Raw genomic sequence first — 57,671 nt, forward strand, 5'->3', positions numbered from 1 at the left:
GCCTTGAGACGGGCTACATAGCCGTGGTGGTCAGCACCCAGCATGTAGATCGCCAGGTCAGCGGGGTTCTCGGCGCGCTTGGTCTTGTCTTGGAAGTAGGCGATATCACCGGCGATGTAGGCGGCGTTGCCATCAGACTTGATGACCACGCGGTCCTTGTCGTCGCCGAAGTCGGTGGACTTGAGCCACCAGGCGCCGTCCTTGAAGTAGAGGTTCTCGGATTCCTTGAGCTTCTCAAGCAGCTCGTCTACCTTGCCGTTTTCAAAGAGGGAGTTCTCGTGGAAGTAGACGTCAAAATCGACGTGGAAGTCGTGCAGGGAAGCCTTGATGTCCTCGAACATGAATTCAACACCGGTAGCGCGGAAAACTTCCTGGGGGTCTTCAGACTCAAGGGCGTCGGGGCGAACCTCAAGCACCCGGTTGGCGATATCGGTGATGTACTCGCCACCGTAGCCGTCTTCGGGAGCCTCCTCGCCCTTGGCACGGGCCAGCAGGGAGCGAGCAAAGCGGTCAATCTGGTTGCCGTGGTCGTTGAAGTAGTACTCACGCACGACCTTAGCACCCTGGGAGATGAAGATACGGGCCAGAGAGTCGCCCACAGCAGCCCAACGGGTACCGCCCAGGTGGATGGGACCGGTGGGGTTAGCGGAGACGAACTCCAGGTTGATGGTCTGACCAGCCAGGGTTTCGTTGGTACCAAAAGCTGAGCCCTGCTCAACGATGGTCTTGGCCAGCTCACCTGCCGCGGCGGCGTCCAGGGTGATGTTGAGGAAGCCGGGGCCAGCGATATCTACGCTTGCCACGCCGGTAATCTCGGTGATTCGGGCAGCCAGGATCTGGGCTACCTCGCGGGGGTTCTTCCCCACCTTCTTAGAAATCTGCAGGGCGATGTTGGTGGCCCAGTCGCCGTGGTCGCGGTTCTTGGGGCGCTCTACGCGCACAGCGGGGGCGGTTTCGCCGTCGGTCAGGGTCAGTTCGCCGGCTTCGAACGCTGCGGTCAGCGCGCCGTCAATTGCACTTGAGAGTTCTTCGGGAGTCATAGGGTCAAGTCTACAGGGTGAGCTGTAGACCTACCCAGCGAATGATATGTTCCCAGGTGCTCTCGCTGGCATAGATGGCTGGGTCTGAGTGCTCTGCTCCCCCGATGAGGGTCAGTTCGGTGGGTATTCCGGCGGCTGAGAGGGCGCGGTGGGCCTCGACGGACTGGTTGGGCGGGACGCAGGTGTCTGCGGTGCCGTGGATGTAGTAGACCGGGGCGTGGGTACGTTCGCCGGTTCTCTGGGCTTCTTGTACGTAGTCGATGGGGTGGGCTTTGGCCCAGTTGATCTCTGCTGGGCTACCTGCCGGGGCGGGGTAGGTGGAGCCGAGTAGCCGCCATTCGGCGCCGTCGTCCTCGGGGTGGTCGTAGGGGAAGCCCCAGGCCACGCGGTCGTCGAAGATGGTGCGCAGGTCGCTGACCCCGTAGATTGAGACGGCACAGAGGACGGACGAATCCGACTCACCTGCGATGGTGCGGGCAGCGAGCGCGCTGGCTGAGAGGCCTTCGAGGTAGGGCTCGTTCAGGTGGCCTGTGGCGGCGGCCAGTTGGACCAGGTGCCCGCCCGCTGACCCACCTGCGAGGACGATACGGTTGGGGTCGATTCCGAAGTCTTCGGCCCTGGTTTTGAAGTAGCGGATGGCTGTTTTGAGGTCGTTGATTTGGGCGGGGAAGAGGGCCTCGTGGCTGAGCCGGTAGTTGATGGAGGCTGTGGCGTAGCCGGCGTGGGCGAAGCGTTCGCGGACGCGGTGTAGACCGTTATCAGCTAGCAGGAAGGAGGATTTATCGCCGAATCGCCAGGCTCCGCCGTGGACGTAGATGAGTAGGGGCACGGGGTGGTGTTCACCGGTGGGTGCGCTGGGCGGGTAGAAGTCAAAGGTCTGGGAGGGGTGGTTGGTTCCCGCGTAGTTGCCGGTGAATGTGGTCATTGATTCAGCCCTTCGGTGCGCTGGTCTTTGTTCCTACTGTAATCCGTTTGTGTTGTGGGGCGGGGTTTCTGATAGAGTAATCAGGTCTGAGTTTCACTATCTATTGTGAAGGTTCAGTGTTGCCCTCGTAGCTCAGTGGATAGAGCACCAGTTTCCGGAGCTGGGTGTCGAAGGTTCGAATCCTTTCGAGGGCACAAAAAGAGAAGGTATGCCAGAATGCGCGAAGCGCTGGCATACCTTCTCTTTTTGTGCCCGGCGTGAAGAAAGGCCCCAGTGGGGCCTTTTAGCCGGCTAAAACAAGCGGAGCCAGAATGCGCGAAGCGCTGGCAGGTCTTTTCTATTTGTGCCCGGCGTCCGCCTTCTTCCCCGCATTTGTTCTGTTTTACCCGCAACTAGTTGCGGGGTTTTCAGACTAAGTGCGGGTTAGTTTGGGGCAACGAGTTCCACTTCAAACCCCTGCTTGTTTTCAAGGTAAAGGGCGTAGTGGTCGGGGCCGCCTGCATGCGGATATCGGTCTGTGAAGAGTTCACTCCAGCCGTGGCTGGTAGCCTCGCTACGGAGCTTATCGAGCAAGGCCGGGGACGGCACTGTGAAGGCCAGGTGGTTGAGACCGGCGTGGGTGCGGTTATGGGGGCCGGTGGTATCGGGGGATTCTTCGAGGACGAGGTAGGAGCCATCATGGGCCTGCCAGGAGATTCCGCCGGGCCACTTCTGGTAGGGCGTCCACCCTAGTTGCTGGGTGAGCCAAACCCAGGATGGTAGGGCTGTTGCCAGGGATTCGGTCCAGAGTTCAACGTGATGGAAGCCGGGGCGGGAAACTGCCTCCTGGCGGCTCAGGCTGGCCGGGGTGCGTCCGTCCTTGCGGAGCCTAGCGGCTATCACCGCGTCGTAGGTCTGCCCGGCGTAGAGGAATTTCTCCCGCTCAATTCCTTCAATCTGGAACCCGGCTGCGGCAGCAACGGCTCCGCTAGCGGGGTTGTTGGCGCGGTAGCCCAGCTCTAGGCGGCGGAGGCGGGGTGAGGGCAAGGACGCTAGTAGGCCGGTATTGAGGGTAGGTTGGTTTGGTGCGGGGTTGGGCTCGCCCAGGGCCCAGGCGCACACCGCCGTGAGAGCCGCTTTTGTGTAGCCCCGCCCGCGATAAGGGTCGGATATCCAGTAGTAGACCCAGGCCCTATCCCAGGCTCCGGTATCACTGCGGGCCGTAAAGTTCAGCCCGATGAGCCCTGCGGGCCGCCCTTTGTCACTGAGGCAGAAAATAGCCCGGTTTTCAGCCGGTAGGTAGCTGGTTTCGATGAGGTTCCGGGCGTCTTCTTCGCTGGCGAGGGCTGGCATCTGCCGCTCCAGGCCTGATGATGTGCGGTGAATCGAGTAAAGGTCAGGGGCGTCAGTGAGTGCCCAGTAGCGTAGCTCCATGTGCCTAGTTTAGGTCAGGGTCGGGCCGACGGAAGGCAACCCAGATTGCTACTATCACGCCGATAACCAGGGCAAAAATGATAGAAAAGATAGCATCGAAGATAAAGTCCTGCGGGTCGATACGGGGTAGGCCTATTCCTAGCCCGAACACCGCGCCCAGCAGGAAGGCCCCGGAGGGGCGAGCCGTAAACTGTCGACGGTAGATTAGGTGAAGGTCGGGACCGGGGAAGCGCAGGGCAGCTAGGCTGATGAAAGTCAGGGCAACTGCCCCAATCGTCATACCGATAAGATAGGGCGTCAGTTCTTGCTCTGGGAGCGCGAAGGCCCGCAACAGACCGATGACGCCGCTGATTGAGGCACCAAAAGCAGCGACCAGGGTGAGGTAGAGTGCTTTCTTCATTGAATACTCCTTTCGGCATTCCTTCCCAGCCTACCAAATTACTAAGCAGGGTTGCTTATATGAAGCCGGGTAGACTAGGGGCGAAAACCCCACCCTTTCGCACCAGAAATGAGAGTGACATGGCAGAAGCCGTCAATACCCCGCACATTGCTCCGAACGGCGCTGAAATTGCCGAAACCATCCTGCTGCCCGGCGACCCGCTGCGCGCCAAGTTCATTGCCGATACCTACCTTGAGAACGTCGTGCAGTTCAACACCGTACGCAACATGTTCGGCTTCACCGGCGACTACAAGGGCCAGCGCATTTCGGTTATGGGCACCGGTATGGGCATCCCTTCGGCCAGCCTCTACGCCCACGAACTCATTCACACCTTTGGCGTGAAGAACCTGATCCGTATCGGCACCTGCGGTGGCATGGCTGAGGGCCTTGACCTTTTCGATCTGGTTGTGGCCTCAGCAGCTTCGACCGATTCTAACTTCATGCACCACTACAAGCTCCCCGGCACCTTTGCCCCCACCGCGTCCTGGCCCCTGCTGTCGGCTGTGGCCAAGGAGGCCGAGGCCCAGGGCAAGACCCTCAACGTGGGTAACGTGCTGTCTTCTGACGTTTTCTACCGCTCTGATTTCTCCGACGCCTCTAAGTGGGCTGAGATGGGTGTGCTGGCTGTTGAGATGGAAACCGCCGGTATCTACGCTGTGGCTGCCGCCGCCGGTGTGCAGGCCCTCTCTGTTTTCACCGTCTCAGACCACCTCTTCAAGGGTGTTGAGACTACCGCCGAGCAGCGTCAGACCGCTTTCACCGACATGATGGAGCTCGTCCTGCCCGTCGCGGCCAGCCTCTAAATTTTCTGTCAGGACGCCCACGCCCCGCTCCCCTGCCCCAGGGCAGGAGGGCGGGGCGTCCTCGTCCTCTACTCTTCGTTCTCAAGCAAAAAGTCCACCAGGTTCTTATGGACAATACCGTTCCGGCTGAAATCAATGGAATCTAGGGTCAGCACAAACTTTGGGTGGTTATCAGGCACCGCCTCAAGAGCACCAAACTCCCGCTCCCGGGTCTTCTCCTCAGCCATCACGTAGGAGACCTGGTAATACTCAACCGCGCCAAACCGCTCCGCCACAAAATCAATTTCGAGGTCACCAACGCGCCCAACGGTCACCGTATACCCTCGTGACACCAGCTCCCGGTACACAATGTTTTCTAACACCAGCTCAATATCAGTGGTATTTGAAAAACCCAGGGCTTCCCGCAAGCCATGGTCGGCTACATAGTACTTCTCCTGCACTTTCAGGATTTCTTTACCGCGGACGTCCTGGCGCGGCACCCGGGCCAGCAAGAAAGCATCAACACAGAAACCCAGATAGTTCACCACGGTATCTACACTGACCGAGCGGTGCTCACTTTTCAGATACTTCACAAGTGAGTTTGCCGAAAAAGGACGCCCAATATTTGCGATTGCATACCTCAGAATCCGGTTGAAAATATCAACGTCGCGAATCTGGTGGTGTTCAATAACATCCCTGAGCACGGCGGTATCGTACACGCTACTGAGGTATCTCAAGGACTCGTCACGGTCAAAATTGAAGTATTTCAGCATGGGGAACCCACCGAAAGACAGGTAGAGGTTGAAGAGCTCCTGCTGGCTCTTACCGCTCTCCCCGTGAAGCTGAGCAAACTCTGCGAAGCTAAAGGGCTGAATATTAAAAGCTACGTAACGCCCAGCCAGGTGCGTCGCCAGATCACCAGACAGCATTTGAGAGTTTGAGCCAGTGATATAGATATCGCAGTTATAGTCCACCCGAAGCGCATTGACGGCCTTCTCCCAGTTCTGTACCTGCTGGATTTCATCGAAGAAAAAATAGATTCGCTGGGTGGAATCAGGCGCCTGACGCACCACATAGTCAAGCAGCTGGTCTGCTGTGCCTATGCTCTGGCCCAGGATCGATTCGAAGTTTATGGTGAGTACAGTAGCACCAGGGTGAAGCTGGCGTATATGGTCAGCCAGCAGATTCATGATGGTAGTTTTGCCGCAGCGACGCACCCCGGTCAGCACCTTAATCACAGGAACATCAATCTGCTTCTTGAGCGGCCGAGTGTACCGCGGTCGGTCTAAGGTCTTTTCCACAGGTTCCTCCGTCTATAGTCGATAAAGCACACCTTTTCATCAAGTTTATCGACTATAGTCGATAAACTTCTCTTTTTTGATATTTTTGTCGACTATAGTCGATAGTCTTCACGCGCCCAGTGAAACCTGACCGTTAGTGCCGGCTCTGCCCTAAAATAGAGGGCAGTATGTCTAGTTCAGATTCTTCCCGCACTCATGCCCAGCCCCTCTCCGCTATCGCCGCTGCTATGCACGGCGCGGGCGTCCGCGCATCCGAGCCCACCGAACCCCAGACCGCCGAAAAGCGCGGTGGTAGGGGGAAGCAGGCGTCCAGCCCTCGTGAGGGGGCGGACGCACCCGCCCGCTCCCAGCGCCGCGGCCGCAGCTCAGCCCCCCGGGGCAAGCAGGGCGGGAAGAAACCGAACCAGCGCCGTCCCTACACCCCGCTGATTCCCGAAAAAATCACCTATCCCGAGGGCCTGCCCGTCTCTGCCCGCCGGGACGACATCATGGCAGCTATCCGCGACAACCAGGTCACCATCGTTGCGGGTGAAACCGGCTCGGGTAAGACCACCCAGCTCCCCAAGATGCTCCTTGAACTGGGGCTGGCGGAAAAGGGCATGATCGGCCACACCCAGCCCCGCCGTCTGGCCGCCCGATCGGTGGCTGAACGCATCGCAGAAGAACTGGGGCAGACAATCGGCGAAACGGTGGGCTACCAGGTGCGCTTCACCTCAGAGGTGGGCGAAGGCTCCGCTATCAAGCTCATGACCGACGGTATTCTGCTAGCCGAAATTCAAAACGACCGGCTGCTACGCCAGTACTCGGCCATCATCATTGATGAGGCCCACGAACGTTCCCTCAACATTGACTTCATTCTGGGCTACCTCAAGCGCATTATGCCGCAGCGCCCCGACCTGAAAATCGTCATTACCTCAGCCACCATTGACCCCGAACGTTTCGCCCGCCATTTCTCCCCCAGCTTTGTACCCGGTGTCGGCATCGTCGACGAGACCCTCAGCCCCGAAGAAAAAGAAATCGCCGAGGCAACCCTGCCCGATGATGCCCCGCCCATCATTGAGGTCTCCGGCCGCACCTACCCCGTCGAAATCCGCTACCGCCCCCTCAGCGAACCCCGCACCGGCGACGGCGGGGAGGACGAGGCGGACGCCGGTGACGGCCTCGAGGACGACGACCGTGACCCGATTGAGGGCGTACTTGACGCCATCCGGGAGCTTTCTGAAGAGGCTCCCGGCGACATTCTGATTTTCTTCTCGGGCGAGCGCGAAATCCGCGACGCGGCCGACGCTATCGAGGATATGGTGCGTTCCACCCGCCGCCTGGCCGACTACGAGGTGCTGCCCCTCTACGCCCGCCTGTCGATGGCTGAGCAGCACAGGGTTTTCAAACCCGGTGGCCGGCCCCGCATCGTACTGGCAACCAACGTGGCTGAAACCTCCCTGACCGTGCCCGGTATCAAGTACGTGATTGATACCGGTACCGCCCGTATCTCGCGCTACTCCGCGAGGACAAAGGTACAGCGCCTGCCCATCGAGCGTATTTCGCAGGCCTCAGCCAATCAGCGTTCGGGCCGTTGTGGCCGTGTCTCTGACGGTATCGCTATCCGCCTCTACTCCGAAGAGGACTTCCAGGCCCGGGCCGAGTTCACCGACCCCGAGATTCTCCGCACCAACCTGGCCGCGGTCATTCTGCAGATGACCGCTATCGGCGTGGTCAAGTCCCCCGCCGATATTGAGAAGTTCCCCTTCGTTCAGCCGCCCGAAACCCGCGCTATCAACGACGGCGTCAACCTGCTGCGCGAGCTGGGGGCACTTGCTACCCCCGGCCGTGATGGGGCGGACGCCCTCCCCCGCGATACGCGCGGGGCACGCGGTAGAGGGGGGCGGCGTCCGTCCTCACCGCTCACTGCCGCCGGGCGCGCCATGGCAGCCCTGCCCGTTGACCCCCGCCTAGCCCGCATGATTGTGGAGGGTTCCAAACGGGGCGTTGCCAAGGAAATCATGGTACTGGCGGCTGCCCTGACCATTCAGGACCCCCGCGAGCGCCCCGCCGAGCACCGGGGTGAGGCAGACTCCCTGCACGCCCGCTATAAGGATGAGAAGTCAGACTTCACCTCCTATCTGCTGCTGTGGCAGTACATCAATGAGAAGCAGGCAGAGCTGTCGTCGAGCCAGTTCCGTAAGATGTGCCACCGGGAGTATCTGAACTTCCTGCGTATTCGTGAGTGGCAGGATCTCTTTGCCCAGCTGCGGGAGATTGGCCGCTCGGCCGGTATTACGGTTGAGGGCGGGCGCGATATTGACCCGGCTGCCAGTGAGACCGAGGTGCACAAGTCACTGCTCTCAGGTTTGCTGTCGCATATCGGTATGCAGGATGAGCAGAACCGCCACGAGTATCGGGGCGCGCGCGGAACCCGGTTCGCGATTTTCCCCGGCTCTGCCCTCTTTAAGAAGAATCCGGTCTGGCTGGTATCTGCTGAGCTGGTAGAGACGTCCCGCCTGTGGGCGCGCGTGAATGCGCAGATTGAGCCCGAGTGGGTGGAAGAGTTGGCTGGTCCCCTGCTCAAGCACTCTTATTCTGACCCTCACTGGTCTGCCCGCCAGGGTTCGGTGCTGGCCCATGAGAAGGTCACTCTCTTTGGGTTGCCCATCATTGCCGACCGGCGTATCCAGTACTGGCGGGTTGACCCGGTAGCTGCCCGCGAGATTTTCATTCAGTCTGCCCTGGTAGAGGGCGATTGGCAGACCCGCCACCGCTTCTTTGCCCGTAACCAGAAGGCTCTGGCTGAGGTTGAGGAGCTTGAGGCTCGTCTGCGCCGCCGCGACCTGCGGGTCGATGACGCTGTCCTCTTCGACTTCTACAACGCCCGCATACCCGAGCACGTTGTCTCTGAACGCCATTTTGACCGCTGGTGGAAGGAGGAACGCCGGGTCAATGAGCACCTGTTGGATTTCACCCCCGAAAACCTGATTGACGAAGAGGCCGCCGATTACGACGAGTCCCTCTTCCCCCGCACCTGGACTGCCCGCACCTCCGGCGGGGAGCTGGCCCTTGACCTGCGCTACGAGTACGCCCCCAGCGTGCAGATTGGTGGGGTGCGCTCCTCCCAGACACAGACGGACGGCATCGCGGTGCAGGTTCCGGTGCTCTTCTTAGGGCAGCTTGAACCGGCTCCTTTTGAGTGGCTGATTCCGGGTCTGCGGGAGGAACTGGTGACGGCCCTGATTAAGTCCCTGCCCAAGCAGATTCGCAAGAATTTTGTTCCGGCACCGGACGTTGCCCGCCAGGCCGTCGAGAAGCTCAACGCCGACTACTCCCCCGCTACTGACTCTCTCACCGAGGCCCTGGCCCTGGTGCTGCGCCGCCTGCGTGGGCATGTGGTCGATCCGGCCGAGTTCAACTGGGATGCGGTACCCGAGCACCTGCGCTTTACCTTCCAGGTGCGCAACCACCAGAATAAGATTCTGGGTGAGGGTAAAGACCTCGTCGAGCTCCAGGGTCTTTTGCACGCCGAGATTCGCTCTGCCCTGGCAGCTTCTCTGGGCGCTAGCCCCGAGACCCTGGGCAAGATGGCGGCCATGGCCGCTGGTGGTAAGAAGGGTCAGGACGCCCGCGGCGGCTCTGCACCCTCTGCAGCTCCCAGCGCGGCTGGGAGCCGGGGTGCAGGTGCCAAGGGGGCACAGGCGTCCGCCCCGGAACAGGCGCCGGGCAGCAAAGCCGTGCGGGAGGTCTCGGGCCTAACCGACTGGCCGGAGCAGGATCTCCCCCGCAAGGTCGAGCGCGTCATTGCAACCCAGACGGTAGCAGGCTACCCGGCTCTAGTTGATGAGGGGGCGTCCGTTGCTGTGCGGATCTTCCCCACCGAGGCTGAAGCTACCCGGGCCCAGCGCGGGGGCGTGATTCGCCTGCTCAAACTCAATACTCCCTCGCCCGAGCGCTACGTCTCTGAGCACCTGAACAACCGCGAAAAACTGGTGTTTACGCAGAACCCCCACGGGTCAATTGACGCCCTCATTAGTGACTGCACGGTAGCCGCTATTGACCAGCTGGTACCCGCTATCCCACCTTTTACCAGGGCGGAGTACACTGCCCTGTTCAATAGCGTGCGAGCTGATCTCATTGACACGGTCTTCGTGATGACCAAGCTGGTTGCCGATATCCTGTCGGAAACAGCTAAGGTGCAGAAGCTCATTAAGAAGTCCACCTCGCTTGCTGTCATTCACGCCATGAGCGACATGAAGAGCCAGCTGGAGAACCTGGTCTACCCGGGGTTTGTCACCGAGACCGGTGCGGTTCAGCTACACCATCTGCCCCGCTACCTCAAGGCGATCTCCAAGCGCATTGAGAAGCTGGGGCCCAACGTCAACCGGGATAACCAGCTCATGCTGACCGTGCAGGAACTTGAGGATGCCTACGATAAGGCCGTGCAGTCCCTGCCCGGTGGCGTGAGCCCAACTCCCGAGTTAGAGCAGGTGGGCTGGATGATTGAAGAGCTTCGGGTGAGCTTCTTCGCCCAGGAGCTGGGCACGGCCTACACCGTCAGTGAAAAGCGGGTGGGTAAGGCCCTGCGCGAGGCCATGGATGCCATCAAGAACGCCTAGGCCCGCCCGTCCTCTCACCAAAGGGGACCGCAAAACTTAAAAAGGACCACATAATTTGCGGTCCTTTTTAAGTTTTGCGGTCCCCTTGGATAGAACCGGCGGAGGGCTAGGAAGCTACCGAGTCGCCGTAGCCCAGCTCGGTCAGGGCTGCCCTCAGCTTTTCAGCAGCCTCATCCATGGCAGCTGCATCGGGGTTACGGTTAGCCTGCTCGAAGGTGAACTCGCTCTGGTCAACAGCGGGCCACACATGAATATGGGTATGGGGCACATCAAAACCGGCAATAATCATGCCCACGCGGGTGGGGTCAAAAGCCTTCATCAGACCCTTCGATACCTTCTGAGCCACGTCAAAGAGGTGGGCAGAGAGCTCCTCGGGCAGGTCAACCCAGTGGTCAATCTCAGCCTTGGGAACCACCAGAGTATGGCCATACTGGAAAGGCTCGATGGTCAAGAAGGCAACTACCTGCTCGTCCTCCCAGATAAAACGGCCGGGCAGTTCTCGGTTAATAATCTTGGTAAAAACAGTGCTCATGGGGCTTACTCCTAAATCTCTACAGACTGGCCGGGGGCCAGGTACTCAAAGGTGGTGCCGTACTTCTGACCAAAGTTGGTTGCGTGGCCAACAATCATGTTTCGACCGTTTTCGGCAAGCAGTGAATCATGAATCTGGAAGGCCCGCGGAGCGCGCACAGCGATAATGAAGTCAATGACCTCCTGAATCTTGTTCCAGGGGGCATGAATCGGCACCAGCAGAGTACCCACCTCAATGCCGTGGGGTACCACAAAAGAATCCCCTGGGTGGAAGAGGTTATCGTCAATCAGGTATCCCACGTTATCGATCACCGGTAGCAGGGGGTGGATCACCGCGTGGTTACCGCCGAAGGTTTTGATAGAGAAGGACGAGAGGGCCAGCTCCCCGTCAGCTTCCACCGACTTTGCAAGGGCCTCGGGCAGGGCCGCAAGAACGGTATCAATGACAGCGGCGGGAGCGTGAATGGTGACCTGCGGGTTCTCTCGCAGAAAGGCAACCACTTTACCCTCGTCGAAGTGATCGGGGTGCACGTGGGTGACCAGAATATGGTGGGCCCCGTCCAGCGCCTGCTCGACCTCGGAGAAGTTTCCGGGGTCGAGCACCAGCACGGCGCCGTCCTTTTCGAGCCTGACGCAGGAGTGAGTGTATTTCGTAAGTTTCATACCTACCACCCTAGTAGCTCCCACCACAGTCAGACTAGTTGGAGCTGACGGTTTCTTTCTGCTGAACACATACGCTGTTACCTGAAAACGTTGTTTTTCGCCCCGCGCGAGGGCCGTTTCTGCCCCGGGAAACCTGGTGTACAGTAGGCACAGAGAGAGACCGATTTTAGACGAGGGAATGACCCGTGAACACCAACTCAGCGTCGTCAGCCAGCAAGCCCACCGAAATTCGCAACACTAAACAGCGCCGGGCAGTCACCGCAACCCTCGAAACCCTCGAAGACTTTATTTCTGCTCAAGACCTGCACCAGCTCATGCTCTCGCGCGGCGATAAGGTGTCGCTGGCAACCACTTATCGTCTCTTGCAGTCCATGGTGGGCACCGGTGAGGTAGAGGCCCTCAAGACCGAGGACGGCGAAGCTATCTACCGCCGCTGCGACTCTGAGCACCACCACCATCACCTGCTCTGCCGTATCTGTGGGGCTGCCCGGGAATTTGAGATTCCTGAGCTTGAAGAGCTAGCCCTGGCGATTGCGGCAAAGAACGGCTATACCGAGGTCAAGCACGTCATTGAGATTACCGGGGTCTGCGCTAACTGCTCTGCCCACCAGCGGGGCTAGGCGCTGCTGCGGCTGCAGATGAGCGGACGCGCCCCGATGCTGAGTAGCGCTGGCGGACGGCTCGTACCAGGCGGCAGACCACGAAGATGAGGAAGGACAGGGTGGTCACGTAGGGGCTGATCGGCAGGGAGCCTGCCAGAGCCAGAAGAATACCGCCCACCATGGCTGTTTCTGCAAAGAGCACTGAAAGAATCAGGGCACGCAGGGGTGAGGCTGTGATTTGCAGGGCTGCCGCTGCCGGGGTAATCAGCAGGGCAAGAACCAGCAGGGAGCCCACCACCTGCACCGACAGGGCGGTGGCAATACCCAGAACAATCATAAAAGCAATCGACAGGGCCTTCAGCGGCACTCCCTTGGCTGAGGCAACCACCGGGTCAAGCGAGGCGAACATGAGCGGCCGCCACATGATAGCCAGAGCCGCAATAATCACCACCCCGCCGATGATCATAGAGGTCAGCTGGGCAGAGTCAACCGAAACAATCTGGCCTGTTAGCAGCGAGAACTTGTTCGCTGCCCTACCTGAGTAGAGGGAGAGGAAGAGGATTCCCAGCCCCAGCCCAAAGGGCATCAGGGCACCGATGATTGAATCATTTTCGTGGGCCCGGGCGCCCATCAGGGCAATCAGCAGGGCAGAGATAATGGAGCCCACCAGGGAACCGGTGACCACGTTATAGCCCAGGAGCAGAAAGAGGGCAGCACCGGCAAAAGACATCTCGGCGATGGCGTGCACCGCAAAAGCGTGACGGCGGAGCATCACAAAGAGCCCTACAAAGCCGCCGATCACACCCAAGATTGCCCCGGCGATAATGGACTGGCTCAGCAGGGCCACCAGCTCACCGTAGCGGTCAAAGACAAAGACCTTGCCCATAAAGTCCGCAAAAGTCATCGGTTATCTACCCCTTTCGCGGGTGCAAGTAGCTGGGGGTGGTCGGTTTCTAGGGCGCAGTGGTGCTCCCCGTGTTCGCCGCCCACCACCACGTAGCGGCCGTTAGTCTGTATCACCGATACCGGAGTCTGGTAGAGGTCGGTGAGCACTTCGCTGCGCATGACCTGCTCCACCGACCCCACGGTGAAGCGTCCGCCCGCAAGGTAGAGCAGGCGGTCTACATGGTCAATGATGGGGTTGATCTCGTGGGTCACGAAAACGACCGTAGCTCCGTGATCCCGGTTGTAGCGGTGAATCAGGTCTGAGACGGCGTACTGGTGGTTGAGGTCCAAAGAAAGCAGGGCCTCATCTGCCAGGATAATCTTGGGGTCATTGGCAAGGGCCTGGGCGATACGCAGGCGCTGCTGCTCGCCGCCCGACAGAAGCCCCACCGGCACATTAGCGTAGTCGCTGGCACCAACCGCATCGAGCAGGGAATCAACCTTCTCCCGGTAGGCCCGGTTCTTCACGCGGAAGCCCCAGCGGTGGCCGTCCACCCCCAGCCCCACAAAATCGCGGGCCCGCAGGGGCATCTCGGTACCAATTGCCTTCTGCTGGGGAATGTAGCCGACGCCGGGGTTCCCCAGGCGGGCAGGGGCACCCAGAACCGAAATTTTGCCGGCGCTCAGCTGGGTCAGACCCAAGATGACCTTGATAAAGGTCGATTTTCCCGAACCGTTAGGGCCCAGGACGGCAAAATATTCGCCCTGTTCCACGGTGAGGTTGAGGTCCTGCCACAGGGTACGGTGGCCAAAGGAAAGCCCGCCCCCGGTCACCGTAAGGGCGGGGGCGAGCTGGGTAGAAGAGTGAGCCATAGGCTTTATGCTACTGCCTTTTCTAGGTTGTCGATGTTCTGGGTCATCCAGTCCATGTAGCCGGTGTTCTCGGGCAGGGTCTCGGTGAAGGAGACACTGGCAACTCCGGCTTCCTGGGCGAAGGTATAGATTTCGGTGGTCTGGGCGGTCTGGGTCTGCTCGTTGAAGGCCAGCAGGTCGATGCTGCCGCCGGTGAGGGCGTCTTTGGCTTCCTGCAGGGTCAGGGGGGCGATGTCGCTTTCGCTATCGACCGCTGCGATCAAATCTGCCGGGGTGGAGTCGGTGAAGCCGGCGTCCTCCAGCATGTAGCCCGAGACAGGCTCGGTCGCCAGGTAGGTACGCTCTTCGGTGTCGATAGCCTTGAGACGGTCAAGGAGCTGGTCAGCGTCGGTGGAGAAGGCTGCAGCTGCGCTGGTGTAGGCATCCGCGTTGGCGGGGTCGAGCTCAGCCAGGTCGGCTGCTACCTGGTCAGCTACCTTCTTCATGGTGTCCAGGTCGTACCAGACATGCTCGTTGTAGGAGTGCACGTGGTCAGAGTGGTCTTCACCGGTGGTGCTGTGCTCTTCTGCCATGTGGGCCAGGTCGTCGGCGCTAAAGAGGCCCGAGAGTTCTACCGCGTTCACCACAATCTGGTCGGGGTTATCGGTGCCGGCCATTTCGGTGAGGAAGGTATCGTAGCCGCCGCCGTTGACGACAACCAGGTCAGCGTCTTTCACGGTCAGGCGGTCCTGGCTGGTGGCTTCGTAGGAGTGGGGGTCCACAGCGGTTGAGGCAATGAGCGGGGTGACCTCTACTTTATCGCCGCCGACTGCCGCTACCACATCGGCATAGACATCGGTGGTGGTGACGACCTGCAGGGTTCCATCGTTTGAAGACGAGGACGCGCTCGTCCCGCTTGACCCGCAGGCAGAGAGGGCCAGCGCCGATACGGCAAGCAATGAGACGGTGGGGAAAATCTTTCGCATGGCGCTGTCCTTTGGTACGGAGTAAGGGATAGGGCTTCTGCCAGCCTACTCCTTTCTGCGAACGGTTCGCAAATAAAAAGTACGTACACCGCATCACACCCGCGCCCCGCTAGGAATATAAGGACGCCCGCCCTACCTTCCCTGCCACGGGGCAGGAAAGACGGGGCGGGCGTCCGCGCACCGGCAGAAACCGGTAGCTAGCTAGAGGAAACTAGTCGGCGCTGTGCTTTGAAGCGGCCTCTTCGCGGCGGCGCACATGCTCCTGGGTAGTGTCCTTAATTTCCCCCACCAGCTCTTCGAGGATGTCTTCCAAGAAGAGCACGCCAACGCTCTGCCCCTGGGCGTCGACCACGTGGGAGAGGTGGGCCCGGTTTCGCTGCATGGTGGCAAGAGCCTCATCGATTTCGGTTTCGGGCTTGACGATCGACATCTGACGTAGCTTAGACCAGGCAATAGGCTGGTCCATACGGTCAGCTTCGTAGACCAGGGCGTCCTTGATGTGCAGGTAACCCATGTAGGTGCCGTCTTGCTCGTCCTTCATCACGAAGCGGGAGTAGCCGGTGTGGGCAACAGCCTTTTCCAGCTCAGCGGGCGTACAGGGGAAGTTCATGGTAACCAGCTGGTCACCGGGCACCATAATCTCAGCAACGGTCTTCGAGCTGAATTCCAGGGCGCCAGACAGCACGCCGGAGCCGTCGTCCACGGTTCCCTCTGCGGTTGATTGAGCCACAATGCTTTGAAGCTCATCAAGGGTGAAGGTTGAGGCAACCTCGGCCTTAGGTTCCACCTTCATCAGGCGCAGGGTATGGTCGGCAATCCAGTTGAGGAAGCCCACCAGGGGCTTGAGCACCCGCGAGACCGTGACCAGGGGCGGGGCAATCCACAGGGCAACGCCCTGGGCAGCCAGCGATACCGCCATATTCTTAGGCACCATCTCGCCGAAGATAACGTGCAGGTAGGTCACCAGGATCAGCGCGAATGCAAAGCCTACAGCGCTAGCCACCTCGTAAGGGATGCCCCAGCTTTCCAGGGGTGCAGACACCAGGTGGTGCAGGGCGGGCTCTGAAACATTCAGAATCAGCAGGGAGCAGACGGTAATACCCAGCTGGCAGGTAGCCAGCATGAGCGAGACGTTCTCCAGCGCATAAAGTACGGTGACCGCGCGCTTATTACCGGTCTCAGCCAGCGGCTCAATCTGGGAGCGGCGGGTCGACATAATGGCGAACTCACCGGCCACGAAAAAGGCGTTACCGGCAAGGAGCACAAAGAGCAGGGCGATAGCTACCCAGTCGTTCATCGGGCCCCCTCCTTTCGAGCGGCGAGGTCATCTGTGGTGAGGGCTTCGGGAATAAAGCGGATGCGGTCAACCCGGCGCTGTTCCATCTTTTCTACGCGCAGGCGTCCGCCCTCAACGGGCACCACGTCGCCGGTTTCGGGAACTCGGCCCAGGTGGTCCATCATGAAGCCGCCCATGGTTTCGTAGGCGGGGTCATCATCCACATCGAGGGTGCCGATGTAGTCCTTGACCTCGTCGGGGCGGAGCAGGCCCGAGAAGATGTAGTCGCCGTTGCCCACGCGCAGGGGGCGTTCGTCGAAGGAGTTGGTGTCGTGTTCGTCGGAGACTTCACCGACGATTTCTTCAACCAGGTCTTCAAGGGTGGTGATGCCGGCCGTGCCGCCGTATTCGTCGAGCACCACGGCAAGCTGTAGGGCGCCCTCTCGTAGCTGCATGAGCAGGGAGTCCAGGTGCACGGTTTCGGGCACCTGCAGCACGTCCTCCATGAGCGTTCCGGCTTCCAGCGTGTCGCGCTTATCGAGGGGAAGGCCCACAGCTTTCTTCACGTGCACGACGCCCACGATGTTGTCCTGGTCTTCCCGGTAGAGGGGGAAGCGGGAGTGGCCGGTGGTGCGGGCCAGCTCGATGACGTCGCTGACAGGGGCTGTATCTTCGAGCATGATGACCTTGCGGCGCGGGGTCATGACGTCGGCTGCGGTGAGTTCGGCGAAGGAGAGGGTCTTATCGACGAAGCGGGCGGTATCGGAGTCTAGGGTGCCCAGGTCGGCTGAGCGGCGCACCATTGAAGAAAGCTCTTCGGGTGAACGGGCTGCCGAGAGTTCTTCCTTAGCTTCCATGCCGAAGCGGTGGAGTACCCAGTTTGCTGATCCGTTAGCGGTGCGGACGATGGGGCCCATCACCTTAGTGAAGAGCAGCTGGGCCGGGGCCAGGGTTCGGGCCACGCGGTAGGGCTCGGCAATCGCCAGGTTCTTGGGCACCAGCTCGCCGATAATCATGGAGAGCAGGGTTGCAATACCCATAGAGAAAATCAGGGTGAGCGCCGAGGCCACAGAGGGGGCCAGCCCCCAGGACGCGATGGTGTCGCCGGCTAGGGCGTTGATACCGCTGTCGAGGGTGTAACCGGTAAGTAGGGTGGTGATGGTGATACCCAGCTGGCAGCTTGATAGCTGGGTTGAGAGGGATTTGAGGCAGGCGAGCACTCGTTCACCTGCGGCGTCTCCCCTATCAATTTCTTGCTGGACCTTGGACTGATCAAGGGCTACCAGCGAAAATTCTACGGACACGAAGAAGCCGGTACCCAGAATCAGGGCAAAACCGATGAGAAGCAGGAGCCATTCCATGGTTTAGGCTCTCACCGCCTGCTGGGCTGGGCGCTGGTTGCCAGAGGTGCGGACGCCCGCGGTTGGGTTAAAGAATAATGTGCGCCAAAGCGCTCGTGAGGGCTGCGAAGATGCGCAGAAACTAGAAGGGGCTTCCATAGTGGTCAATTCTAGCGAATATCGAGCGGTTTACTCAGTGGGCTCCCTTTCACCCCCTGCGAAATGCCAGCCTATTTCTGCCAGACAGCCTCACAGTGAGATGTCATAGAAAGTAGTGCGTTGGACGAACCCCCAAAACACTTCTAAACTAGACAAAGATATGCGGTACATCACGCGCCCAATGTAGTGTGCGATGCCCGCCCACCTCGTGCCAAAAGCGGTTTTGGCACCCAGCAATCACAAGAGATGGAAGAGGCGTAAGAGAAGTGCCAAACCAGCCAGAACATACTGTTCCCGAAGAGTTCGCGGGTAACGAGTGGCTCGTCGAAGAGCTCTTTGAGAAGTACGAGCAAGACCGCAACTCAGTCGACGAAACGTGGTGGCCCCTGTTTGACCAGTGGGCAGGCACAACCGGCAGCGCACCCAGCTCGCAGCAGGCAAAGGAGCCTGCTGCGGCGTCCGCACCGGCCAAGGAAGAGCCCGCCAAGGCCCCCGTTCCCTCCACTCCCAAGACCTCTGCCCCTGAAGCTGACCCCAAGTCAGCCCCGCAGGCAGCTCCCAAGGCAAGCAACCCCTCAGCGACCAAGCCCGCCACCCCGAAGGAAGAACCCGTGAGCGACGCTCCCCAAGAAGACCAGATTGTTACCCTGCGCGGCCCCGCCAAGGCGGTTGCCGCCAACATGGACGAGTCACTGAGCGTGCCCACCGCAACCACCGTCCGCGCTATCCCCGCCAAGCTGCTGATCGATAACCGCACCGAAATCAACAGCTACCTGGCCCGCACCCGCGGCGGTAAGGTCTCCTTCACCCATATCATCGGCTACGCCATCATCCGCGCTCTTGCGGCCTTCCCCTCCATGAACGTCAGCTACGGTGAGGACGCCAAGGGCAAGCCCGCCGCTATCCAGCACGCCCACGTTAACTTCGGCCTGGCCATCGACCTACCCCGCCCCGACGGCTCCCGCAACCTGGTTGTACCCAACATCAAGGGTGCAGAGAAGCTCTCCTTCTCAGAGTTCTGGGAAGCCTACAACGACATCGTCAAGCGCGGCCGTGAAGGCAAGCTCGGCGTTGAGGACTTCGCAGGCACCACCGTCTCACTGACCAACCCCGGCGGTATCGGTACCGTCCACTCCGTGCCCCGCCTCTCCAAGGGCCAGGCAGCTATCATCGGTGCAGGTGCCCTTGACTACCCCGCAGAGTACCGCGGTACCTCAGAAAAGGTCATCGCCCGCAACGGTGTCTCCAAGATTCTAACCCTCACCTCCACCTACGACCACCGCGTCATCCAGGGCGCAGGTTCCGGCGAGTTCCTCAAGATTGTGGAGCACTACCTGCTCGGTGGCGACGGCTTCTACGACCAGATTTTTGAGGATCTGCGCATCCCCTTCGAGCCCGTCCGTTGGGCTCGTGATAACCAGGTCAACCCCGAAGCAGAAATTTCTAAGGTTGCCCGTATCCAGCAGCTTATTCACGCTTTCCGCGTGCGCGGCCACCTGATTGCCCAGACCAACCCCATTGGCTACCAGATGCTCTCCCATCCCGACCTGCGTCTGGAGAACTACGGCCTGACCCTCTGGGATCTTGACCGCTACTGGCCCACCGGTGGCTTCGGCGAAAAGGAATCCCTGCCCCTGCGCACCATTCTTGAGCTGCTGCGCGAGGCCTACACCCGCACCATGGGTGTGGAGTACATGCACATCGAGAACCCCGAAGAGCGCCAGTGGTTCCAAGACCGCCTGGAGCACGGCTACACCAAGCCCTCCCGTGACGAGCAGTTCCGTGTGCTGGGCACCCTGAACGCCGCTGAAGCTTTCGAAACCTTCCTGCAGACCAAGTACCTGGGCCAGAAGCGCTTCTCGCTGGAGGGCGGCGAATCCCTGATTCCTCTGCTTGACTCGGTGATTTCTGAAGCAGCAGACGCTGGCCTGAATGGGGTCGGCATCGGTATGGCCCACCGCGGCCGCCTCAACGTACTGACCAACATTGCGGGTAAGTCCTACGCCCAGATTTTCCGCGAGTTTGAGGGTCAGATGGACCCCCGTCTGACCGGCGGCTCCGGTGACGTCAAGTACCACTTGGGCACCGAGGGTATCTTCACCTCCCACAACGGCAACCAGACCCAGGTCTACCTGGCCGCTAACCCCTCCCACCTTGAAGCCGTCAACACCGTGCTTGAGGGTATCGTCCGCGCTAAGCAGGATACCCTGGCTGAACAGGGCATCGGCAACTACCCCGTACTGCCGATCCTGGTGCACGGTGACGCGGCCTTCGCCGGTCAGGGCATCGTGATGGAAACCCTGCAGATGTCTAAGCTTGAGGGCTACACCACCGGCGGTACCGTTCACATCGTGGTCAACAACCAGGTTGGTTTCACCACCACCCCGCGCGATGGCCGCACCGCCACCTACTCCACCGATATCGCCCGCATGATTCAGGCACCCGTCCTGCACGTCAATGCGGACGACCCCGAGGCTGTTGTCCGCGCAGGCTCCATCGCCTTCGCCTACCGTCAGGCCTTCAACAAGGACGTCGTCATCGACCTGGTCTGCTACCGCCGCCGCGGCCACAACGAGGCCGATGACCCCTCGATGACCCAGCCTAAGATGTACCAGCAGATTGAGGAGCTACCCTCAACCCGCAAGATTTACACTGAGTCCCTAGTTGGTCGCGGTGACATCTCCCAGGACGAGGCCGAGCGCGCTCTCAAGGACTACCAGTCCCGCCTGGAGCAGATCTTCACTGAGACCCACGAGGCCCAGTCGTCGTCCGCTCCCCTGGTCACCGCAGACGCCGCCGCTGTCTCAAACATCGAGCGCCCCGCAGCCCAGCAGAATGAGGACTCTGTGCACGTTGCCGGCGAGACCGCCATCTCGGCTGAGACCCTGGCCCAGATCGGCCAGGCCTTCGGCAATATTCCTGAGGGCTTTACCGTGCACAAGAAGCTCAAGAAGCTCCTGGAGCAGCGCGTGAAGATGTCCACCGAAGGTGACATCAACTGGGGCTTTGGCGAACTCGCTGCCTTTGCCTCCCTGCTGCTGGAGGGTCGTGACGTCCGCCTGACCGGTCAGGACGTCCAGCGCGGCACCTTCGTCCAGCGTCACTCCGTGCTCCATGATTCGCTGACCGACGAAGAGTGGAACCCCCTGGCTAACCTCTCAGAAACCCAGGGTAAGTACTCCATCTACAACTCCCTGCTCTCCGAGTACGGTGTTATGGGCTTCGAGTACGGCTACTCCGTAGAGCGCCCGGACTCCCTGGTGCTCTGGGAGGCCCAGTTCGGCGACTTCGCCAACGGCGCCCAGACCATCGTTGATGAGTTCATCTCGTCAGCAGAGCAGAAGTGGGCCCAGCGTTCCTCACTGGTGCTGCTGCTCCCCCACGGTTTTGAGGGCCAGGGCCCCGACCACTCATCGGCCCGCATGGAGCGCTACCTGCAGCTGTGCGCCGAGAACAACATGACCGTTGCTGTTCCTTCAACCCCGGCTAACCACTTCCACCTGCTGCGCCGCCAGGCCCACTCCCGCCCGCACAAGCCCCTGATTGTCATCACCCCCAAGCAGCTGCTCCGTCTCAAGGCAGCAGCCTCATCGGTTGAAGACTTCACCAGCGGTAGCTTCAAGCCCATCATCGAGGATCAGGGTAACCTGAACCCCGCTGACGTGACCCGCCTGGTCTTCGTCTCGGGCCGTCTCTACTACGACCTGGAAGCAGAGCGCGCTAAGCGCGGCGACAAGAGCACCGCAATTGTGCGAGTCGAGCAGCTCTACCCCCTGCCGTCCGCAGAGATCAAGGAGCAGATTGCTGCCTACCCCAATGCGGAACTGGTCTGGGCCCAGGACGAACCTGCTAACCAGGGCCAGTGGCCCTTCATGGCGGTTAACCTGCTCCCCCAGATTGACTACCGCATGAAGCTGATTTCCCGCCCGGCAGCCGCTTCCCCCGCAGCCGGTACCGGTAAGCGTCACCAGCGCGAGCTCGATAACCTCATCTCCGAGGTATTCGACCGCTAAAGCAGGGCGCTCGCTCAGCTCCCAGTGCCCGAATCTTGCCCGTCAGGATTCGGGCACTGCCTGTTTGCGGTGCGCCCACCGTGCGCTGGCAGGCTCCAGGGTTTAGACTGGTACAGAACGAACGAGACCAACGTTGCGGGGCGACCTAGCCCTCAACCTTGTAGAAAGAAACACGTGGATCAGCGAAAAATTCGACTTGTAGCCGTTGGCGATGATCTGCTCGCAGGCGTCGGGGACCCCCGCACCCTCGGGTGGTTCGGGCGCGTTATGGCGCGTACCCCTCAGACTTCTGCCTCTATCTCTGCCTATAATCTGGCAGCTCCCGGTGAGGGCAGTGAACAGCTCAATGCTCGCTGGTTTGAAGAAGCCAGCCGTCGCTTTGCCCAGGGCCACGAGAACCGCCTGGTCATTGCCCCCTCAACCTTCGACATCGACCTGGGCCTCACCAGCGCCCGCTCCCGCCTGAACCTGGCGAACATGGTTGATATGGCCTCCCAGAACAACGTGAAGGTTCTGGTTGTTGGCCCCCCGCCCACTCTCGATGCTGAGCGTAATCGCAAGATTGCCGATTTGTCGGCAGCCTACGCCGATGTGGTGACCCGCCGTAACCACGTCTACGTTGATACCTTCAACCCCCTGCTGCACCATGAGCAGTGGCGCAATGACCTGGCAGCGAACGATGGCCGCCCCGGTCAGTCCGGCTACGGCCTGATTGCCTGGCTGGTCCTGCACCGCGGCTGGTACAACTGGCTTCAGATTTCAGAGCCCGTTTAAGGAAGTCTCTGGCAGGTGCCTGCCCCTGTGACCAACCCCGGGGTGTGCAAAGCTCGCCAAGGTATGCGAAAATAGTGAGAAGTGCCTATTCTAAGGTGCTATCGACCATTTGTGCTCCGTTATCCTGACGGGCACTCCACCTTGATCAAGGAGGCTCTCATGAGCAAGCGCGGTCGCAAGCGTAAGGATCGCCGTAAGGGTAGCGCTAACCACGGTAAGCGCCCCAACTCATAAGGCAATCGACAAGGGCCCCTACTCGCTGTAGCGAGTAGGGGCCCTTTGCTATGGCCTAGCTGGCAGCCGGGTGCCCTTCTTCGGTGTGTATCTCATCAATGCAGGCTCGAATTCGGCTTTTAAGGTCGACCGGGGCGGTTTCCTTGCAGGTGCGACGCACGGCCTGGCGGATGATGCACTCAAGGTCGTACTCCTTGGCACAGGTTTCGCACTCGGCCAGGTGGGCTTGGAGTTCTTCTAGATCCTGGCAGCTGAGTGGATCATCAATGTAGGTGTAAATCTTTGCCAGGCGTTCTTCGCAGGGGGTTGCAGTTTGCGAGGTGCTTGTGGTTGTCATGGGCGGCTCCTTTCTTAGGCGCTGGCAGTTTTGCTGGTACCGGCCTTGCCGGTGGTGCTGGTCTTGATACCGCGTTCGGCGGCGTAGTCGGTGAGCTTATCGCGCAAGAGTTTACGACCCCGGTGGAGGCGGGACATGACCGTACCGATGGGGGTGTCCATAATGTCGGAGATTTCCTTATACGAGAAGCCTTCAACGTCTGAGTAGTAGACGGCCATGCGGAAGTCTTCGGGGATGGACTGGAGGGCTTCTTTGATATCGCTGTCTGGCAGGTGGGCGAGGGCTTCATTTTCAGCTGAGGGTAGGCCCTTGGAGTCGTGAGCTCCTGCCCGGGCTAGCTGCCAGTCTTCGACGGTGTCGGTATTGGCCTGGTATGGCTCTCGCTGACGCTTGCGGTAGACGTTGATGTAGGTGTTGGTGAGAATGCGGTAGAGCCAGGCTTTGAGGTTGGTGCCTGGCTTGTACTGGTGGAAGGCGGAGAAGGCTTTCATGTAGGCCTCTTGAACCAGGTCTTCAGCGTCCTGCGGGTTGCGGGCCATGCGCAGGGCAGCGGCGTAGAGCTGGTCGACGTACATGAGGGCTTCGCGTTCGAAGCGGGCTTTACGTTCGGCGTCGGTTTCCTGGGAGCGCAGGTCTGGTTCAGCGCCTTCAGGGGTAAGGACGTCTGTGGTCGGCGCAGGGTCGGTGCTGGGGGCCGGGGGCGTGGTTGTCATTTCCCTCCAGGTGTGCGGTGGTCTTTTGTCTTACTGTACCTGCCCTGGGGCACAGCTTGGCGCCGAGTACGCCAGGTATAACGACAGCCAGCGGCGTTTATTCCCCTGGAGTTAGAGTTTTTTGTGCTGGTGGTGCTGTAAAGTGGCTGAACCTACCGGTCTATATGTATGCTTAGTAGTGTTAGGTATCTGTGATACACCGTAATGGGGCCACACACCCCGTGAAGGAGGAACTCATGTCGTTGGTTCGCCGTTTTGCCCGCCCCCTGCTGGCTTCAAGCTTCATCATCTCGGGTGTTGACCGTCTACGTGACCCCGAATCGTCCAAGCACCTGGCTAAGGTCGTCAACCTGGCTGCAACCTCTGCCCCTCAGCTTGCTGTCCTGCGTGGCCAGGAGAAGCTGGTCGGCCAGGCTCTGGCTGGCTCCCAGGTAGCCGCCGGTGCTCTCTTCGCTCTGGGCAAGCTGCCTCGCCTTTCGTCTACCGTCCTGCTGGCCACCGGAGCCATCAACTCCTATGTTGAGTACCGCGCGGCTGAGGCTGAGACCAAGGAGCAGAAGACCGCCCGTCGTAACGCCGCTGTGGTCAACGGTTCCCTGCTGGGTGCAATCGCTATTTCAGCGGTTGACACCGACGGTAACCCTTCGCTGGCCTGGCGAGCTTCAAAGCTGGGTGACCAGGTTGCGAAGAAGTCTCACCAGCTGGCATCTGATGTTCAGGACGCCGCCTCTGACGCCCAGAAGAAGGTTGAAGACCTCTTCGCCTAAAGCGGTGCTTGCAGGGCTCAAGGCCCCGTGAACTTTGATAAACCCCGTGCCATCTCGGTGCGGGGTTTTCCCCTTTGCCGCCCTAGCCACCTAAAATAGGGTGGAAGGACGCCCTCAATCTAGTAGCAAGGTAGGTTCTATTCGTGGTTGATGCGACTCAGCAGCCCCAAGTTGCCGACGGAGACTGGCTAGCACCAACCGTCACGGTGCCCGAAGGTGCTCATGCCCGGGTGGAAATTCCCGGTTCAAAGTCGCTGACTAACCGCTACCTACTCCTAGCTGCCCTAGCCGATTCGCCCTCGGTGATTCATGCGCCCCTGCATTCGCGGGATTCGAAGCTGATGATAGCTGCCCTGACCTCTCTGGGCGCCCAGTTCGAAGAGATCGAAACCGGTAGCGTCTTTGGCCCCGATCTGCGGGTCATTCCCCTTGATTTTTCTAACCGCACCCCCCGTGAGGCCTCCATCGATGTTGGTCTGGCGGGAACCGTCATGCGTTTTGTACCCCCGGTAGCTGCCCTGCTGCCCGGCACTTTCCATTTTGATGGCGACGAACATGCCCGGGTGCGCCCCATGCTACCGGTAATTGAGGCCCTGCGAGGGCTGGGAGTTGAGGTTGAGGACGCCGGTACCGGCTCCCTGCCCTTCACCGTGGAATCTTCCGGTTCGGTGCAGGTAGCTGAGCTGACCATTGATGCTTCGGGTTCTTCCCAATTTGTTTCAGCTCTTTTGCTGGCAGCCTGCCGCTTTGAGCGGGGCCTAGTGTTGCGGCACGTGGGTGGCCCGGTGCCCTCGATGCCCCATATCGAGATGACCGTTGAGACCATGCGAGAGCTCGGTATATCTGTCGACTTCAACGGCACGGACACCTGGACGGTTGCCCCCGGTGGCTTCCCCGGTTTTGAGGTCACCGTTGAACCTGACCTCTCCAATGCTGGCCCCTTCCTGGTAGCGGCGGTTGCCACCGGGGCAACAGTGACGGTTCCGCGCTGGCCTGAGTCCACTACCCAGGGTGGGGATCACTGGCGGAAGATTCTGCCCCTCTTCGGGGCTCGGGTGGAGCTAGCCGACGGGAACCTGATCGTCACCGGCCCTGCCGGCGGCGCGGCGTCCGGACTGCCCGGTGTTGAACTCGACCTGGCCGAGGCCGGTGAGCTAGCCCCCACCGTCGCTGCCCTCATCGCTCTCTCGCCGGCAACCAGCGTCCTTTCCGGCATTGCCCACCTGCGCGGGCACGAAACTGACCGACTTGCTGCCCTGACCGCCGAGATCAACCGTCTCGGTGGTAGGGCTGAAGAAACCGAAGACGGCATTCGCGTCACCGCACCCGTAGCTCACGGGACTCTCATGCGTACCTACGCTGATCACCGTATGGCCACCGCGGCAGCCGTCATGGGGCTGGTTATTCCGGGTGTCGTAGTTGAAAACGTAGAGACCACCTCCAAGACCCTACCCAACTTCACCGGGCTCTGGCAGAACATGCTGGACCAGTGGCAGGCAGGTGCTGCCTAATGCGCCGCTCCTGGGATGAAAGCGATGTACGGGTACGCCCCAATAAGAAGGGTTCCCGCCCCCGCACCAAAGACCGCCCTGCCCACAAGGACGCCGAGATTGGCCGCATTATCACCGTAGACCGCGGCCGCTACACCGCCATACTCGATGAGGGCAAGAGTAGCGAACGGGTCGTCACCGCCGTGCGCGCCCGCGAGCTACGCCGCTCCCCCATCGTGGTGGGCGACAAGGTCGCCCTGGTGGGAGACACCAGCGGTAAACCCGATACCCTGGCCCGTCTCGTCCGTATCGAAGAGCGCACCAACCTCCTGCGCCGCAGCGCTGATGACACCGACCCCGTCGAGCGCGTAGTGGTAGCCAACGCCGATAACCTGGTCATCGTGGTAGCAGCTGAAAACCCCGAACCCCGCACCGGCTTTATCGACCGTTCCCTGGCCGCCGCCTTTGACGCCGGGCTTACCCCCATTCTCTGCATCACCAAGACCGACCTCAAGCACCCGCAGTGGCTGCTGGACTACTACCGGGACGTTGAGCTCACTATTTTGCTCTCCAAGGCTAAGGACGGGCGCGCCCCCAGCGAAGAAGGCTCCGAGGGCCTCGACACCACCCTGGTTGACCAGCTTTCTACCTACCTGGACGGCTCCGTCTCCGTTCTCCTGGGTCACTCGGGCGTGGGCAAATCTACGCTGGTCAACGCCCTGACCGGGGCTGAACGAGCTACCGGGCACGTCAATGCTGTAACCGGCCGCGGACGCCACACCTCGTCCTCAGCCCTGGCCCTCCAACCGCAGAAAGCAGCCCCCGGCACCTGGATTATCGACACCCCCGGTATCCGCTCCTTCGGCCTAGCTCACGTCGAGCCCGACACCCTGGTCGCTTCCTTCACCGACCTTGCCCCTGGTTCAGCCAACTGCCCTAAGGGCTGCACACACTCGGCATCCGCCCCCGACTGCGGCCTGACCGCCTACGTTGAAACGGGTCAGGCCGGCCCCGCAGGCCCCGAACGCCTGGACTCCCTGCGCAAGCTCCTGCGCGTCGATGAAGAAACCGGCGACACCGAGAAAGAACTCGGCGTCGTAGACCTCTAAAACCCAAGGCAAATGACTATGACTAACTACACCGACGACCTGCGCCTGGCCCACATCATGGCTGATGCGGTCGACCGCCTCACCCTGGCCAAGTTCACCTCCCACGATTTTTCCGTCGACACCAAGCCCGACCTGACCCCAGTCACCGACGCCGACCGCGAAGCCGAACAGCTCATCCGTTCCCAGCTGTCCCGCGTCCGCACCCGTGACTCAGTGCTGGGTGAAGAATTCGGGGAAACCGGGTCTTCCCCCCGCCAGTGGGTCATCGACCCCATCGACGGCACCAAAAACTTCGTGCGCGGAGTGCCCGTCTGGGCTACCCTCATCGCCCTGCTCGACCACGGCAAGCCCGTCGTAGGCGTCGTCTCCGCCCCTGCCCTCCAGCGCCGCTGGTGGGCAGCCGAAGGCACCGGCGCCTACACCGGCCGCTCTCTCGCCAAGGCCACCCGCATCTCGGTCTCCTCTGTCACCCAGCTCGAGGACGCCTCCCTCTCCTACTCCTCCCTCACCGGCTGGCGCGATTTGGGCCTGCGCAATAACTTCATCGACCTGACCGACACCGTCTGGCGCACCCGAGCCTACGGCGACTTCTGGTCCTACATGATGGTGGCAGAGGGTGTCGTCGACGCCGCCGCCGAACCCGAACTCGGCCTCTACGATATGGCCGCCCTGGTCCCCATCGTGACCGAAGCAGGCGGACGCTTCACCTCCCTGGCAGGAGCGGACGGCCCCCACGGCGGCAACGCCCTAGCCACCAACGGCCACCTGCACGAGGCCGCCCTTTCCTATCTGGGGACCGACAAGACCCTCTAAAGCCGGGGTCTCACGAGACCGGGCTAAACGCTTCAACCTAGACCAAAGACCCCGAATCCTACATCAAGGATTCGGGGCCTTTAGTCTGAGCGGTTTCCTATGCTGAGTTACTTCTTGCGCTGGTTCAGAATCGAAATCTGCTCATTGCTGCGGTCATTCACTGCCTCGGTATGCACCTCGGTCTTACCGGACTCAGAGGGAGCTGAGTACTGCAGGAACTTAGGCTGGGCAGGAATCTTCAGCTGAATCTTCGACTGCTGGGTACGCTGCTTCGACAGGTCCACGCTGTAGAGCATCGACACGGTCTCCTCGCGAATACCGCCCATCATGCTCTGGTAGAGGGCATAACCCTCACGCTGGTATTCCACCAGGGGGTCACGCTGGGCCATAGCACGCAGGCCGATGCCCTCCTTGAGGTAGTCCATCTCGTAGAGGTGCTCAGGCCAGCGCTTACCGATGACCGAGAGCACCACGCGGCGCTCAATCTCGCGCATGGCGTCCTCACCCACGGACTCTTCGCGCTCGCCGTACTGCATCTCAGCGTCAGCCAGTACTTCCTTCACGATCTGGTCGCGGGTGACCTTGGTCTTGTCGCCAGCTTCTTCAGCCAGGTCTTCGGGGGTAATGGTAACCGGGAAGATGGTGCGCAGGTTCTCCCAGAGCTTCTCAAAGTCCCAGTCTTCGGCATGGCCTTCGCCTACCTGGGCATCGATTGCTGAGGTGATAACCTCGGTGCGGAACTTGGCAATCTGTTCCTTGAGGTCATCGCCTGCCAGAATCTGGGCGCGGTCCTTGTACATGGCCTCGCGCTGGCGGTTGAGCACATCGTCATACTTGAGCACGTTCTTGCGCTGCTCAGCGTTGCGGGCTTCAACCTGGCCCTGGGCGTTGGCGATGACGCGGGAAACAATCTTGGCTTCCAGGGCGGTATCGTCGGGGGCACCGGCCATCAGGCGGGCAGCTGCCTGGCCGTTGAAGAGGCGCATCAGGTCGTCAGACAGTGACAGGTAGAAGCGGGACTCGCCGGGGTCGCCCTGGCGGCCCGAACGTCCGCGCAGCTGGTTATCGATACGGCGGGATTCGTGACGCTCGGTACCCAGCACGTAGAGGCCACCTAGTTCTTTGACCTCTTCGTGCTCGGCTGCAGAGGCCTGCTCCGCTGCGGCAAGCACCTCGGGCCACTTAGCCTCGTATTCTTCAGGCTTCTCGTTGGGGTCAAGACCCAGGGTCTTCATGGTCTCAACGGCCTCAAACTCGGGATTACCACCGAGCATGATGTCGGTACCGCGGCCTGCCATGTTAGTTGCTACGGTGACGGCACCCTTGCGGCCAGCCTGGGCGACGATGGCAGCTTCACGGGCGTTATTCTTAGCGTTCAGAACTTCGTGGCGGACGCCCGCCTTCGACAGCAGCTTAGAGAGGTACTCAGACTTCTCAACGCTGGTGGTACCTACCAGCACGGGCTGGCCGGTAGCGTGGCGCTCTTCGATATCTTTGACCACCGCGTTGAACTTGGCAATCTCGTTCTTGTAGACCTTATCGGGCTGGTCGATACGCTGCTTTTCCTTGTTGGTCGGAATCGGCACGACACCCAGCTCGTAGGTGTTCATGAACTCGGCAGCCTCGGTCTCAGCGGTACCGGTCATACCCGAGAGCTTGTCGTACATGCGGAAGTAGTTCTGCAGGGTCACAGTCGCCATGGTCTGGTTTTCAGGCTTGACCTCAACCTCTTCCTTAGCCTCGATGGCCTGGTGGATGCCGTCGTTGTAGCGGCGGCCTGCCAGAATACGGCCGGTGTGTTCATCAACAATCATGACTTCGCCGTTCATCACGACGTAGTCCTTGTTGCCCTTGAAGAGTTCCTTGGCCTTAATAGCGTTGTTGAGGAAGCCAATCAGGGGGGTGTTTTGCGGCTCGTAGAGGTTTTCAATGCCCAGGTGGTCTTCGACCTTATCGATACCCGATTCGAGCACACCCACGGTGCGCTTCTTCTCATCAACCTCGTAATCTTCCCCGGCAACCAGAGTGCGGGCAATACGGGCAAATTCACCGTACCAGCGGTTGGCCTCGCCCATGGCGGGGCCAGAGATAATCAGCGGGGTACGGGCCTCGTCAATCAGAATAGAGTCAACCTCATCGACGATGGCAAAGTTGTGCCCGCGCTGTACCTGTTCCTCTTTGGTCCAGGCCATGTTGTCACGCAGGTAGTCAAAGCCGAACTCGTTATTGGTGCCGTAGGTGATGTCGGCTTCGTACTGCTTCCGGCGCACATCGGGGGTCTGATTAGCCAAGATAACGCCCGACTCCATACCCAGGAAACGGAAGACACGCCCCATCAGGTTAGCCTGGTACTCAGCCAGGTAGTCGTTGACGGTGACCACGTGCACGCCCTTACCGGAGAGGGCATTGAGGTAGGCGGGGGCAGTAGCAACAAGGGTCTTGCCCTCACCGGTTTTCATTTCGGCAATATTGCCCAGGTGCAGGGCGGCACCGCCCATAAGCTGAACGTCGTAGTGGCGCTTGCCCAGGGTACGCTTAGACGCCTCGCGGACCACAGCAAAAGCTTCGGGGAGCAGAAGGTCCAGTGACTCGCCGTCCTCAACGCGCTTGCGGAAGGCGTCGGTCTCAGCGCGTAGCTCGGCGTCGCTCATCGCAACAAAGCTGTCTTCGAGTGAGTTCACTGCATCGGTGTAAGCACGCAGCTGCTTGAGGACTTTTTGGTCTCCGCTGCGGAGTAGCTTTTCCAAGAGAGATGCCACTGAAGTTTGCTCCTTGATTGGTTTGGTATGGGAGGTGGGCAGGGTGAGCCCACCGTGCTCACTCTATTCTAGTTTAGTCCGCAAACGGGCTGGGGCCGTTCACCTGTGGGCTTGACGGGCCTACCTTTTAGATTCACAGGGGTAGGGCCGGGCACAGGGCAGGGCCCCCTGCGCTCCCCTACCTGCGGTAGGGGTATGGCAGAGGGCCCTAGGCCGGGCGGGTATCGACCTTAGTCGGTAGTACCTTCTTCGAGGGTAATGACGCCGTAGGACCAGCCCTTGCGGCGGTAGACCGCTGCGGGGGATCCGGTTGCCTTATCGACATAGAGGAAGAAGTCGTGGCCAACCAGCTCCATGCGGTCAACCGCTTCTTCAGGGGTCAGGTGGTCGGCGGGGAAGCTCTTCTGACGGATTTCGATGGGCGAATCTGCCTCTTCGTGCAGGTCGTATTCGCCAGCAAAAGCTGCTTCTTCAACCGGCAGGTCGTCAGTCTGAATTTCGGTGAGGGCGACCTGGTCGGTGATGACAGGCAGTGAGCCGGTGGCTTCTGAGACCGAGATGGGGTGCTTGCCCCCTGCGCGGCGGGTCTTGCGACGGTCGCGGGCGCGGCGGAGGCGCTCTAGGAGCTTGCCATAGGTTTCGTCGAAAACTGCGAACTTATCTTGACCGGTTGCTTCTGCTCGGAGCACGGGGCCGCGTCCGATGACGGTGATTTCCACTCGGATCGCGGCGGGGCCGTTCTGGCCTTCCTTGGTGAACTTGACTTCGATGTCGGTTACGTTGTCGCCAAGGGCTTCGAACTTGGTGATTTTACTTTCAACGTGTTCCTGCAGACGTTCACTTACTTTGACGTTGCGGCCGGTGATGTTGAGTTCCACAATTCCCTCCATTCTCAGGGGGTGAATACCCGACCCTGTGACTGCCGGGTATTGGGGAATCTATCTTGTGGATTCCTTAACGCAACTCTACGCCCTTTTGTGGTCTAAGTCATTTTTTTAAGCCTTTTACGGTTCTTTTCGCAGGAAGAGCTCAATATTTTGGTGGCCTAGATTCCCCTGTGCTATATGGCTGCCGCTTGGGAACATAGGCAATCGTTGCCCCTCCCAGCACGGTGGCGCCCTGGCTGGTCAGCACCCGGTGGCCCTCCTTCAGGGAGGCTCCGGTGGTAAACACATCGTCAACCAACAGACAGCGGGCCCCCTCTAGACGGTAGTAACGCCCCAGCTGGTGCAGGGCAGGCTTGCCCAGGGTAAGTTTTCCCTGCATCTGCCGGTGGCGCTCTTCGAGGCCCAGTGTTTTCTGGGCTTGGGCACCTTTGGCACCGCGCATTCCCCGCTTCCAGGCAGGAACCTGGGCGAGCGCGTCCGCCACCTTGACCGGCACCGGGGAGCGCAACAGGGGCAGCACTGCACGGGCCAGGAGCGGGGCGGGGGCGTAGCCTCGCCGTCGGGCAGAAGCTCTGCTCGATGGCAGGGGAACCAGATAGATGGGTTCTGCGGGCTCCAGCTCGCCCTCGCTCAGCTCTAACAGGCAGGTTAGGGCCCGGGCCAGAGCCGAAGCGAGGTAGGGGCTCAGGTCTGTGCGGCCGGCGTCCTTGTAGGCAAGGACGCAACGCCCCAGCTCGTGCTCGTAGCGGCCAGCAGACACCACCGGTAGCCGGGTACCCGGCAGGGTTGTGGTCTGCAGGTTGAGGGTAGCCAGACGCACCAGCTGATCGCAGAGAGGGCAGAGGGCGCCAGCGCCCAGCATGCTTGGCCCGAAGGTCTGACAGCTGGCACAGACCCTGGGAAAGATGAGCTCGGTGGTCTGTTTCCAGCTGGTGAGAATATCGGGTAGTGATACTCGGTTCGGGTGGGTGGACGTCATTACCCCAGCATGGCCGTCTCATCGGTGGGGCCTCTACCTATAGGGATAACTTATCCGGACCAATCTTCTAGCCAGAGTAGTTGATCTGGCTGAGACTACTTTCGATGCGGGTCCAGCTCAGGCCCGCAACGATATAGAGCCCACCGTCGCGGGTCATAGCTACTGCCTGGTCGATACCGTTACCCGTAACGATGCGGGTAATGCCCTGCAGGGAATCGTACTGGGCATTTTCACCGGTCAACGAAACCAGCTCGGTCTGGGTGGTATCGCTATTCCAGAGAAAGACCTCAACGTCGCTGACCCATTCTGCACCCCGCGGGCTCATGTCTGCCCCCAGTTGTACGGGGTCAAGGAGCTCAGTGGGGGTGCCGTCTGCCGATCGGCGGATAGCAGATACCCAGGCCCCGTAATTACTTCCGTCAACAGATGACGTCACCAACACAGCTCGGCTACCGTCACGGGCGATAGAAATACTGTGCAGGAGTTCCCCGTCCGTCCAGCTGGTGACGTCCTTAGCGCTACTATCTTCCTGGCCTGCGGCGATAACCCGCACGGAGCCGTCCTGCTCCCCCACCCACAACCAGTTCTGGTGGTCAAAACAAGGAGCCAACACATGGGTACCCCGGTAAACCGAGCGGGCACCGTTGGAATTAGCCAGCCACACCTCATTCTGCCCTGTATTGGTGTAGGCGTAGTAGTTACGGGTGTAGTTCATAGCGGGCAGGGTAATAAGGGCCTGGGCTGAGGTCTCAACGATGGTCTGCTGGCTAGCTGTATCGTCCAGGGCTGCCCGTGCAATGAGGCGATTATCTTCAATGCCCACGATGTTACTGGCAGCCTCAGGGTTAACGGCGGGTTCCCGGTAGTTCTCGAGGGTAGGGGCCGCAACGATTTGATCGTTGATGGTGAGCTGAACCGTGGTGACTGAAGCAAGAGTAGTGAGAGTCTGGGTGAGCTGGGTGCGCAGGCGCTCAGTTTCCAGGGCGCTAGCTGCGGTGAGGGCGGAGCCCCCAGAGAGCTGGATATCAGCCTCTCCGTTATTGATAGGAACGGAGTTCCGGGTCAAGCTGGTATCGGCAGGTACTGCGGTAGCAACAGCCCCGGTAAGGTAGGGAGCAGGCCCCTCGAGGAGCACCCTCACCAGGGAGGTAGCTACCGTGGTGCGCTCGGCGAACCAGCGCACATCGGGCACAGCATAGGTGTAGGTAGGGTCGTAGAAGTAGAGGGTGAAGGGGTTGAAGACGTCCGCGAATTCGTTTCTGCTCAGCACCGTTCCGTCGGGAGCGGAGGAGATGCGCCACTCCCCGTCGACCTGACGCAGGGTGAACTCTACCTCGGTATCGGCCACTGTGGTGTAGGAGGTAGCCAGGCCCTTATCGTCAACCAGGGTGCTCGTGGGCACGGTGACCAGGTAGCTTGAGTCGCTGACGGAGGCCGTGGTGAAGGATGAGTTGTAGACCAGTGTGCGCCCGTCCGGCTTCCAGGACTGGGCCAGGTCTTCGGTCAGGTAGAGCCTGGCTACGCTGTAGTCGTCCTTCACCCCTACCCCGGCGTGCAAGAAGCCCTCGATGATCTCGGTGGGCCGGGCCCCGGGAGCAGGACCTTCGGGTGAGCTGCCGCTGGTGGAGGTGCTACCCGTAGCCTGAGGGTCGGCGTAGTGGTTGACTTCGCCGTCGGTGGGAATAGCGGCGCAGGCGGTGAGGGTCGCGAGAGAGCTCAGGGCCAGGCCGAGAGCTGACCGGCGGGAAAGGTTAGGGTTCAACGGTGGGCTCCGAGGGGTTTGAGGCGTCGGGGTTCACGGCCGGGGTGGCACCGGTATCCGGAGCGGACGGAGCGGGCAGCGGCTCGCCGCTCAGCAAGACCGGGGAGGGGCCCATGGGCACGTCCTGGTCAATGGGGATGGTCATGCGGAAGCTGGCCCCCTGCCCCTTGATGCCCCAGGCTTCAAGGGTGCCCTGGTGCAGGCGGACGTCCTCGGCGGCGATAGAGAGCCCCAGGCCGGTACCGCCCAGGGTACGTTTGCGGGAGGTGTCAGCCCGCCAGAAGCGGTTGAAGACCTGCTCGGTTTCTTCGGGGCTCAGGCCGATACCGTGGTCACGCACGGCAACGCCCAGGGTGCTTTCGGTGGCATCCACGTATACATCGATGGGCTGACCCTCGGAGTGCTCTACGGCGTTGAATAGCAGGTTGCGCAGCACTCGCTCAATGCGGCGGTGGTCCATATCGACCATAATCTCGGTGTGGTCGGTGTGCACGGTCAAACTGGTATTCGTGCGAATCAGGTGGGGCTCTACGGCCTTGAGTACCTCATCGAGCACGGCCATGAAATCGACCGACACCGTATCGAGGGTCTGGGAGCCGGCGTCGAAGCGGGAAATTTCGAGCAGGTCAGCCAGCAGGGAGTCGAAGCGGTCCACCTGGTTATAGAGCAGCTCGGTGGAGCGCTTATAGAGGGGCTCCATGTTGTCGCGGTTATCGTGCAGCATATCGGCGGCCATGCGCACCGTGGTGAGCGGGGTACGCAGCTCGTGCGACACGTCAGAAACAAAGCGCTGCTGCATGGTTGACAGCTTCTCAAGGCGAGAAATCTGGTCTTGCAGGGAGTCGGCCATACGGTTAAAAGACATACCCAGGCGCGCCGTCTCGTTCTGGCCGCGCACCAGCACACGCTGGTCAAGGTCACCGGCTGCCAGTTTCTCAGCGGTAATAGCGGTAGAACTAATCGGGCGAATCACAAAACGGGCAATCATCCACACGATAGTTAGCACCACGACCAGAAGCACGCCGAAGCCCACCCAAACCACCAGGTTGATATACTGCACGGTCGCCTGCGAGGTCGACAGGTCATAAATCAGGTACAGGGAGTAGTCGGGGTTCTGGGGTATCGAGATACTGGTGCCGACCACCAGAACCGGGGTGCGGCGTCCGTCCGCTGAGGTAATACTCGAAGACTGCCAGTAAATCCCCGTGCCCTCACTCACGCTCTGGGCGAGCGCCTGGGGCACGTCGCTGACCGTGACCTCGCTACTCTGGGCCTGCTCCACGATAAAGCCATCGGTGGTGGCGTTCGCGTCCTTGAGGAGCACCCAGTTGCGGTTGCTATCGGCGCTACTGCTCTCAAGTACGGTCAAGAAACGAGAGACATCGCGTTGAATCTCGGTGCGGCCGGTCGCGTCAGAGCTGTTGATGAGGGTCTGCACGTTGCTAAAACCGGCCGATGACTCTTCGAGGGCCTGTTCCAGGTTGCCGCGGAAGAGGGAGTTAGCGATCTGGTGGGAGATAAAAGACCCCACAAAGATGAATGCAACCAGCAGCAGGCCGGCCGCGGCCACCACAGCGCGAAACTGTAGGGACTGTTGCCAGAGCCTGCGGGCGCTGGTCAGCGGCCCGTAGACCCGGGAGGGGCCTGCGGGGGCGGTAGTCCGAGCGGACGCGCGAGGTGAAGTACCAGCCACGGGTTAGCGGTGGCCTGCTGCGGCCTTGTAGCCCACACCGCGCACGGTCAGCACGATCTCGGGGTTCTCGGGGTCGCGCTCAATCTTGGCGCGCAGACGCTGAATATGCACGTTGACCAGGCGGGAATCGACGGTCTTTTCGTAGCCCCACACATTGCCCAGCAGGGCCTCGCGGGTCATGACCTGGCCGGGCTGGCGGGCCAGGTTCGCCAGAAGTTCAAATTCGAGGGGGGTGAGCTGAATCGTTTCGCCCTCGCGGCTCACAGTGTGCCCTGCCAAGTCAATGGTGAGATTGCCGATGCGCAGTGGTTCGTTATGGCGGTCTTCACGCGGGCGCAGACGGGCGCGGACGCGGGCCAGTAGCTCAGCGGGCTTGAAGGGCTTGGTCATGTAGTCGTCAGCGCCAGCCTCCAGCCCCTTGACCACGTCCTCGGTATCGCCCTTAGCCGTCAGCATGATGATGGGCACGTCCGACTCCCCGCGAATCTGGGTGCAGACCTCAATGCCGTCCATACCCGGCAGCATGAAGTCCAGCAGAATCAGGTCGGGGTGGTGGGTGGCAAAAGCCTCAAAGGCACGGTCACCGGCGTCGCAGAAGACCGTCTCGTAGCCCTCTTGCGCCAGCACGATACCGACCATCTCTGACAGGGCATCGTCGTCATCAACTACAAGAATGGTTTCTTTCACGGTGGGTCTCCTGGTGAGGTTCACAATGGGCCTCCCCCTAGTGTACCGGGGTTAGGCGGTGAGCCGGTTTAGGCGTCTTGGGCGATTTCAGACAGGGCACGGGCTGTTTCGGTCAGGTGCCCCAGAACGGTAGTAGCCCGCTGCGGGTCAGTGGCAGCCAGGCTACCGGTTTCGGTCAGCACCAGCTGGTTGAGAAGCTTCTTCCCCAGACCAAGATCCGACCAGGTACTCCACAGCCCCCGGGCCAGGTCGCCAGCAGGCACCCGGACCAGCGGGTCAACAACCTCTAGGTAAAGCCCCCGCTCAGCTTCTAGGCGGGGGGCTAGGGCTTCCCAGGCCGAGGTAGGCTGGCCTGCCATCGACAGCAGGGGGATAGCAAGAGTCTGTCTGACCTCAGGGTGCAGCTTCACATAATCAGTACGGGTGACCACCTGAGCGCCCAAGCCCTCTAGCTCATCATGCAGGGCCCCCAGCAGGGCCACCAGCTCATGACGCGGCACAGCCCGCAGGGTACGGTAGCCGCTAGAGGTCGGCAGCTGACCTGCCGCCACCTCAACCAGCAGGGGCTCTTCTACCTGCACCAGCACCTGCGCACCGGGCACAGCCTGCCGCAGCAGCTTCACAACACCGTGAAAACCAGCCCGCTGGGCCTCGGCAACATCGCGTCGGGCACCATGATCTGAGAGGACGCGCTCGCCACTGGTTAAGTAGGTACTGGCAGCTAGGCTCAACGGCCCCAGAAGACGCAACTTAATGGTTCCGGGGGCAGCTCCGCTTTCCTTCCCCACGACGTCCGCCAGGATATTGATATCAGATTCCAGGAGCGACCTGGCAGCCTCCCCCTCAGCGGCATAGCCACCCGTGAGCCGCCAACCTGCGGCGGTGCCGTCCGCGCTCAGCCCTTCCAGGGCCGCGATAGACCGTGCCAGCAGGGTTGCCCGGTAGCCCCGGTCGGCCAGCTCCGGCAGGTAACTAATATGGGGCTCCCCCAGCTCACCGCGGATACGGGTCACCGCATCAAGCACATCACTCCCAGCCCAGGCGCCCAGGCCGGTAGCCCGAACCGTCAGGTGCTCCTCAAAGGTCAGCGGGCTCTCTAAGTCCTTGCGGGCAGCCAGCATTTCGGCGTCAGTCGGCAGGTAGGGGGCAGGACGAGCAGGCCTCGATACAGGCATAGGGAACTCTTTCTGCCACCTACCGGTGGCTGTAGCATTGCGGACTGAAAGTTGAGCGGCTAGGACTTCTGTTCGGCCTCAGCCGCAATCTTCTCGTGGTGCCTTATAACCTCAGAAATAATGAAGTTCAGGAACTTCTCGGCAAACTCCGGGTCAAGGTGGGCAGCTTCAGCCAGCGAGCGCAGGCGCTTAATCTGGGCTTCCTCCCGCCCCGGGTCCCCCGCCGGCAGAGAATGCTCAGCCTTGAGGTGGCCGACGCGCTGGGTCGCGCGGAAACGCTCAGCAAGAATATGCACCAGGGCTGCGTCCATGTTGTCGATGGTCTGACGCATAGTGAAAAGTTCTTCCAGGACGGCCGGGTCGACCCCGGCCATCGAAGTGGCACGGGTATCGAAGTCAGCGTGGGCCTGCACGTCGTGGGCCTTCGGAGTTGTGTTCATGTGTTTAGTCTAAAAACCTCAGGTGCTGTTTGCAGGGGCAAGCCCACAGATTTCACCCTGTGGACTTATCCGGGTGTAGAAGCTTCAAAAGGTTCAGCGGGCTGGCGCTCGCTGCCGAGCCTGCTTCACCTACTCACGGAAACTATTACTGAGCAGTGATATCTGCCCGGTCCAGGCTGTAGGCCCGGGCGATGGTGGACTGGCCCAGCACGCGGGTGCCCTGGTAAATCACCATGGTCTGGCCAGGAGCCACACCGCGCAGTTTCTCGTGCAGGCGCACCACGGTTTCCAGGCGCAGGGCACCGGGCTCAGCGGCTTCGTCGTCGGCTACCCATTCCAGGTGGGCGGTTGAGGGCACCGGGTCTGCGTGGGCTCGTACCTGGGCGGTGACGTCAAAGGACGCCGAGCGGGCACCTTCTACGGGCTCTTCGGATAGGAAGGCTGCAGCTTCTTCTACGGGTAGACCGGCCCAGGTTTCGCGGATACCGCGGATCTCGTCAATTTCGAGCAGGTCCTTACCGCCCACGATGACCTCGTTAGTCTTGGGGCGGATTTCTAGCACGAAGCGGGGCTTACCGTCGGGGGCAGGGTGCCCAATGGCCAGCCCCTTGCGCTGGCCCACAGTAAAGGCCTGGGAGCCGCGGTGCTTGCCGAGCACGCGTCCGTCCGTGTCCTTGATATCGCCCTCGGTCATGTCGATGTGCTCTTCGAGCCACTCGCGGGTATCGCCCTCGGGAATAAAGCAGATGTCGTAAGAGTCGGGCTTCTTAGCTACCGAGAAGCCGCGTTCGGCGGCCTCGGCGCGCACCTCGTCCTTGGAGGGGGTATCAGCCAGGGGGAACCAGGCGTGCTTGAGCTGCTCGTGGGTCAGCACGCCCAGAACATAGGACTGGTCCTTAGCCCAGGTGGCTGCGCGGTGCAGCTCCCGGTTGCCGTTCTCGTCCGTAATGACCTTGGCATAGTGTCCGGTCACTACCGCGTCAAAGCCCAGGGCCACAGCCTTCTCCAGCAGGGCCGCGAACTTGATCTTTTCGTTGCAGCGCATACAGGGGTTGGGGGTGCGGCCATGCTCGTACTCGGAGATAAAATCATCGACCACGTCCTCCTTAAACCGCTCGGAGAAGTCCCAGACGTAGAAGGGGATCCCCAGCTGGTCGCAGACCCGGCGGGCGTCCATGGAGTCCTCGATGGTGCAGCAGCCGCGGGAGCCGGTGCGCAGGGTTCCGGGCATGCGGGAGAGCGCCAGGTGCACGCCGACCACCTCGTGGCCGGCCTCAACGGCGCGGGCGGCGGCAACGGCCGAGTCCACGCCACCGCTCATAGCAGCAAGAATTTTCATGTTTTAAGTCCTATATCCAGTAATCGTTGACGTTGATGGGCGGTGGGGCGGGCAGGCAGCCCTGGCCGCTGGCTCGGGGCTGGCGTGAATCGGGCGAGCGCCCCGCGCGAGTCCCGAGAGGGTCGCGGCCAGGTGCCTGCCCGGCCCGCCGTCCTACCCGACATTCCCAGCGGTCGGTCTGCCGCGCCCTGCCCTCGCCCAGCCAGTCTTAGTTCCAGCGAGCGGCGTCCGGGGCGTGGCCCGCCATACCTGCCTTTTTGGCTTGGGCCCAGGCACCGGGCAGGGCGGTAAGAAGGGCGGTGACGTCGTCCTCGGTGCTAGTATGCCCCAGGGTGAAGCGCTGGGCTCCGCGGGCCTCGTCCTCGCTCAGACCCATAGCCAGCAGGACGTGGGAGGGGCGGGGCACCCCGGCATTGCAGGCTGACCCGGTGGAGGACTCAACTCCAGCCATATCAAGCAGGAAGAGCAGGGAGTCCCCCTCGCACCCGGGGAAGGTGAAGTGGGCGTTGCCGGGCAGGCGGCTGAAGATGCCGGCTGCTCGGTCCTGGGCGCTTTCGGGGGCGGCCCCGCGCAGCTGGGCTTCGGGGACAGCATCGAGGACGCCCTCAATCAGGCGGTCTCGCAATTCGGCCTGGCGGCCTGCTTCGGCGAGTAGGTTCTGCCCTGCTTCGGCAGCTGCTGCGCCAAAGCCCGCGATAGAGGCGGCGTCAATGGTTCCTGAGCGCACGGAGCGTTCCTGCCCGCCGCCGTGGAGTACGGGCATGAGCTGGGCGCTGCGGGTGGCGATGAGGGCGCCGATTCCCATGGGCCCGCCAATTTTGTGGGCTGAGATGGCCATGGTGGTGGCGCCGGATTCCTTGAAGTTCACCGGCAGGGTGCCAAAGGCCTGGACGGCATCCGTGTGAAAGGGAATGCCGAGTTCAGCAGCTACCGCGGCGATTTCTGCGACGGGCTGCACGGTGCCCACCTCGTTGTTGGCCCACATGACGGTGACCAGGGCAACCGTCTCTGGGCTCTCGCCCACCGCCTGTCGAACCGCTTCGGCACTGACTACACCGCTGGCGTCCGGAGCTACCCAGCTCACCTCGGCCCCCTCGTGGGCCTGCAACCACTCCACGGCATCGCCCACGGCATGATGCTCGATGCCCGAGCCAACAATGCGAGTCGCAGCAGGGTTGGCTTCACGACGTTTCCAGTAGAGCCCCTTGATGGCCAGGTTATCTGCCTCGGTACCACCGGAGGTAAAGATAATCTCGGCAGCATCGCAGCCGGCCACTCGGGCAATGCGCTCGCGGGCGTACTCAACGGTAGCGCGGGCAGAACGGCCCGCTGAATGCAGGGACGAGGGGTTTCCGCCAATTTTCATCTGCTCCACCACGGCATCGATAGCCTGAGGGAGCATGGGAGTGGTGGCGGCGTGGTCCAGGTAGACCCGGGGCATGGGCGCTGGCCTTTCCGTGGCGGGCGGTCAAAACAATTCAGCCTTCCATCATACTCCCCCGCTCTTAGGGCAGGCTATGGACTGCTTCACCCTCTCAACAGCTCCCATCGCGCTTTTATTTCGCAGCGGGCGCGTAAACTGTTGGGGTGTTCAAGATTCTTTTTTATACTCCTGAAATTCCCGGCAATACCGGTAACGCGATTCGCCTTGCAGCTATCACCGGCGCAGAGCTGCACCTGGTCAAGCCCTTAGGTTTTAACTTTGAGGACGCTAACCTGCGCCGAGCTGGCCTCGACTACCATGACCTGGCGGTCATGACCGTGCACGAGACCCTCGAGGACGCTTGGGAGGCCCTAGCCCCGGCCCGCGTCTTTGCTTTTACCACCACGGCCACCACTAACTTCGCTGATATTGACTACCAAGAGGGGGACGTACTCATGTTCGGCCCCGAGTCGGTCGGGCTGCCCGAGCATGTACAGAACGACCCGCACGTTACCCAGCGGGTCAAGATTCCGATGGTTCCGGGCCGCCGCTCCCTCAACCTGGCCAACAGCGCCTCGATTGCGGTGTTTGAGGCCTGGCGCCAGCACGGCTTTGCAGGTGGAGCAATTTAGTCACAAAAGTAGGCTCTGCAGGTTCACAGCGAAGCTGTTGGCCCGGGGCTGGCGTGAATTGCCTCGTGAGCGAAGCGAACCAGGCAAGAGGGTCGACAGCGAGCGTGAGCCTGCAGAGCCTTTGATGTCTCTAGCTGTTAGCGGCGTCCCCCAGGGTCACGGTGACCTGCTGGGTTGAGCCGTTGCGCTCAACGGTAAGGGTGACGGTGTCACCCGCTGCTGCCTGGCGGACGGCGGCGGTCAGCTCGGCTGCCTCGCTGATGCTGCGCCCGTCAACGGCGGTGACAACATCGCCTGACTTCAGGCCGGCGGCTTGGGCTGCGCCGCCGCTGGTAACCTCCTGAATCAGGGCGCCGTCGCCGAAGGCTTCGGAAGCGTCGTTATTAGCAGGTGAGGTGGAGACTGTGGCGCCGAGCATGCCGTGAGTAGCTGAACCGTTAGCAATGATTTCTTCGGCCACTCGCTTGGCGTAGTTAATGGGGATAGCGAAGCCAACGCCAATGTTGCCGCTGGTGGAGGTGCTGGATGAGTCGGTGGAGGCAATGGCCACGTTGATACCGATTACTTCGCCATCAGAGTTGATGAGGGCGCCGCCTGAGTTGCCGGGGTTCACAGCAGCATCGGTCTGGATGACGTTGATGGCGATAGTGGAGCTTGAAGAGGTGCTCTGACTCTGCTGGCCGGGAATCTCAAACTGGAAGGGCGAGCTGCCGAAGGGGTCGGTGGTGCTGCTGCCGGAGTCGCTAGTGGATTCATCGGCTGCCGATGAGGCTACCTCGATGGTTCGTACCAGGTTCGAGACGATACCGGTGGTCACGGTGTTAGACAGTCCCAGGGGTGCACCGATGGCTACGGTGGTATCGCCAACATTCAGGGCATCAGAGTCGCCCAGGGTAGCGGGGGTGAGGGTCAGGCCACTGGTATCGTCCAGCTTAATGACGGCCAGGTCGCTGGTGGGGTCGGTGCCAACCACGGTGGCGGAGCGGACGCTACCATCGGCAAGCTGAACTTCAATGGCGGCGTTAGCGGTGGCCCCGTCGAGGGTGACCACGTGGGTGTTGGTGAGGATGTGCCCCTCAGCATCGAGAATAACGCCGGAGCCGGAGCCGGACGCGTTCGATGAGGTGGCTGCGATGGTGACAGTGGAGGGGGTTGCCTTGGCAGCAGCAGCAGTGACAGCGTTGACGGAGTCGGTGTTATTGACGATGGTGGTGCCCGAGCTGGCGGTTGTGATGCTTGAGGCTGAACCGGTGGAAGTTGCGGCTACTACCCCACCGCCGATACCGCCACCGACCAGGGCAGCGATAGCAGCTGCTGCTAGGACGGTGCGGGTTGCGTGCTTGCCCTTGTTCTGTTCGGGCTGGCCGGCAGGAGCAGCGTAGTCACCGGTGTAGGCAGCACCGGAGGGAGCGCCTGCGTAGGCGTAGGCCCCGGCGGCAGGAGCCTGCTGGGCAGCAAAAGCGGTGGTGGGGTCGTCCTGGCTGGAGGCGCCCGCGGCGAAGGCCGCAACCTGCTGCTGGTTCATAGGAACGGTGCGATCAGCGGACGACGAATCGGGAGTGGGTTCCCATGAGTTCTGTGACATCTCAAGCAGCTTTCTTTATAAGGTCTGAGGGTATGCACCGGATTCAGGTGTATACAGTGTTTTCTTAGCTCCCACTATGCGCTAACGGTCTGTGCTGAAGATGAACCGTCCCTGTGTGTTTGCTGTGGGCGCAGAAAGTAGCAGCCTCACCGTGAGCTGAGGGTGAACGTCATCACCGGAGCTGACCTGAACAAGGGTGAGCGGGGCTACAATAGAGCTCAAATACAGCTGACCGCCAGAAGAGAGACCCCATGTCACGCAAACCTGTTGCTTCTACCCTTCTTGCCGCTGCTCTGGCACTCGGGGTTGCACCCGCCGCTCTTGCGGCAGCCCCTTATGATTTGGACGCCGGGGTTCGGGTGAGCGATACAACCTCGGCCCTGGGGAATACAAGCTCGCTAGAGGACGCCATCAGCCAGCTTGCCAGTGACAAACAGGTCAATCTCTTTGTGATAACTATTGATCAGTTTGAAAGCCCTAGCTCCTCTTCAGAGTGGACCAGTGACTTTGCCACGCTCAACAACATGGGCACCAACGACGTGGTACTGGTCATCGCTACCGAAGCCCGCCAGGCCTACTTTATGGCCGGTTCCACCTCTGTTCTTTCTACGAGTCAGCAGGAAAAGATTTATCAGAATTACATCTACCCTGAGCTAGCGAATTCCGACTACGAGGCCGCTGCGCTGGCTGCGGTCACCGGCATCGAGTCTGAACTCGGTTCTGGTTCAGTGGTATCAGGTGCTTCGGGACCGCTCGTGGGTGGCGCAACGCTCCTTGGGATAGCTGCCGTAGCTGGCGGCGGCGCCTGGGCTTTTAGCCGCTCACGGGCGTCCGCGCGTAAAAACACCGGTGGCAGCCGCAGCGGGCAACCTAGCCCATCCCAGCCCCTGCCCTCTATCGAAGAGCTGCGTACCCGGGCAGGTGCCCAGCTGGTCGCCACCGATGACGCCATCGCCCACTCCCAGCAGGAAGTTGAGTTCGCCCGGCTACAGTACGGCGATGACGAGGTCAAACCCTTCCTGGCTGCTATTGAGGCGGCTAAGAACCACATGCAGCGTTCCTTCCAGCTGCAAAAACAGCTGGACGATGAAATCCCCGATACCGAAGCTGACCAGCGGGCCTGGCTGAACGAGATTCTTGCCCGTACCGGGGACGCCCAGAAGGCCCTCAACGAGCAGGTTGCCAACTTCACCAACCTGCGCAAGCTCGAAGAAACAGCACCCCAGGCTCTCGCTACCCTCAACCAGGGCATAGCCTCAGCAGCCCCGCTCTTTCCTGCCGCCCAGGCGTCCCTCGATCGTCTCGGTACCCTCTACTCCCCCAGCGCCTTCGGGGCGGTGGCAGACAACATCAGCGAAGCCCAGGCCCGCCTCGACTTTGCTCGCCAAGAGGCCAAGGAGGCAGAAGACTTGCTAGGCACCCAGCGAAGCCAGGCCATTCTCGCCCTGCGCGCGGGTGAAGAAGCCCTGGGCCAGGCCAGGGGCCTGCTCGAGTCGGTTCACCACGCCGAAACCGACCTGGGCAAGATGGCAGCCTCACTCGATAATGCCCTGATTTTAGCTGATCGCGACGTTGCCCAGGCCCAGGAGCTGGCCCGCACAGGGGCAGGCAGTAGCAGCCAGCTCTCCGGTGCTGCCGCCGGGGTTCAGGCCGTACTCGGCCAGATTCGAGCCGAACGCTCCGCCGGACTGATTGACCCCTACCTGCTCAACCAGCGGCTCCACGAAGTACGATCAGACCTAGACACTGCCCTCGATGCGGTGCGCCAAACCCACGAACAAGAGCGCAGCGCCCGTGAAACCCTGGGCCATACCCTGGTGTCCGCCCAGGCCCAGGTATCGTCAGCCAGCGAATACGTCTGGGCACGACGAGGCGGCGTAAAAGCCGAAGCCCGCACCCGCCTCCGCGAGGCAGAACGCCACCTCGGTGAGGCCCAGCAGCTCCAGCACAGCGACCCCATCGCAGCCCTGTCCCATGCCAATGACGCTATCCGCCTCGCAGGGGAAGCCCAGCGCATCGCCCGCTCCGATGTGGACCGCTTCAACCAGCGCAACGGCTACTCCGGCGGCGGTAACTACAACTCAGCCATGCTGGGCGGCATCCTGCTCGGTACCCTACTCGGGGGCAGCAACCACAGCTCCGGCGGCGGCTTCGGGTCAGGTGGATTTGGCTCAGGCGGCTTTGGCGGCGGTATGGGCGGTGGCACCTTTGGCGGAGGCTTCGGTGGAGGTGGAAGCTGGGGCGACGGCGGAGGTGCCGGGGGCAACTTCTAGCCCACCGGCGTCCGTCCATCTCCCCCTCTTGTTCACACAGGGCCCCGCGCCTGTGCACAGGCTTAGTTTTCGCTGACAACGTAGTAACTACAAGGTGTGGCAGAACACTATCTAGCCCACCCCTTGACAGAATAAAAGAAGGCACAGCAAGCCCGCTCATGCTTTCCCCACCCACCGAAAGGTACTCTCATGGCTAAGCAGACCATTTTCAGCCGTATCGCCCAGCTCACCAAGGCCAATATCAACGCCCTGATCGATGCCGCAGAAGACCCCCAGAAGATGCTTGATCAGATGGTGCGTGACTACACCAACAACATTACCGAAGCAGAACAGGCTGTTGCCCAGACTATCGGGAACCTGCGCATGCTGGAAGAAGACCACGCCGAAGATCTGCGCGAGGCAGACGAATGGGGCACCAAGGCCCTGGCAGCTTCCAACAAGGCTGATGAATTCCGCGCAGCAGGCGACACCGCCAACGCCGACAAGTTCGATAACCTGGCCAAGATCGCCCTGGGCCGCCAGATGCAGGCAGAGAACGAAGCTTCAGCGATCAAGCCCCAGATTGAGTCTCAGACCGCCGTGGTTGAACAGCTTAAGACCGGTCTGACCCAGATGAAGGAGAAGCTGAACGAAATCAAGCGTAAGCGCGATGAACTCGTTGCCCGCCAAAAGTCAGCTGCTGCCCAGTCCCAGGTCAACGACGCTCTTAAGGCCTTTGACGTCATGGACCCCACCAGCGAAATCTCCCGCTTCGAAGACAAGGTGCGCCGCGAAGAAGCCCGCGTGCGCGGCCAGCAGGAGCTCGCGGCGTCCTCCCTCGATGCCCAGTTCAACGACCTTGAAGAACTCGGCCGCCAGTCAGAGCTCGAAGCCCGCCTAGCAGCCCTCAAGGCCGGCAAGCAGTAAAACAGCTACAAGGGTTAAACAGATGTGGGGCCCACCTCCAAAGGAGGTGGGCCCCACATCTGTATCTAAAAGTGCAAGGACGCCCCTTGCAACTGTTCATCCCACGCCTTACGGCTAGGGCTAACCGGCCTGGGTACCAATCTGGCCGGTAATCCGGTGGAACAGCATATCGAGAGCAACCACATTGACGCCTTCGGGGATAATCATATCTACATGGCGCTTTGAGGGCTCTACATGCAGCTCATGCATGGGCTTGACGGTGGTGAGGTACTGGGCCTCAACCGACTCAATAGTACGACCCCGTTCGATGACGTCGCGGCGCAAGCGGCGTAGGATGCGCACATCGGCGTCGGTATCTACAAAGAGCTTGATATCGCACAGGTCGCGAATTTCAGGCTCAGCAAAAATCAGGATGCCTTCGAGGATAATGATGGGTTGGGGTTCAACGATGAGAGTCTCATCTGACCGGTTGTGATCCGCGAAATCGTAGACAGGGGTCTCGATAGTCTGCCCCTCAATGAGGGCTTTAAGGTGGGTCACCAGAAGATCATTATCGAAGGCTTCGGGCGCATCGTAGTTCAGCAGGCAGCGCTGTTCGTAGGTGAGGTGGTCATTGCGCTTGTAGTAGTTGTCATGATAAATCACGCCTACCTGGCCATCAAACTTTTCAAGTAGGGAGTTGGTCAGGGTGGTCTTGCCGGAGCCGGTGCCACCGGCGATACCGATAATCAGGGGTTTCATGTGAGTGCAGCCCTATAGGTCGAAGTATTACTGCTATCTATTGTGGCATGCTCCCCGGGGGACGGCACCTACCCGGCCTTGTCCCCCAAAATCCTGGCACAGTTTGTCCCCAGTCGCTACCTATATGTTTCACAGGTAAATTTTTGCCAAACTTTAATACCCAGCTTTTTCCCAGATATAGGGCCTACCAGCTCAAACAGGGAGCAATTTAGGAGATGCGACAAGCGGGGGACAAATTTTTTCTCTACAACCTGCCCTTTGGGGGACAAAATATGTGTATAGTTGGGTACAGCTCGTACACCACCCCACCAACCATTTGAGGAAGAGCACCATGATTTTTGCAAACTGGGCAACCGACACCTACACCAGCGCTTCGCTGGGCTCTGCCGCCAAGCGCCATTCTTCCCACGGTGGGCTCAAGAAATTTCACAAGGCTCTCCACATGGCTGATTCCATGGTGCGCGGCGAGACAGTTGTCGATGTAGCCACCGGCAAGCTCGGTAGCTTTGGCGACTCCCTTCTGGTTATCACCAACGAGCGAGTTCTGATTCTCAAGAACTCCTTCCAGGCTGGCAACAGCCTTTCACTTGATCTGCGATCACTTGACCAGGCCAAGCTGACAAATCTTCCTTTCCTGGGCAACACCCTGACCATCGACGGCTATCGCTTCAGCCGCATCCCCGCCCAGTACACCCCCACCCTGCGAACCTTGCTCGCAGCAGATCTTGCAGGCCACTGGGCTCACGCAGCCTAAGCTCCCTCAGTCTTCATATACAAAGGCTGGCCGCACCACCAGGTGCGGCCAGCCTTTTATTTTGCTTTCCGCCCACCTCGAGATGGAAACACAAACGTCCCTTCATAGGGGCAAGTACAAAGTTAGCTAGATATCAAAAATAATTTTTTAGCCCAAAATTTCTAGACAAAAAAGATATGACTAGGCTTTTTCTATGTAGCAACAGAAAAACTTCCTCCAGGATTCGAACACGGACGTGTCAAATAAACGATTTGGTGATACGGTTGTTTCAACAGCTGTTGCAGAATCATCCATAACCTTGCACCACCACTAGAGGAAAACTACCGTGACTACACCTCAGATCCAGCGTCGCACCCTGGCACGCGGAGCAGCCTGGGCAACCCCCGTCATTCTTGCCAGCACATCTGTACCTGCTTTTGCGGCGTCCGCCCCCGTAGTTGAAGATGACTGCACCTACGGAAAAATTGTTTCTGCCCCCTGGTCCAATGTCTGGCCTTCTCAGGGCAACTTCACCGGTTCTGCAGCTAAAGAACTTGAGTGGGCCGTCTACCCCACCAGTAACTGCGCTACCGGGCTGCAAGCATTTACTTTCGACAATTCATTACCCAGAGCTCAGGCAGGCAACCCCCTCGCTAGCTCAAGCGCAACCGCCAACACCTGGCCTCCGACCTACCCGGCAGGCGGTAAGCCTGATGCTGACATCAACTCAGTGAACGGCATCGATGGGGTAGGCCAGGGAACCATCATTTCTGTAACTATCGAAAACGTTGCAGGTGATGTGGTCTATCGCCCCACCCCTACCGGTAGCGACCGCTTTATTTTTACAAACGGCGGTGCAAGTTATGGCTCCAACGGTACCCGCGGAGTTGGTGCAAACGTCCCCATGATTCGCCTCAACGACGACTTCAAGGGTGCAGACACCACCTATGCAAAGCTCTACAACTACCTGCGTTTTGCAGAAGCTCCTATGGTCACGAAGAACACCATGCACACCTGGGGCTACGGCAACCACTACACCACCGCAGACGGCCGCGACGGCTGGAGCTGGGATATTGAGGTCATGAGCAACATTGCCAACGGTCAGGCCGGTGCCAGCGTGGTGTCTTTCATGACCCGCATGCCGGCAGCTACTTTCGGCGATACCGCCACCACCAGCGGAGCAGTCATTAAGACTCAGTATCGAGTTACCGTAACCTCCCCCTGGGGCGTCGTCAGCTATCTGTCAGCAGGTATCTAATTCTTTTCCATCTCATCTAGTCAACAGAGAGTAAAGGAGTTGCCTATACCGTGAGTCAGCCTCTCCCCGTGAGAGAGGCACCCGAAAAAGACGTGCAGTAGGCCCGGGCCACCGTAAGGTGACCCGGGCCTACTGGTATAGATACACGGTCTCGGTTAAACCCTAGAACTGCCAGCAAGAGTTGATGCTGGAAAGACCCTTAAACTGACGGTCTAGGAAGATCAGCCCGCGGGGAATACCCTCAAAGATACCCGCCACGTGGGTCGCACCGGCCAGAGTGTAGAAGGTGACGCGGGAGCCTTGCTGGCAGTAGTCAGCAGCCAGCTGGCGGTTGGTCCGGTAGGGAATCACGTCGTCACCCCAGGATGAAGCAATCAGAATGGGCACCTGGGGGTGGCGGCCCTGCTGGCCCAGGTTATTCTGAGCCATGATTTGTGAGACCTGGGGGTCGGTGGTCATTTCGCGGGCCAGGGTCTGGCCGCTGGCGGTGAGGGTGCGGGTGTTCTTGAAACCAAAGGTTCCGACGGCGTCTAGGGTGCACTGGTCACGCACTGTCTCAAGGGCAGCCTGCCCTTCGGCTGAGAGTTTGTGGCTCAGGTCGATGCCGTAGCTATCGGCCAGGCCTACTACGCCCATCAGGGAAAAACCGGTGTAAAGACCGCCGTCGATGAAGCTGGTAACGGCCTGCAGGTTAGCCGGGACGGCGCCGGCGTAGATACCCTTGAGGTTGAGTTCGGGGGCGTAGCTGGCCTGGAGTTCACCGGCGGACGCCACCGCGCCGCCACCCTGGGAGTAGCCCCAGAGGCCGATGGGTGAGGTTGCGCTACCCAGACCGAGGTCAGCGGCGGTAGCTGCGCGGGCGGCGTCCAACACCGCGTTGCCCTGGTCAACGCGGTTGAGGTAGCTGTGGGTGCCAGCGGTGCCCAGGCCGATGTAGTCGGTGATGACAACGTTGTAGCCCGCGTTCAGCAAGGAGGTAACGACCAGGCTCTCGTACTCGGTTCCCGCTGCGAACTGGTTGGAGGGGGCGCAGGAGTCCCCGATGCCCTGGGTGCCGGGGGCCATGGCGATGATAGGACGCTCGCCGGGGCCGCTCCAGCGCTTGGTGGTGGTGAGCGCGGTGCCGGTGACCGCCACGGGGTTACCCAGATGGTCGGTGGACTTGTACATAATCCGCTGGGCCTGGGCTACGGGGTGGGCAATGACGTTGTTGGCATCGACCTTGAAAGTAAAGTTTTCCTTCTTGATGAGAGCGCCGTTAGCGGCGGGTAGCTGGGCCGGAGCGTCGTAGAAGTTTACGCTAGTGAGCGCTTCGGGGGCATCGTTGTAGATAGCTGCGGGGCTATTGCCCTCACTGGTGAGTGCCTCTTGAATGAGTGCTTCAGCTTCTTGTACTGCCTGACTGTTTTCAGTCAGGGGTGCGGTGTCAGTTGCATTGGCCGGGGCCATGCTCAGGGCCAGCAGAGCGGTGAGTGAAAGAGCCGTTGCCCGGCGTTTGCCAGTATTTTTGGGCGCGGCGTGGCGCGGTATGTATTTAGACATGAGTTTCCCTAGAGGTAAAATGCGAATGAGGGTGCCAAGAAGAATTCAGCACCCTCACAGTGTACAGCTAGATAGCTAGGAGCTGAAGACTTAGATGAATGATACACCTCGCGATAAAAAGCCTCTATGGAAACACCTTGCTCCTTTGAATCTCTTAGGACTAGCGCTGGGGCTTTTCATCTACTTCCTGCGACTCCAGTTCAACATAAATCTCTTAGTCAGAAATAGCACTGAAGACATAACTTTCTCCTGGACCGGGCTCTTTCTCTATGTAATACCCTGCGTACTAGCGCTCAATTTTTTGGGCTGGTTCGGCTACCTACAGGAAAATATTAGCGACGATAAAAACTAGCCCAACCCCCTTCCGCAAAACCCACTCCCCTATATCAACTACTAACTGAGTCTCAGCGAGTGTCGATAATTGGATAAACAAAAAGACCCAGTTCTAAAAGAACTGGGTCTTTGTCTTGGTTGCGGGGGCAGGATTTGAACCTGCGGCCTCCGGGTTATGAGCCCGGCGAGCTACCGAACTGCTCCACCCCGCGGCGACTCATATAACTATACGCACTTCCCGCAAGCAGTGCAAGCCAAAACTGGCATTTGTGATGCACTCTACACAAAAGGACGCCACCTGCCCGCTGGGTGCGGGAGGCGGCGTCCTTATCTACCCAAGGCTGCTACAGCCTGGCTCCTAGTTGGAGGGTGAGGGGCTGGGGCTTGCCTCGGTGGTGGCAGTGCCCTCGATACCTTCAGCGTCAATGGCGCGCTGCAGAGCCTCGTTCAGGCGGGTCTGGGCTTCACCGTAGGCGGCCCAGTCGCCGGCCTTCATAGCGGCGTCCGCGTCCTGCATCGCCTTGCGGGCATCTTGCAGGGCACCGGTCAGGCTCGCGCTGTCAGTGCTGGTCGCAGTACCATCAGCTGCCTGAGCGGCCTCGGTTTCATCGACACCGGCATCGGCAGCGGTTTCAGCACCAGAGGAACCGCTAAAGAGCTCGTCCAGGGCTTCCTCCAGGGTGGGGGCAAAGCCGACCTGCTCGCCAAAGCCCACGAGGACGCGGCGCAGTGAGGGGTAGGCGGCGTCGCCGGAGGACTGCACGTAGACCGGCTGCACGTAGAGAATACCGCCACCCACGGGCAGGGTGAGCAGGTTACCGTTAATCACGTCAGAAGCACCCTGGCGCAGCAGGTTCAGCTCTGTTGATACAGCGGTATCTGAGTTGAACACGTTCTGAGCCTGGCCGGGGCCGGGGACCACCGACGAGCGGGGAAGCTCAAGCAGGGTCAGCTTGCCGTAGCCTTCAGCCTTTTCGCCGTCCTTACCGGTACCGGCATCACCGTTGGCGGAGAGGAAGCCGTACATGACGTTACGGGTGTTGCTGTCTGACTGCTGGGGAATGAAGCTAGTGGTCAGTGAGAACTGAGCTGAGTCTTCACCCGGCATCTGCAGGGACATGTAGTAAGGGGGCAGGGGGCGGCCGCTGTCGTTAGTGGGGTCGTTGGGAATCGACCAGCGATCGTCCCCGTTGTAGAGGCTATTTGCGTTGGTCACGTGGTAGCCGTTCAGAATCTCTCGCTGAACCTTGAAAAGATCCTGCGGGTAACGCACGTGCTCAATCAGGGAAGCCGACATCTCGCTGTAGGGGCGCACCGTATCGGGGTAGACCTTCTGCCAGGTCTTCAGCACCGGGTCCTGGTCATCCCAGGCGTACAGGGTAACGGAGCCGTCGTAGGCATTCACGGTGGCCTTGACCGAGTTACGGATGTAGTTAACCTGCTGGCTGGGCAGGGCCTGGGTTACGCCGGATGCGGTCTCTGAATCAGAGGTTGCGTTATCAAGCTGGGCTGCCTGCGAGTAGGGGTACTGGTTGCTGGTGGTGTAGGCATCCACGATCCAGAGCACCTGGCCATCGATGATGGCCGGGTAGGGGTTACCGTCTACGGTCAGGTAGGGGGCCACCTTCTTCACACGCTCTGAGGGATCGCGATCGTAGAGAATCTGGGACTCAGGGCGGACGGCGTCCGACAGCAAGATATCCGAGGACTGGAACTTAATAGCGTAGGCCAGACGGTTGAAGGCGTTACCGATAACGGGGCCGCCATTGCCGCTGAAGGTGTACTTGGCGTCCGCGCCGCTTTCGTCGTCAGCCGTCTGGGGGCGGTCAAGTTCTAGCGGTTCGTCCTCGGCGGTGCCACCCACGATGGAGTAGTCGGGTGAGCTTTGGCCGAAGTAGATACGGGGCTCGTAGTCACCGCTAATTGCACCGGTTGCCTGAATACCCGACTGGATGAACTTGGGCTTACCGTCGGCTTCAACCTGGTTGCCGTAGGCGGCGATGACGCCGTAGCCGTGGGTGTAGACCACGTGCTGGTTAACCCAGGATGACCCGGCATTCTGGTCGGGGTTCAGCTCACGGGCAGCGATGACGGTGTCGGTCTCGGTGCCGTTGATGGAGTAACGGTCCACTGAGAGGTTCTGCCCAAACTGGTAGTAGGGGCGGAACTGCTGCAGCTGGGCAAAAGCACCGGAGACCACGTTGGGGTCGAGCAGACGGATGTTAGAGATGGTCTCACTCTCACCGCGCAGGGCACCTGCTGCGGTGGATGTGGTGGCGTCGTAGTTCTGAACGTCGATCTGGTCCAGGCCGTAGGCGGCGCGGGTAGCATCGATGTTGCGCTGGATGTAGGGAGCTTCTGCGACCTGTTCGTTCGGTACGACCTGGAAGCGCTGCACAATCCAGGGGTAGATACCACCGGCCACCAGTGAAGCAATCACCAGCACGGCGGTGCCAATGATGGGAAGACGGAAGTTCCCGCGTACGGCGGCAAGGATGAAGAGGGCAGCGACCAGCAGGGAGGCGATGGCCAGAATCGCGTTAACCGGAATAATAGCGTTGACGTCGCTATACATGGCACCTGCCCAGGAACCTGACTGGTCCTGGGTAGCGTTGTAGCGGGCCAACCACAGGGTGATGCCGCGCAGCAGAATGAAGAGGGCACCGAGCACTGCGATGTGGCGGCGGAAGTGCACGGTGGTAGTGATACCGCGCTCCCCCACTACGATGCCGCCGTAGAAGTAGTGCATGACCAAAGCTGCCATCGCTGAGAAGATGATGGCGGTGCTCAGCAGGCCGGTCACCACATTGAGGAAGGGCAAGGTAAACATGAAGTAGCCCAGGTCGCGACCGAACTCGGGGTCTGTGGTACCAAAGCTTTCGCCCTGGAAGAAGAGCAGGACGGTCTCCCACTGGGTCATCGCCCCACTACCGACGAAAGCGCCCAGGAGAACCGGCACAGCAATCAGAAGGACCTTGCGCATGCGCTCAATACCCTGGCGGTAGCGCTCCATGTTCTGGTTGAAGAGGTCCTGCATATCTCCGTAGGGGTCGGGCACAGGGTTGCCGTTGGCGTCCACTCGGGGGCCGGCAGGACGGCGGCGAGGGCTGGGAGTCTGTAGTTGGCCGTGCCTGTAGGCGTAGAAGAGGCTGGCCCAGACGGCGATACCTACAACGATACTTGCAACCAGGAAGACGGCACCGCGGGTCAGGTTTTGAGTGATGAAAACCTTGAGGTAGCCCAGCTGGTTATACCAGAGGACGTCGGTGTACACCTGGGTTGCAAAAACAAAGGCTACGACCAGGGCGGCAATAATTGCCACGGTCACGGTCAGCGGCCGGTTTCTACGTTGAGGAGCGCGTGATGATGAACGGGGAGGGGTGCTTCCGGTACTCACGGGTATCCTTCAGTTGTGTTTCGTGTCTGCCGCAAAGATGCGGCCTGTGTGGTGGGTGACGCCGCACAGTGGGCGACGCTACATATAAGACACTATTTTGCCAAAGAAAGCTGTGAGTTTCGAGAGTAGGCTTACTGTTTCAGCTCTAGGGTGATACTCCCCTACTACTTGCTGGTTTAGGAGCAGGTGGGGAAGGTGGCAGGGTCTTCACCCTGACCGATGCGGGTCACCGCATCTACCGCCTCATCGAGGGTAGCAACCTTAATAACGTTCAGGCGACGCGGCACATTACCGACCACCTCACCGCAGTTATCTGCCGGTGCCAAGAAAACCGTAGCACCGGCGTCCGCAGCTCCCCGCATCTTTTGTTCAATGCCGCCGATGCCGCCTACGGTTCCGTCCGCGTCGATGGTGCCGGTTCCAGCAAAGTGAATTCCGCCGGTCATCTCGCCCTCGGTTAGCTCATCGATAATACCCAGGGCAAACATCATGCCGGCCGACGGGCCGCCCACTTCTTCGAGGCCGTAGTTAACGGTCATGGGGAAATCAAAGGACCGGGCAATGTAGAGGCCCAGCACGTAGCGCTGCCCCTGCTCGTTGTAGGAGGGGGTGACGGTGACCTCCTGTTCACTGCCCTCGCGGGTGAGGGTGAGCGTGACGGGCTGCCCGGCGGACGCGTTCACCCGCTCGGTCAGGTCAGTGTAGCTTGCCAGCGGCTCACCGTTGAGAGCGGTAATTACGTCGCCCTCCTGGAGTATGCCCTGGCTGGGGCCACCCTCAACGGCACCTGACACCGTTAAAATTTCGGTATAGTCGATACCCAGCTGGGTGAGGGCAGCCGCCTGAGCTACCTCCTGGGAGTTGGTCATATCGGCAGTGTTCTGCGCGGTGACCTGCTCGCTGGTTACTGAGGGATCGTAGATGAGGTCGCTGGGCAGCACCGCTGTAGAATCTTCCAACCAGGTTGCCAGCGCCTCAATCGCAAAGAGAGAAGTGTTGGGGCCGCCTGCAACCGATACCGTGGTCATATCGAGGTTGCCACTTACCGGGTAGGTCTGGGCGCCCTCAATCTCAATCAGGGGCTTACTATCGAACTCACCAATGGTGTTGAAGGTAGGGCCAGGTGATTCGGTCACGAAATCAACCGGAATCACCAGCGAAAACATCGACAGGCCCAGGGCCCCCACCGCGCTCACCGTGCGCAAATCAGCCCGACGTTCACGGGGGCGGGTAGCTGCTTTGTCCCTCTTCGAAAAAACCATAGGACTAGCCTACTAGCAAAATCGCCCAGCCCAGCCCACTCCCCAGCAAATTCCCACTTGGCTCAGGGCTAAAAGCATCCCGGGGTACGCGACGAGGTCGGTAGGCTAGTGAGAAACAGGAGCGGCGGGCGCCGCAGCCCCCTATTGAAACGAGGCAGAACGTGACCAACAACCCCTACGACTCAGCTGGCCGTGACCCCCTTGAAGAGTTCCTCAAAAAGCTACAGGAGCAGGGGTTTGATCCGTCAGCCATGAACGGGGCCGCGGGCTTCGACGCCGATGCCCTCAAAAACATGGGTATCCCCCTCGACCCGGCCATGCTCTCGGGCATCTTCGCCCAGGTCAATTCCATGATGAGCGCCCAGTCTAGCGACGAGCCCGTCAACTGGGATATGGCCAAGCAGCATGCCCGCCAGGTACTGGCCATGGGCGAAGACCCCTCGGTAACTTCATCCCAGGCAGGCGCAGTCCGTGACGCTGCTGCCCTAGCAGATCTCTGGCTGGACCCCGTGACCATCTTCGAGCGTCCTTCCTTCGGCGTTGAGGCCTGGGCCAAGGCCGAGTGGGTTGAAAACTCCTTTGCTACCTGGAAAGATATCGCTGGCCCTGTTGCAGAAGAAGTTTCAGCAGCCATGACCTCATCGATCCAGCAGCAGATGCCCGAAGACATGGTAGGTATGCTAGGCGGTGGCAACCTCTTTGCCGGTCTCGGTGGCATGATGTTCGGCATGCAGATGGGCCAGGCTATTGGCAAGCTTGCCGAAGAAGTCGTCTCCTCCACCGATATCGGCATCCCGCTGGCTCAAGGGCGCTCTGCCCTACTACCGGCCGGTGTTGCGGCCTTTGGCGAAGGCCTAGAAATCCCGGCCCAAGAGGTCATGCTCTACCTTGCCGTGCGCGAAGCTGCCCTGATTCGCCTGCACAAGACCAACCCCTGGCTGCGTGAGGACATCATTGACCTTATCAAGCGCTTCTCCCGCGGTATTCACGTTGATATTGAGCGTATGCAGGCAGCCGCTAACGACATCGACTTCGACCCCTCAAACCCCGAGGCCATGATGGACGCCTTCGCCGGCGACATGTTCAAGCCCCAGCTCACCGAAGACCAGCAGCTGGCCCTTGACCGTCTCGAAACCCTGCTGGCCCTGATTGAAGGCTGGGTCAGCCTCGTCACCGAGCAGGCCACCAAAAACCTGCCCATGGCCCCGCAGCTGGCTGAGACCATGGCCCGCCGTCGCGCCACCGGCGGCCCCGCAGAGCACGCTTTTGCCCAGCTCGTTGGTCTTGAGCTGCGCCCCCGCAAGATGCGCGAGGCCCTTGCCTTCTGGCGCCACTACGAAGAAAACCACGGCTTCGAGGCCCGTGACCAGCTCTGGGAGGGCCCCGAGACCCTACCCACCGGCGAGGATCTGGATGACCCCGCAGGCTTCACCTCCCGCCGGGCCCTGCTCAACGCCAGCGAGGACGAGTTCGATGCGGCCCTCGAAAAGCTTCTGGCTGGCGGCTATGACGAGCCCGCTGAAGGGTCCGAAGACAAAGAATAAAGAGGCACGGGGTCTAGAGAAGAGTCTTCTCTAGGCCCGTCCTGACTGCTGCGCCCGCTGCCCAAAAGTAACCCCTTCCAAAAAGCCCCGCGCTTTCTCAAGGTGGGGGTAGCGGGCTTCAAGGGCCCTAAAAGCCGGTGAATGGTTGGGCTCTAGAAAGTGGCAGAGCTCGTGAAAAATCACTGAATCCAGGGCGTACTCCGGTGCGCCCTGAAGTGTATGCGAGATGCGAATCGTGCGCTCAGCGGGGGTCGCTGAGGCCCAGCGCTGCTTCTG

General features: G+C 60.5%; 46 protein-coding genes and 2 tRNA genes (2 of these 48 cut by a window edge). 17 read left to right on the forward strand and 31 right to left on the reverse strand.

Annotated elements, in window-relative coordinates; all coding sequences use genetic code 11:
- On the reverse strand, window positions 1–1,040 hold the 5' portion of the coding sequence (argS, locus tag L6758_RS03680; RefSeq protein ID WP_237204536.1) for an arginine--tRNA ligase. The gene continues 622 nt to the left of window position 1, outside the view; the window shows 1,040 of its 1,662 coding nt (coding positions 1–1,040); its start codon is at window positions 1,038–1,040; its stop codon lies beyond the left edge, outside the window.
- A gap of 10 nt (window positions 1,041–1,050) precedes the next feature.
- Window positions 1,051–1,965, reverse strand: coding sequence for an alpha/beta hydrolase (locus L6758_RS03685; RefSeq protein WP_237204537.1), 915 nt, complete (start codon window positions 1,963–1,965; stop codon window positions 1,051–1,053).
- 121 nt (window positions 1,966–2,086) lie between these two features.
- Here L6758_RS03685 and L6758_RS03690 point away from each other — a divergent pair.
- A tRNA-Arg gene (locus L6758_RS03690) sits at window positions 2,087–2,159 on the forward strand.
- Between the two features lie 229 nt (window positions 2,160–2,388).
- On the opposite strand, the gene L6758_RS11050 is transcribed toward L6758_RS03690, so the two are convergent.
- Both L6758_RS11050 and L6758_RS03705 read right to left on the reverse strand, forming a co-directional pair.
- Window positions 2,389–3,378: a GNAT family N-acetyltransferase gene (locus tag L6758_RS11050; protein WP_336603548.1), complete on the reverse strand. Its 990-nt coding sequence runs from the start codon at window positions 3,376–3,378 to the stop codon at window positions 2,389–2,391.
- A 4-nt stretch (window positions 3,379–3,382) separates the two neighbouring features.
- Window positions 3,383–3,778 carry a hypothetical protein gene (locus L6758_RS03705; RefSeq protein ID WP_237204538.1) on the reverse strand — a complete coding sequence of 132 codons (396 nt, stop codon included), beginning with the start codon at window positions 3,776–3,778 and terminating at the stop codon, window positions 3,383–3,385.
- A 119-nt stretch (window positions 3,779–3,897) separates the two neighbouring features.
- Here L6758_RS03705 and deoD point away from each other — a divergent pair, with 119 nt between their 5' ends.
- A complete protein-coding gene (gene deoD, locus L6758_RS03710) occupies window positions 3,898–4,620 on the forward strand; it encodes a purine-nucleoside phosphorylase (RefSeq protein WP_237185850.1) in 723 nt (240 codons plus the stop codon).
- A gap of 68 nt (window positions 4,621–4,688) precedes the next feature.
- On the opposite strand, the gene L6758_RS03715 is transcribed toward deoD, so the two are convergent.
- Window positions 4,689–5,900 (reverse strand): ATP-binding protein, encoded by a 1,212-nt coding sequence (locus L6758_RS03715; RefSeq protein ID WP_237194347.1) that lies wholly within the window; start codon window positions 5,898–5,900, stop codon window positions 4,689–4,691.
- Between the two features lie 167 nt (window positions 5,901–6,067).
- On the opposite strand from L6758_RS03715, the gene hrpA reads away from it, so the two are divergent.
- Window positions 6,068–10,501, forward strand: a complete 4,434-nt coding sequence (gene hrpA, locus L6758_RS03720; RefSeq protein WP_237204539.1) for an ATP-dependent RNA helicase HrpA — start codon at window positions 6,068–6,070, stop codon at window positions 10,499–10,501.
- A gap of 106 nt (window positions 10,502–10,607) precedes the next feature.
- On the opposite strand, the gene L6758_RS03725 is transcribed toward hrpA, so the two are convergent.
- Window positions 10,608–11,033, reverse strand: coding sequence for an HIT family protein (locus L6758_RS03725; protein ID WP_237204540.1), 426 nt, complete (start codon window positions 11,031–11,033; stop codon window positions 10,608–10,610).
- Window positions 11,034–11,044: 11 nt separating this feature from the next.
- Window positions 11,045–11,695: an MBL fold metallo-hydrolase gene (locus L6758_RS03730; RefSeq protein ID WP_237204541.1), complete on the reverse strand. Its 651-nt coding sequence runs from the start codon at window positions 11,693–11,695 to the stop codon at window positions 11,045–11,047.
- Window positions 11,696–11,880: 185 nt separating this feature from the next.
- Here L6758_RS03730 and L6758_RS03735 point away from each other — a divergent pair, with 185 nt between their 5' ends.
- Window positions 11,881–12,315, forward strand: a complete 435-nt coding sequence (locus L6758_RS03735) for a Fur family transcriptional regulator (RefSeq protein WP_237194362.1) — start codon at window positions 11,881–11,883, stop codon at window positions 12,313–12,315.
- Here L6758_RS03735 and L6758_RS03740 read toward each other — a convergent pair.
- The 5 genes from L6758_RS03740 to L6758_RS03760 form a co-directional block, all read right to left on the reverse strand.
- Window positions 12,287–13,201, reverse strand: coding sequence for a metal ABC transporter permease (locus L6758_RS03740; protein WP_237204542.1), 915 nt, complete (start codon window positions 13,199–13,201; stop codon window positions 12,287–12,289). The two genes, L6758_RS03735 and L6758_RS03740, sit on opposite strands and share 29 nt — an antisense overlap.
- Window positions 13,198–14,055 carry a metal ABC transporter ATP-binding protein gene (locus tag L6758_RS03745; protein WP_237204543.1) on the reverse strand — a complete coding sequence of 286 codons (858 nt, stop codon included), beginning with the start codon at window positions 14,053–14,055 and terminating at the stop codon, window positions 13,198–13,200. The genes L6758_RS03740 and L6758_RS03745 overlap by 4 nt, the downstream gene beginning before the upstream one ends.
- Window positions 14,056–14,060: 5 nt before the next feature.
- On the reverse strand, window positions 14,061–15,020 hold the full coding sequence (locus tag L6758_RS03750; protein WP_237204544.1) for a metal ABC transporter solute-binding protein, Zn/Mn family: 960 nt from the start codon (window positions 15,018–15,020) through the stop codon (window positions 14,061–14,063).
- Between the two features lie 211 nt (window positions 15,021–15,231).
- Entirely contained in the window at window positions 15,232–16,317 is a 1,086-nt protein-coding gene (locus L6758_RS03755) for a hemolysin family protein (protein ID WP_237185839.1), read from the reverse strand.
- Window positions 16,314–17,657 carry a hemolysin family protein gene (locus tag L6758_RS03760; protein WP_237204545.1) on the reverse strand — a complete coding sequence of 448 codons (1,344 nt, stop codon included), beginning with the start codon at window positions 17,655–17,657 and terminating at the stop codon, window positions 16,314–16,316. The genes L6758_RS03755 and L6758_RS03760 overlap by 4 nt, the downstream gene beginning before the upstream one ends.
- A gap of 404 nt (window positions 17,658–18,061) precedes the next feature.
- On the opposite strand from L6758_RS03760, the gene L6758_RS03765 reads away from it, so the two are divergent.
- The 3 genes from L6758_RS03765 to L6758_RS11145 all read left to right on the forward strand — a co-directional run bounded on the left by L6758_RS03765 (window position 18,062) and on the right by L6758_RS11145 (window position 22,816).
- The gene (locus L6758_RS03765; protein WP_237204546.1) at window positions 18,062–21,808 is read left to right on the forward strand and encodes a multifunctional oxoglutarate decarboxylase/oxoglutarate dehydrogenase thiamine pyrophosphate-binding subunit/dihydrolipoyllysine-residue succinyltransferase subunit; all 3,747 of its coding nucleotides are present in this window, start codon (window positions 18,062–18,064) and stop codon (window positions 21,806–21,808) included.
- Window positions 21,809–21,982: 174 nt separating this feature from the next.
- On the forward strand, window positions 21,983–22,582 hold the full coding sequence (locus tag L6758_RS03770; RefSeq protein WP_135011505.1) for a GDSL-type esterase/lipase family protein: 600 nt from the start codon (window positions 21,983–21,985) through the stop codon (window positions 22,580–22,582).
- Window positions 22,583–22,741: 159 nt separating this feature from the next.
- Window positions 22,742–22,816: a 50S ribosomal protein bL37 gene (locus tag L6758_RS11145; protein WP_371300742.1), complete on the forward strand. Its 75-nt coding sequence runs from the start codon at window positions 22,742–22,744 to the stop codon at window positions 22,814–22,816.
- Between the two features lie 55 nt (window positions 22,817–22,871).
- On the opposite strand, the gene rsrA is transcribed toward L6758_RS11145, so the two are convergent.
- Both rsrA and L6758_RS03780 read right to left on the reverse strand, forming a co-directional pair.
- Window positions 22,872–23,153 (reverse strand): mycothiol system anti-sigma-R factor, encoded by a 282-nt coding sequence (gene rsrA, locus L6758_RS03775; protein ID WP_237204547.1) that lies wholly within the window; start codon window positions 23,151–23,153, stop codon window positions 22,872–22,874.
- Between the two features lie 14 nt (window positions 23,154–23,167).
- Window positions 23,168–23,866, reverse strand: a complete 699-nt coding sequence (locus L6758_RS03780; RefSeq protein ID WP_237204548.1) for a sigma-70 family RNA polymerase sigma factor — start codon at window positions 23,864–23,866, stop codon at window positions 23,168–23,170.
- Window positions 23,867–24,102: 236 nt separating this feature from the next.
- Here L6758_RS03780 and L6758_RS03785 point away from each other — a divergent pair, with 236 nt between their 5' ends.
- From L6758_RS03785 to hisN, 4 genes are all read left to right on the forward strand, one after another.
- Entirely contained in the window at window positions 24,103–24,633 is a 531-nt protein-coding gene (locus tag L6758_RS03785; protein WP_237204549.1) for a DoxX family membrane protein, read from the forward strand.
- A gap of 143 nt (window positions 24,634–24,776) precedes the next feature.
- Window positions 24,777–26,144 (forward strand): 3-phosphoshikimate 1-carboxyvinyltransferase, encoded by a 1,368-nt coding sequence (gene aroA / locus L6758_RS03790; RefSeq protein ID WP_237204550.1) that lies wholly within the window; start codon window positions 24,777–24,779, stop codon window positions 26,142–26,144.
- Window positions 26,144–27,232, forward strand: coding sequence for a ribosome small subunit-dependent GTPase A (gene rsgA, locus L6758_RS03795; RefSeq protein WP_237204551.1), 1,089 nt, complete (start codon window positions 26,144–26,146; stop codon window positions 27,230–27,232). Before aroA ends, rsgA begins: the two co-directional genes overlap by 1 nt.
- An 18-nt stretch (window positions 27,233–27,250) precedes the next feature.
- Window positions 27,251–28,045, forward strand: coding sequence for a histidinol-phosphatase (gene hisN / locus L6758_RS03800; protein ID WP_423817180.1), 795 nt, complete (start codon window positions 27,251–27,253; stop codon window positions 28,043–28,045).
- 107 nt (window positions 28,046–28,152) lie between these two features.
- On the opposite strand, the gene secA is transcribed toward hisN, so the two are convergent.
- The 10 genes from secA to L6758_RS03850 form a co-directional block, all read right to left on the reverse strand.
- Window positions 28,153–30,804 (reverse strand): preprotein translocase subunit SecA, encoded by a 2,652-nt coding sequence (gene secA / locus L6758_RS03805; protein ID WP_237204553.1) that lies wholly within the window; start codon window positions 30,802–30,804, stop codon window positions 28,153–28,155.
- Window positions 30,805–31,034: 230 nt separating this feature from the next.
- Window positions 31,035–31,682, reverse strand: coding sequence for a ribosome hibernation-promoting factor, HPF/YfiA family (hpf, locus tag L6758_RS03810; RefSeq protein WP_237185830.1), 648 nt, complete (start codon window positions 31,680–31,682; stop codon window positions 31,035–31,037).
- Window positions 31,683–31,833: 151 nt separating this feature from the next.
- Window positions 31,834–32,670 (reverse strand): ComF family protein, encoded by an 837-nt coding sequence (locus tag L6758_RS03815; protein WP_237204554.1) that lies wholly within the window; start codon window positions 32,668–32,670, stop codon window positions 31,834–31,836.
- 67 nt (window positions 32,671–32,737) lie between these two features.
- Window positions 32,738–34,432: an LpqB family beta-propeller domain-containing protein gene (locus tag L6758_RS03820; RefSeq protein WP_237204555.1), complete on the reverse strand. Its 1,695-nt coding sequence runs from the start codon at window positions 34,430–34,432 to the stop codon at window positions 32,738–32,740.
- Entirely contained in the window at window positions 34,422–36,125 is a 1,704-nt protein-coding gene (gene mtrB / locus L6758_RS03825) for an MtrAB system histidine kinase MtrB (protein ID WP_237204556.1), read from the reverse strand. Before mtrB ends, L6758_RS03820 begins: the two co-directional genes overlap by 11 nt.
- A gap of 3 nt (window positions 36,126–36,128) precedes the next feature.
- Window positions 36,129–36,812, reverse strand: coding sequence for an MtrAB system response regulator MtrA (gene mtrA, locus L6758_RS03830; RefSeq protein WP_237199799.1), 684 nt, complete (start codon window positions 36,810–36,812; stop codon window positions 36,129–36,131).
- A 68-nt stretch (window positions 36,813–36,880) separates the two neighbouring features.
- Window positions 36,881–37,987, reverse strand: a complete 1,107-nt coding sequence (locus tag L6758_RS03835; RefSeq protein ID WP_237204557.1) for a hypothetical protein — start codon at window positions 37,985–37,987, stop codon at window positions 36,881–36,883.
- 59 nt (window positions 37,988–38,046) lie between these two features.
- Window positions 38,047–38,427 carry a chorismate mutase gene (locus L6758_RS03840; RefSeq protein WP_135011492.1) on the reverse strand — a complete coding sequence of 127 codons (381 nt, stop codon included), beginning with the start codon at window positions 38,425–38,427 and terminating at the stop codon, window positions 38,047–38,049.
- A gap of 145 nt (window positions 38,428–38,572) precedes the next feature.
- Window positions 38,573–39,766, reverse strand: coding sequence for a tRNA 2-thiouridine(34) synthase MnmA (mnmA, locus tag L6758_RS03845; protein WP_237204558.1), 1,194 nt, complete (start codon window positions 39,764–39,766; stop codon window positions 38,573–38,575).
- 208 nt (window positions 39,767–39,974) lie between these two features.
- Complete coding sequence (locus L6758_RS03850; protein WP_237204559.1) at window positions 39,975–41,207, reverse strand: cysteine desulfurase family protein; 1,233 nt, start codon at window positions 41,205–41,207, stop codon at window positions 39,975–39,977.
- Window positions 41,208–41,353: 146 nt separating this feature from the next.
- On the opposite strand from L6758_RS03850, the gene L6758_RS03855 reads away from it, so the two are divergent.
- The gene (locus L6758_RS03855) at window positions 41,354–41,821 is read left to right on the forward strand and encodes a tRNA (cytidine(34)-2'-O)-methyltransferase (protein ID WP_237194408.1); all 468 of its coding nucleotides are present in this window, start codon (window positions 41,354–41,356) and stop codon (window positions 41,819–41,821) included.
- A 130-nt stretch (window positions 41,822–41,951) separates the two neighbouring features.
- Here the strand turns inward: L6758_RS03855 and L6758_RS03860 are convergent, their stop codons facing one another.
- Window positions 41,952–43,406 (reverse strand): S1C family serine protease, encoded by a 1,455-nt coding sequence (locus L6758_RS03860; protein WP_237204560.1) that lies wholly within the window; start codon window positions 43,404–43,406, stop codon window positions 41,952–41,954.
- Window positions 43,407–43,657: 251 nt separating this feature from the next.
- Between L6758_RS03860 and L6758_RS03865 the strand changes: the two genes are divergently transcribed.
- Both L6758_RS03865 and L6758_RS03870 read left to right on the forward strand, forming a co-directional pair.
- The gene (locus tag L6758_RS03865) at window positions 43,658–45,679 is read left to right on the forward strand and encodes a TPM domain-containing protein (protein ID WP_237204561.1); all 2,022 of its coding nucleotides are present in this window, start codon (window positions 43,658–43,660) and stop codon (window positions 45,677–45,679) included.
- Window positions 45,680–45,868: 189 nt separating this feature from the next.
- Window positions 45,869–46,585, forward strand: a complete 717-nt coding sequence (locus tag L6758_RS03870; RefSeq protein WP_237204562.1) for a PspA/IM30 family protein — start codon at window positions 45,869–45,871, stop codon at window positions 46,583–46,585.
- Window positions 46,586–46,705: 120 nt separating this feature from the next.
- Here the strand turns inward: L6758_RS03870 and udk are convergent, their stop codons facing one another.
- A complete protein-coding gene (gene udk / locus L6758_RS03875) occupies window positions 46,706–47,326 on the reverse strand; it encodes a uridine kinase (RefSeq protein ID WP_237199807.1) in 621 nt (206 codons plus the stop codon).
- A 331-nt stretch (window positions 47,327–47,657) separates the two neighbouring features.
- Between udk and L6758_RS03880 the strand changes: the two genes are divergently transcribed.
- Window positions 47,658–48,080, forward strand: a complete 423-nt coding sequence (locus L6758_RS03880) for a hypothetical protein (protein ID WP_237204563.1) — start codon at window positions 47,658–47,660, stop codon at window positions 48,078–48,080.
- A gap of 325 nt (window positions 48,081–48,405) precedes the next feature.
- Window positions 48,406–49,317, forward strand: a complete 912-nt coding sequence (locus L6758_RS03885; protein WP_237204564.1) for a hypothetical protein — start codon at window positions 48,406–48,408, stop codon at window positions 49,315–49,317.
- Window positions 49,318–49,479: 162 nt separating this feature from the next.
- Here the strand turns inward: L6758_RS03885 and L6758_RS03890 are convergent, their stop codons facing one another.
- The 4 genes from L6758_RS03890 to L6758_RS03905 form a co-directional block, all read right to left on the reverse strand.
- Window positions 49,480–50,859, reverse strand: a complete 1,380-nt coding sequence (locus L6758_RS03890; RefSeq protein WP_237204565.1) for a lipase family protein — start codon at window positions 50,857–50,859, stop codon at window positions 49,480–49,482.
- 468 nt (window positions 50,860–51,327) lie between these two features.
- A tRNA-Met gene (locus L6758_RS03895) sits at window positions 51,328–51,404 on the reverse strand.
- Between the two features lie 146 nt (window positions 51,405–51,550).
- Window positions 51,551–54,589 (reverse strand): UPF0182 family membrane protein, encoded by a 3,039-nt coding sequence (locus L6758_RS03900; RefSeq protein ID WP_237218607.1) that lies wholly within the window; start codon window positions 54,587–54,589, stop codon window positions 51,551–51,553.
- A 176-nt stretch (window positions 54,590–54,765) separates the two neighbouring features.
- Entirely contained in the window at window positions 54,766–55,851 is a 1,086-nt protein-coding gene (locus L6758_RS03905; RefSeq protein WP_237204567.1) for a YlbL family protein, read from the reverse strand.
- Between the two features lie 161 nt (window positions 55,852–56,012).
- On the opposite strand from L6758_RS03905, the gene L6758_RS03910 reads away from it, so the two are divergent.
- Window positions 56,013–57,395, forward strand: coding sequence for a zinc-dependent metalloprotease (locus L6758_RS03910; protein WP_237204568.1), 1,383 nt, complete (start codon window positions 56,013–56,015; stop codon window positions 57,393–57,395).
- Between the two features lie 30 nt (window positions 57,396–57,425).
- On the opposite strand, the gene L6758_RS03915 is transcribed toward L6758_RS03910, so the two are convergent.
- Window positions 57,426–57,671: the 3' end of a M48 metallopeptidase family protein gene (locus L6758_RS03915; protein WP_237204569.1), read on the reverse strand. The gene runs 327 nt beyond the window's last position; the window shows 246 of its 573 coding nt (coding positions 328–573); its start codon lies off the right edge, out of view — the gene reads right to left on this strand; its stop codon occupies window positions 57,426–57,428.

This window comes from Rothia nasimurium, assembly GCF_928382285.1.
In the GTDB taxonomy this organism is placed as follows: domain Bacteria; phylum Actinomycetota; class Actinomycetes; order Actinomycetales; family Micrococcaceae; genus Rothia; species Rothia nasimurium_E.

Bases quoted from the DNA above. Each gene is read 5' to 3' on its own strand.
- rsrA (WP_237204547.1), bottom strand. From the start codon at position 23,153: ATGACAACCACAAGCACCTCGCAAACTGCAACCCCCTGCGAAGAACGC.
- L6758_RS03850 (WP_237204559.1), bottom strand. From the start codon at position 41,207: ATGCCCCGGGTCTACCTGGACCACGCCGCCACCACTCCCATGCTCCCT.
- mnmA (WP_237204558.1), bottom strand. From the start codon at position 39,766: ATGAAAATTCTTGCTGCTATGAGCGGTGGCGTGGACTCGGCCGTTGCC.
- L6758_RS03750 (WP_237204544.1), bottom strand. From the start codon at position 15,020: ATGCGAAAGATTTTCCCCACCGTCTCATTGCTTGCCGTATCGGCGCTG.
- L6758_RS03725 (WP_237204540.1), bottom strand. From the start codon at position 11,033: ATGAGCACTGTTTTTACCAAGATTATTAACCGAGAACTGCCCGGCCGT.
- L6758_RS03880 (WP_237204563.1), top strand. From the start codon at position 47,658: ATGATTTTTGCAAACTGGGCAACCGACACCTACACCAGCGCTTCGCTG.
- L6758_RS03760 (WP_237204545.1), bottom strand. From the start codon at position 17,657: ATGGAATGGCTCCTGCTTCTCATCGGTTTTGCCCTGATTCTGGGTACC.
- L6758_RS03815 (WP_237204554.1), bottom strand. From the start codon at position 32,670: ATGACGTCCACCCACCCGAACCGAGTATCACTACCCGATATTCTCACC.
- rsgA (WP_237204551.1), top strand. From the start codon at position 26,144: ATGCGCCGCTCCTGGGATGAAAGCGATGTACGGGTACGCCCCAATAAG.
- L6758_RS03905 (WP_237204567.1), bottom strand. From the start codon at position 55,851: ATGGTTTTTTCGAAGAGGGACAAAGCAGCTACCCGCCCCCGTGAACGT.
- L6758_RS03835 (WP_237204557.1), bottom strand. From the start codon at position 37,987: ATGCCTGTATCGAGGCCTGCTCGTCCTGCCCCCTACCTGCCGACTGAC.
- L6758_RS03785 (WP_237204549.1), top strand. From the start codon at position 24,103: ATGTCGTTGGTTCGCCGTTTTGCCCGCCCCCTGCTGGCTTCAAGCTTC.
- L6758_RS03840 (WP_135011492.1), bottom strand. From the start codon at position 38,427: ATGAACACAACTCCGAAGGCCCACGACGTGCAGGCCCACGCTGACTTC.
- L6758_RS03705 (WP_237204538.1), bottom strand. From the start codon at position 3,778: ATGAAGAAAGCACTCTACCTCACCCTGGTCGCTGCTTTTGGTGCCTCA.
- L6758_RS03780 (WP_237204548.1), bottom strand. From the start codon at position 23,866: ATGACAACCACGCCCCCGGCCCCCAGCACCGACCCTGCGCCGACCACA.
- L6758_RS03685 (WP_237204537.1), bottom strand. From the start codon at position 1,965: ATGACCACATTCACCGGCAACTACGCGGGAACCAACCACCCCTCCCAG.
- hrpA (WP_237204539.1), top strand. From the start codon at position 6,068: ATGTCTAGTTCAGATTCTTCCCGCACTCATGCCCAGCCCCTCTCCGCT.
- L6758_RS03865 (WP_237204561.1), top strand. From the start codon at position 43,658: ATGTCACGCAAACCTGTTGCTTCTACCCTTCTTGCCGCTGCTCTGGCA.
- hisN (WP_423817180.1), top strand. From the start codon at position 27,251: ATGACTAACTACACCGACGACCTGCGCCTGGCCCACATCATGGCTGAT.
- deoD (WP_237185850.1), top strand. From the start codon at position 3,898: ATGGCAGAAGCCGTCAATACCCCGCACATTGCTCCGAACGGCGCTGAA.
- L6758_RS03745 (WP_237204543.1), bottom strand. From the start codon at position 14,055: ATGGCTCACTCTTCTACCCAGCTCGCCCCCGCCCTTACGGTGACCGGG.
- L6758_RS03755 (WP_237185839.1), bottom strand. From the start codon at position 16,317: ATGAACGACTGGGTAGCTATCGCCCTGCTCTTTGTGCTCCTTGCCGGT.
- L6758_RS03740 (WP_237204542.1), bottom strand. From the start codon at position 13,201: ATGACTTTTGCGGACTTTATGGGCAAGGTCTTTGTCTTTGACCGCTAC.
- L6758_RS03890 (WP_237204565.1), bottom strand. From the start codon at position 50,859: ATGTCTAAATACATACCGCGCCACGCCGCGCCCAAAAATACTGGCAAA.
- L6758_RS11050 (WP_336603548.1), bottom strand. From the start codon at position 3,378: ATGGAGCTACGCTACTGGGCACTCACTGACGCCCCTGACCTTTACTCG.
- L6758_RS03870 (WP_237204562.1), top strand. From the start codon at position 45,869: ATGGCTAAGCAGACCATTTTCAGCCGTATCGCCCAGCTCACCAAGGCC.
- udk (WP_237199807.1), bottom strand. From the start codon at position 47,326: ATGAAACCCCTGATTATCGGTATCGCCGGTGGCACCGGCTCCGGCAAG.
- L6758_RS03730 (WP_237204541.1), bottom strand. From the start codon at position 11,695: ATGAAACTTACGAAATACACTCACTCCTGCGTCAGGCTCGAAAAGGAC.
- L6758_RS03860 (WP_237204560.1), bottom strand. From the start codon at position 43,406: ATGTCACAGAACTCATGGGAACCCACTCCCGATTCGTCGTCCGCTGAT.